31 protein-coding genes are annotated in these 44,585 nt (G+C 48.6%); 13 read left to right on the top strand and 18 right to left on the bottom strand.

The window, feature by feature from the left end:
• From AMS66_RS34070 to AMS66_RS21550, 5 genes are all read right to left on the bottom strand, one after another.
• On the bottom strand, window positions 1-2,080 hold a 2,080-nt coding region (locus tag AMS66_RS34070), incomplete at its 3' end, for a glycoside hydrolase family 32 protein (RefSeq protein WP_236703558.1).
• A 354-nt stretch (window positions 2,081-2,434) separates the two neighbouring features.
• Window positions 2,435-3,916 carry a glycoside hydrolase family 32 protein gene (locus AMS66_RS21565; RefSeq protein WP_053782734.1) on the bottom strand — a complete coding sequence of 494 codons (1,482 nt, stop codon included), beginning with the start codon at window positions 3,914-3,916 and terminating at the stop codon, window positions 2,435-2,437.
• A gap of 99 nt (window positions 3,917-4,015) precedes the next feature.
• Window positions 4,016-5,623, bottom strand: a complete 1,608-nt coding sequence (locus AMS66_RS21560) for an ABC transporter substrate-binding protein (RefSeq protein ID WP_053782733.1) — start codon at window positions 5,621-5,623, stop codon at window positions 4,016-4,018.
• Between the two features lie 56 nt (window positions 5,624-5,679).
• On the bottom strand, window positions 5,680-6,561 hold the full coding sequence (locus AMS66_RS21555) for a carbohydrate ABC transporter permease (RefSeq protein ID WP_053782732.1): 882 nt from the start codon (window positions 6,559-6,561) through the stop codon (window positions 5,680-5,682).
• 16 nt (window positions 6,562-6,577) lie between these two features.
• Complete coding sequence (locus AMS66_RS21550) at window positions 6,578-7,501, bottom strand: ABC transporter permease (protein ID WP_236703576.1); 924 nt, start codon at window positions 7,499-7,501, stop codon at window positions 6,578-6,580.
• A gap of 477 nt (window positions 7,502-7,978) precedes the next feature.
• Between AMS66_RS21550 and AMS66_RS21545 the strand changes: the two genes are divergently transcribed.
• Window positions 7,979-9,043, top strand: coding sequence for a LacI family DNA-binding transcriptional regulator (locus AMS66_RS21545; protein ID WP_053782731.1), 1,065 nt, complete (start codon window positions 7,979-7,981; stop codon window positions 9,041-9,043).
• A gap of 168 nt (window positions 9,044-9,211) precedes the next feature.
• Here the strand turns inward: AMS66_RS21545 and AMS66_RS21540 are convergent, their stop codons facing one another.
• Genes AMS66_RS21540 through efeO form a run of 3 tightly spaced genes read right to left on the bottom strand, consistent with a single transcriptional unit; the run spans window position 9,212 to window position 13,324 of the window.
• A complete protein-coding gene (locus AMS66_RS21540; RefSeq protein WP_053782730.1) occupies window positions 9,212-11,095 on the bottom strand; it encodes an FTR1 family iron permease in 1,884 nt (627 codons plus the stop codon).
• 53 nt (window positions 11,096-11,148) lie between these two features.
• Window positions 11,149-12,423: an iron uptake transporter deferrochelatase/peroxidase subunit gene (efeB, locus tag AMS66_RS21535; RefSeq protein WP_053782729.1), complete on the bottom strand. Its 1,275-nt coding sequence runs from the start codon at window positions 12,421-12,423 to the stop codon at window positions 11,149-11,151.
• A gap of 4 nt (window positions 12,424-12,427) precedes the next feature.
• Window positions 12,428-13,324: an iron uptake system protein EfeO gene (gene efeO / locus AMS66_RS21530; RefSeq protein ID WP_053782728.1), complete on the bottom strand. Its 897-nt coding sequence runs from the start codon at window positions 13,322-13,324 to the stop codon at window positions 12,428-12,430.
• Window positions 13,325-13,644: 320 nt separating this feature from the next.
• Here efeO and AMS66_RS21525 point away from each other — a divergent pair, with 320 nt between their 5' ends.
• The 3 genes from AMS66_RS21525 to AMS66_RS21515 all read left to right on the top strand — a co-directional run bounded on the left by AMS66_RS21525 (window position 13,645) and on the right by AMS66_RS21515 (window position 17,556).
• Window positions 13,645-14,559, top strand: coding sequence for a zinc ribbon domain-containing protein (locus AMS66_RS21525; RefSeq protein ID WP_053782727.1), 915 nt, complete (start codon window positions 13,645-13,647; stop codon window positions 14,557-14,559).
• Window positions 14,560-14,831: 272 nt separating this feature from the next.
• Entirely contained in the window at window positions 14,832-15,563 is a 732-nt protein-coding gene (locus AMS66_RS21520; protein WP_201782210.1) for a DUF3105 domain-containing protein, read from the top strand.
• Window positions 15,564-15,837: 274 nt separating this feature from the next.
• Window positions 15,838-17,556 carry a methyl-accepting chemotaxis protein gene (locus tag AMS66_RS21515; RefSeq protein ID WP_053782725.1) on the top strand — a complete coding sequence of 573 codons (1,719 nt, stop codon included), beginning with the start codon at window positions 15,838-15,840 and terminating at the stop codon, window positions 17,554-17,556.
• Between the two features lie 161 nt (window positions 17,557-17,717).
• Here AMS66_RS21515 and AMS66_RS21510 read toward each other — a convergent pair whose 3' ends face one another.
• Both AMS66_RS21510 and AMS66_RS21505 read right to left on the bottom strand, forming a co-directional pair.
• Window positions 17,718-18,671, bottom strand: coding sequence for a nucleoside hydrolase (locus tag AMS66_RS21510; protein WP_053782907.1), 954 nt, complete (start codon window positions 18,669-18,671; stop codon window positions 17,718-17,720).
• A 274-nt stretch (window positions 18,672-18,945) separates the two neighbouring features.
• Window positions 18,946-21,177: an MMPL family transporter gene (locus AMS66_RS21505; RefSeq protein ID WP_053782724.1), complete on the bottom strand. Its 2,232-nt coding sequence runs from the start codon at window positions 21,175-21,177 to the stop codon at window positions 18,946-18,948.
• 180 nt (window positions 21,178-21,357) lie between these two features.
• Between AMS66_RS21505 and AMS66_RS21500 the strand changes: the two genes are divergently transcribed.
• Together AMS66_RS21500 and AMS66_RS21495 are read left to right on the top strand one after the other, a co-directional pair.
• Window positions 21,358-21,981: a TetR/AcrR family transcriptional regulator gene (locus AMS66_RS21500; protein ID WP_053782723.1), complete on the top strand. Its 624-nt coding sequence runs from the start codon at window positions 21,358-21,360 to the stop codon at window positions 21,979-21,981.
• A gap of 82 nt (window positions 21,982-22,063) precedes the next feature.
• Window positions 22,064-22,663 carry a GNAT family N-acetyltransferase gene (locus AMS66_RS21495; RefSeq protein WP_053782722.1) on the top strand — a complete coding sequence of 200 codons (600 nt, stop codon included), beginning with the start codon at window positions 22,064-22,066 and terminating at the stop codon, window positions 22,661-22,663.
• 185 nt (window positions 22,664-22,848) lie between these two features.
• Here AMS66_RS21495 and AMS66_RS21490 read toward each other — a convergent pair whose 3' ends face one another.
• Window positions 22,849-24,060: a serpin family protein gene (locus AMS66_RS21490; protein WP_053782721.1), complete on the bottom strand. Its 1,212-nt coding sequence runs from the start codon at window positions 24,058-24,060 to the stop codon at window positions 22,849-22,851.
• A 289-nt stretch (window positions 24,061-24,349) separates the two neighbouring features.
• Between AMS66_RS21490 and AMS66_RS21485 the strand changes: the two genes are divergently transcribed.
• The gene (locus AMS66_RS21485) at window positions 24,350-24,940 is read left to right on the top strand and encodes a hypothetical protein (RefSeq protein WP_053782720.1); all 591 of its coding nucleotides are present in this window, start codon (window positions 24,350-24,352) and stop codon (window positions 24,938-24,940) included.
• 688 nt (window positions 24,941-25,628) lie between these two features.
• Here AMS66_RS21485 and AMS66_RS21475 read toward each other — a convergent pair.
• The 3 genes from AMS66_RS21475 to AMS66_RS21465 are packed head-to-tail and all read right to left on the bottom strand — an operon-like array spanning window position 25,629 to window position 29,772.
• Complete coding sequence (locus AMS66_RS21475) at window positions 25,629-27,509, bottom strand: ABC transporter ATP-binding protein (protein WP_053782718.1); 1,881 nt, start codon at window positions 27,507-27,509, stop codon at window positions 25,629-25,631.
• Window positions 27,506-29,233, bottom strand: coding sequence for an ABC transporter ATP-binding protein (locus tag AMS66_RS21470; RefSeq protein WP_053782717.1), 1,728 nt, complete (start codon window positions 29,231-29,233; stop codon window positions 27,506-27,508). Before AMS66_RS21470 ends, AMS66_RS21475 begins: the two co-directional genes overlap by 4 nt.
• A complete protein-coding gene (locus AMS66_RS21465) occupies window positions 29,230-29,772 on the bottom strand; it encodes a MarR family winged helix-turn-helix transcriptional regulator (RefSeq protein WP_053782716.1) in 543 nt (180 codons plus the stop codon). The genes AMS66_RS21470 and AMS66_RS21465 overlap by 4 nt, the downstream gene beginning before the upstream one ends.
• Before the next feature lie 275 nt (window positions 29,773-30,047).
• Between AMS66_RS21465 and AMS66_RS21460 the strand changes: the two genes are divergently transcribed.
• The 3 genes from AMS66_RS21460 (at window position 30,048) to AMS66_RS21450 (ending at window position 35,150) form a co-directional block, all read left to right on the top strand.
• Window positions 30,048-32,042: an S-layer homology domain-containing protein gene (locus tag AMS66_RS21460; protein ID WP_053782715.1), complete on the top strand. Its 1,995-nt coding sequence runs from the start codon at window positions 30,048-30,050 to the stop codon at window positions 32,040-32,042.
• 166 nt (window positions 32,043-32,208) lie between these two features.
• On the top strand, window positions 32,209-34,017 hold the full coding sequence (locus AMS66_RS21455; RefSeq protein WP_160319724.1) for a sensor histidine kinase: 1,809 nt from the start codon (window positions 32,209-32,211) through the stop codon (window positions 34,015-34,017).
• Window positions 34,014-35,150, top strand: coding sequence for a response regulator (locus AMS66_RS21450; protein WP_053782713.1), 1,137 nt, complete (start codon window positions 34,014-34,016; stop codon window positions 35,148-35,150). Before AMS66_RS21455 ends, AMS66_RS21450 begins: the two co-directional genes overlap by 4 nt.
• A 146-nt stretch (window positions 35,151-35,296) precedes the next feature.
• Here AMS66_RS21450 and uxaC read toward each other — a convergent pair whose 3' ends face one another.
• Entirely contained in the window at window positions 35,297-36,739 is a 1,443-nt protein-coding gene (uxaC, locus tag AMS66_RS21445; RefSeq protein WP_053782712.1) for a glucuronate isomerase, read from the bottom strand.
• A gap of 205 nt (window positions 36,740-36,944) precedes the next feature.
• On the opposite strand from uxaC, the gene AMS66_RS21440 reads away from it, so the two are divergent.
• Window positions 36,945-37,691, top strand: a complete 747-nt coding sequence (locus tag AMS66_RS21440; protein ID WP_053782711.1) for an MBL fold metallo-hydrolase — start codon at window positions 36,945-36,947, stop codon at window positions 37,689-37,691.
• Window positions 37,692-37,778: 87 nt separating this feature from the next.
• Here AMS66_RS21440 and AMS66_RS21435 read toward each other — a convergent pair whose 3' ends face one another.
• From AMS66_RS21435 to AMS66_RS21425, 3 genes are all read right to left on the bottom strand, one after another.
• Window positions 37,779-38,393, bottom strand: a complete 615-nt coding sequence (locus AMS66_RS21435; RefSeq protein WP_144424563.1) for a hypothetical protein — start codon at window positions 38,391-38,393, stop codon at window positions 37,779-37,781.
• A 200-nt stretch (window positions 38,394-38,593) separates the two neighbouring features.
• A complete protein-coding gene (locus tag AMS66_RS21430; protein WP_053782709.1) occupies window positions 38,594-40,072 on the bottom strand; it encodes an alpha-amylase in 1,479 nt (492 codons plus the stop codon).
• A gap of 156 nt (window positions 40,073-40,228) precedes the next feature.
• Complete coding sequence (locus tag AMS66_RS21425) at window positions 40,229-42,559, bottom strand: ATP-dependent DNA helicase (protein ID WP_053782708.1); 2,331 nt, start codon at window positions 42,557-42,559, stop codon at window positions 40,229-40,231.
• 367 nt (window positions 42,560-42,926) lie between these two features.
• On the opposite strand from AMS66_RS21425, the gene AMS66_RS21420 reads away from it, so the two are divergent.
• Window positions 42,927-43,424, top strand: coding sequence for an antibiotic biosynthesis monooxygenase family protein (locus AMS66_RS21420; RefSeq protein WP_053782707.1), 498 nt, complete (start codon window positions 42,927-42,929; stop codon window positions 43,422-43,424).
• A 303-nt stretch (window positions 43,425-43,727) separates the two neighbouring features.
• On the top strand, window positions 43,728-44,585 hold an 858-nt coding region (locus AMS66_RS34065), incomplete at its 3' end, for an LTA synthase family protein (RefSeq protein ID WP_407944565.1).

Raw genomic sequence — 44,585 nt, 5'->3', positions numbered from 1 at the left:
CCCCCGCCGTTAGGCCATCCAGCGGATTTTTTGTTTTTGGTCCAACTCTCATTTGTTGTGTACTATACAGGCTATGTCGCAGTGTCTGGAGTTCAGCAATCGGTGTTTGTACCAAACGTACTCCTTCATCCGTGGTTCGAAGAGAGACTTCTCTCGGTATGGTCAGTTGTCCTTTCCAAGAAGAGGTTGGAAATTCAAACGGGTAATCCCAGTTCGTCATCCATGCAAGCATCACTTTCCGTTGATCGGGCATATTTGCGAAGGACATTGATGCGTAGAACTCTTTGCCAAAGTCCGTTCTCAACACCTGCCCAGCCGGATTATCGTTCAGGAATTTCCCTTCAGCTGTCAGCTCGCCTACAAAATATTCCGCATCAGAGCCTTGGGTCTTCGGATTGGCTCCTGTACTAATCATAAGCACCCACTTACGTTGACCCGTTCCATCTATAGGCAGCTGGATGAGATCGGGACATTCCCATACACCACCACGAACGTACTCGCCATATCCAAAGTTATCGGTTAAGGTCCAATCGAGCAGATTCGTTGAAGTAAAGAACCGAATGTGATCCCCGCCGGACACGACCATTATCCAGCGGTTATGATCCTCATCCCGGACGACCTTCGGATCGCGGAAATCCCAACTTCCCGGATCATCACCATTCTTGCCAGGGTTCTCAATGACAATTGGACGATCTTTAGCGTATTGCCAGTTCCGTCCTTGATCGATACTGTAGGCAAGACCGATGCGCTGATTGCCTCCAGGCTTATCCGGATGATAGGACGTGTAGTACGCAATCAGACCTTTTCCGCCCGAATCCGTGAACAGACCAGATGTATTATTCAGATCAGCAATCGCTGATCCCGACCATACATGACCCTGATCATTCCAGGGCAAGGCAATGGGTAAACGCTTCCAATTTATGAGATCAGAACTGACTGCATGAGCCCAGGTGCCTCCATCCTGATGAAACAGATGATATTCTCCTTCATAATAAACCAACCCGTTCGGATCACTTGCCGATCCCCGAATCGGAGAATAATGGTACTGGGGACGATAGTTCTCCTTGTAATACACCGACTCTTCCGTCACATAGATATCCTGAAAATAAGCCATGCCTTGTTGAACGACTAGTCCGGTATTTCCATTAGCGTAGCTTTTATCTGTGACCTCAAGAGCGGCAGGTGTGTACCCATCCACATAGACCTGAATTAGGCTGCCCGAGGCTATAACTTCGATGTGATGCCTCGCCCCCGATTGACTTGGAACCTTACGATTCGAGCTGGCGAGCACGGTTCCGTCCGCTTTTCGAAGCTGTACCCGAGCTTCTTCTCCTTCCCGGATCAGGGCTGCTTCATATCCCTTCGTTCCTTCTGCATTTGCCCTGAATAGCAGCGCTGCTGAGGTACTCGCATTGGCCAGAGATATATTTCCTTCATATACAAAATCAGACGCCGCCTTCTCGTAAATGATTCTTCCTTTTCCCTGATCGTTTCCTTTACCTCTGTAGCCTTTCAAATCCGGCTGCCATTCACCTATGCTGCTAATCGGTTTGCCCATGTTGCCATTCATGATGCTAACCTGCACATTCTGGAACAAAGCAGACCCATCCCAAACGTGCAGCCCCAATTTTCCTGTCGAGTACGCACTGTCCTTCACATCAATCACCGGGTCATACCGATTATCCCAATAGACCTGAAGGCGCTCCCCGTCCGCTTTCACCTTCAGATGATAGATACCTCCAGATTCCAGGCTTGCTTTATGTTCTATATTTAACGTTCCCGGCTGTCCACTTGCATCTCTTAGACGTATCACACCAGCCTGGGGAACCACTTGCAGCATATATGAAGACCAGCCTGTATCATTGGATCGAAAAATAAGGCTCGTATCCGCTTTCATATCCTGAATCATCAAATCCGCTTCATAGATAAAATTATCGGCTTGTGTGGCTGATATGGCCATCACATTCTCCTCGGCATCGGAAGCCAGACGTAGTCCCTCATCCGTATCTTCCATACTGCCTTTGCCCTGCAATGTCCAATCCGACAAATTTGTTGCTGCCTTGGACACTTTGGTTAACATTTGAACCGCCTCCTCGTGTTGTTTCACTGAGCCCTCGGAGGTCTGTTCTATCATTTGCGAGGCATCTGTCTCCATAACCATTACTGTGGGATAAGCTGTAGCAGAAGATGAACCAAGGACACATGATAATAGAACACAACCGATGGATCGGAACATAAATTTCATGAGCATTCCCTCTTTTCATATAGTAGATGAGACAAAAAAATCCCACAAAGAACGGTGCAGTCTCTTAGCAAAATAAGTGAACATGCATCCGTCCCTTCTGGGACGTCTCAATGGGTATCAAAAACTATGAAGCAGACGCGACATTCGTGATGGACTCCGCAATGTAAAAGGATTCGATCTCCCTCGAACTCATTCCGATTGACCTTCAGCTCGGATGGGGGATAGCTCGTATATATGAAGCGAAGCAAATACTAAATCCTTATTTTCGGACTGAACAGAAATTCCCTTGCTACCCTCATCCGGATAGATCAGATCAGTAATAACCGCCTGCCCGTCATTCGCAAATACCTCTACGGATGAGTAATCCACATAAATACGCACATGTTGGTTACCGTCCACTGCTTTTAATCCAGCTGCATGGCGGCCCAGGAAATGTTCATGGAAATCGCTAATACCCGATCGACTGCGATCAACATATACCTCATTCTGGCTAGCGTCCACGCCTATGAGCGTTTCGTTGTCTGAACCACTTCGTAATGCAAATTGAACAGATTGATCAGAAGCCCATTCCGCATAAATCTCATAGTTTACAAGGCGCAAGGTGTTCAACTGCTCACTCACTTGTCTGATGGAAGCATTCTGTAAGGACAGTACTGCTGTGCGGGCTTGCTCCAGCTCGCGTGCAGGACGCTGAACCAGCAGGACTTCTGCGTCCCTTTTCTCCAATGTCAGCTCTCTCGCAATGGTCATCGCGCCGCGGTAACCTTCGGTTGGTGTCTGATTGGCATACATCCAATTGCTCATCCAGCCCATAAACAGGCGTCTGCCGTCCTCTGCCGGAATGTCGGACCAACTGACCCCTGCGTAGTTATCCCGACCATGATCAAACCAGCGAACGGTATGGGAAGCTTCATCAGGAACAAATGTAATGCCATTAAAATCTCCGGTGAAGTATTGCGTTCTGGAGCCTTCCTTGAAGGCCGGATCTGCACCAATACTGACGAGCATCACCCATTTCTCCTGGCTCGCATCTCCATCCACGGCTAGTGGGAACAGATCAGGGCACTCCCAGACGCCATCATGCGAACCGATCCCGGCGCCGAATTCACTGCCCAAAGTCCAATCCTTCAGATCGGGAGAATGGTACAGACATACCGTCTGACCACAAGCGATAATCATAATCCATTCCTTGGTCTGCTCATGCCAGAAAACTTTGGGATCACGGAAATCCACGAATGACTCATGCTCCAGTACCGGATTGCCCTCGTATTTCATCCATGTTCTGCCGCTATTCTTGCTATATGCGAGGCTCTGCCGCTGAATCGGATGATCGTTTGGCACCTCCTGATGATGGGTGAAAATAGCCACCAGTCCTGGCTCATCGTCAAAGAATCCGGACGTATTGTTCCAGTCCACCACGGCACTGCCGGAGAATATCATGCCATGTTCATCCGGCGCCAAAGCCACAGGAAGCTCTTCCCAGGTAACCAGATCCTTGGTCACCGCGTGCCCCCAATGCATCGGTCCCCATGTTGTGCCAAACGGATGATGCTGATAGAACAAGTGATACTCACCTTTGAAAAATACCATGCCATTGGGATCATTCATCCACTTCTCCTTGGGTGAGAAGTGATAGATGCCCCGGTAATCGGTTGTTGAAATGGTAGACATATTGGTTTACTCCTTTGATTCAAACCGTTGAAGAGGAGACTTCGCTTCGCTCACGCACCCTAATGCTATGTACGGCATAGTCTCCTCATCCAGTTTGTTTTATTGGGTGTTGCGGTCATATCCCGCTTGTTTAATCTGCAGCCACTCTTGCAAGCCAAGACGATCCAACTCTTTCAGATAAGCATCCCACTCCTGATCGATCTTTCCATTCTGATACCATTCCGTGCGCATACGCAGCACGTAGGCGAACAGATCAGTCTCAATGGTGGAAAGGCGGTCGAGTTCATCGATCGAGAAGAACACGCTTGGATAGACGTTTTCTGCTTTCATGTGTGGAACCATATATTTATCGAGCAGTTCCATACGCCATGCGGCATCTTCCGGTTTGGTTGTGTATTTGTCATAGTAACTGTCGAGAATAGCCAGCGGTCCTGCAATACTCGTTTTCTGTCTGAGCTCAACAGGTGCAGCGCCTTCCAGCGGGAGATGCTTCAGCATGCCTTTGGCTTCATCCAATTCAAAAATATTCTGTTGTGTCTCATCACCGTAAGTTCCCCAGTTGTTCTGCACGGATTGGAGCGGATCGTACAATTGGTCCACCCACTTCGCTGTGGATTCCAGATTTTTATTGCTGCTCGTAATAACCATACGTCCCCGGTCGAGACCTATACCGTTCGTACGTGCGACATTATTCTCTCCATTGGGACCAGCAACCGGAGGCAGAATATCATAGGTATCATTCATACCTGTAATGTTGGCCTTATCCCAAGTGAAGTACATGCCGTATTTATTGTCTTTACCCTTGGCCAGATAGGTATTCCAATCCTGCTGATAGGCTTCCACATCCACAAGACCCTCCTGAACCAGTTCATGAATGTATTTGACCGCTTCCTTGTAGCCTTCATCCGCTGCCGTAAATACCACTTTGCCATCGTTGGTCACCACGGTGTGGTCCCAGTTCTCCCCGAGTCCAAATGCCGCAAAGAGAAATGTCAGATCTTCTCCGCCCGGCTTGTTAATGAAGGACAACGGAATTTCGTCGGCCTTGCCATTGCCGTTCGGGTCCTGGGTTTTGAACGCAATCAGCACTTCTTTCAGTTCTTCGGTTGTCGTTGGCATCTTCAGTCCGAGCTTGTTCAGCCACTCCACGTTGATCCAGGGTAAGTCATCAACCGCCTGTATCCGTTGCTTGCCACTTCCGAGCTCCTCAATCCAGGGAAAGGAATAAATATGTCCGTCTGGAGCCGTAATCATGCTCTTGTATTCAGGAGCTTCCTCCAGTACCTTTTGAAGATTGGGCATGTATTGCTCAATCATGTCCTCCAGTGGAATGATTGCCCCATCCTTCGCCAGTTTCAGGAGATCATAATCTCCATAACCTGCGTCAAAGATGGCATCTGGTAAATCACCGCTGGCTACCGCCAGGTTTCTTTTCTCCGCAAACACATCACTCGTATAGTTCTTCCAGTTGATATGCACATTGGTCTTCTCTTCGAGTCTCTTGTTAATCAGCTTCTCGTTCGGATCAGCGGGAGCCAGTGGAGAACTCTGTGTTATAAAATTCAATGTCACTTTGCCATCAGGTGATTGGGCTTCACTCGCTGCACCGCCTCCACCCCCACCACACGCCGAGAGCAGGAGCATGGCAGACAGCATGGAGATGGATGCCGTGGTAGCGGCTTTTCTGGACTTATTCACTTTTTTCATGATAATGACCTCCGTGGATTGTGTTGGGTCTAACTTGCTATATTTCAGGCTGTTCACTATTTGAGTGAACCTACCATGACACCTTTTTCGAAATACTTCTGAAAGAACGGATACATGATGATGAGTGGCAAACTCGAAATGACAATGGCTGAATATTTGATCATTTCTGAGAGCCGTTTCAGTTCCGCCATCGCAAGCTGATCACTGATCATGCCCGGCGCAGCCTGATTCTGAATCAGAATGGAGCGCAGTACGAGCTGTAACGGATGGAGGTTGGGATTATCCAGATAGATCATGGCGTCAAAATAGGAATTCCACTGCCCTACAAACGCGTACAATGCGAGTACAAAAATAATGGGTTTGGACAACGGAATGACGATCTGGAAGAAAATCTTCATCTCGGAGGCGCCATCCACATTGGCGGCTTCTTTCAGTTCTCGCGGTACGCCTTTGAAAAAGGTTCTGGAGAGAATAATGTTCCAGACGTTGACTGCGCCTGGAATGATAATGGCCCACACGGTGTCCAGCATGCCGAGATTACGGACAAGCAGATAAGTGGGGATCAATCCGCCACCGAAGAACATCGTAATGATAAATATAATCATGAAAAAACCTCGCCCTGCCAGCCTTTCATCAGACAATGCATAGCCTGCAAATATCGAGACGGTCACAGTCAATAGTGCAAAGGAGACCGAGTACAGCACAGCATTCGCAAAACCTCGAATCATGGCCGGATTGGACAAAATCATCTGATATCCATCCAGACTCCAGTCGGATACATTGAAGGACAGTCCGCGATTCAGCAGCACAGTCGGGTCCATGAATGAGGCCACAACGATGTAAATCAGGGGGACGACCACAACCAGTACAGCACAGGTGAGAAAAATCGCGTTCAGTGCGAGGATCAGACGATCCAGTCCCGTATGTTTGACTACCATGGATAACACTCCTTTCCTAATAGAGGCCTTCGCCTTCATTCAATTTCTTCACGATCAGATTCACCGTAACCAGCAATATCACATTGATGACCGAGTTGAACAATCCCACTGCCGCAGAGTAAGCGTAATCTCCGGACTGCAAGCCAACCTTGTAGACATACGTGGCGATGATCTCGGAGGAAGGCAGGTTCATGGACGTCTGCATCAGGTAGGCCTTCTCAAATCCAATGGACATGATCCCACCAGCGGCAAGAATAAATACGATGGCCATAATCGGACGAATCGTCGGAAGGTCAATGTGGCGAATACGCTGAATGAGATTCGCTCCATCCAGATTGGCCGCATTGTGAAGCTCCGGATCGACATTGGCCAAAGCAGCGACATAGATGATGGAAGCCCAACCCGCCCCAGTCCAGATATCCGACAAAATGTATATCCAGCGGAAATATTCAGGCTCGGACATGAACATGATCGGCTGACCGGTAATCCATGTGGCGAATTGGTTAATCGGCCCAGTCGGGGATAGAAAGATGAACAGCATACCCACAACGACAACAACCGAGATGAAGTTGGGTGCATACAGAAACAATTGAATATTTTTCTTCACTCCGGCTTTACGTACCTGATTGAGCATGAGTGCAAGCAAAATCGGCACCGGAAAGCTGAATATCAACCCAAAAAAGCTGAGTTTAAGCGTATTCATAAAAATGACGTCAAAATTGGGCGAAGCCAAAAACTTCTCAAAATGCTTCAAGCCTACCCATTCACTGCCCATGATGCCTCTGATCGGACTAAAATCTTTAAATGCGATAATGGCTCCGTACATCGGGATGTATTTGAAGATAAGGGTCAGGATCAGAGCTGGTGCGAGTAACAAATACAAAAAATAATTCTTTTTAAGCTGCTGCAGCTTGTGACCGGTCGATGTCCTCTCTTTCAACGCCCTGCCCGTACCCTTTTTGGTATCCACTGTGTTATCCAACACATGACCTCCGTTCACTCCTGAAGTTGACAATTGTTTGTAGTAAGGGCTTTCAATATTTACAATTGATCATTTAATAATTTACAATTTATCAGGTGATATAGGCATTAGTCAATACATTTTGTAAAAAATAATTGTGCATTTGATAACATTTTGTGTGTTTTTTTAGTGCTGAGTGTGCATTGAGTTGCATATATAACGTTTATTCAACATCCTATAATTTGCCTTCATCCTTATAACTAGTAGGATATTTCGAATCGATCATCATTTGTAACGCAGCTTTTGAATACATATAAGACCTGCATCATCTGACTTGAAAATGTAAACTAAATTGTGCATATGTAAAATTGAGATTGCTATTTGCTCTGATCTATTATACATTTGACTTAGATAAGAATACGGACGACCATTTGATCATTAGAGGTGAAGCACTAGATGGCAAAAGAAAAAGTTACGATCCAGGACATCGCGGATGCCTTGGGCATTTCTCGGAATACGGCTTCCAAAGCCTTGAATGATAGCGGAAATATTCCCGATGAGACACGTAATCGTGTAATTAAAAAAGCAATTGAACTCAAATATAAACAGTTCGCTTATATGGAAAGTGAGTATGTTGTAACCAAGGCCCCAGGCAATATTGCCCTGTTAACAGAAAATCTGCCCAATACCTCCCACTTTGGTTCGTTGTTGATCAGCGGTTTAGAGAAAAGAATCAGCGCAGAGGGGTACAATCTTTCTATCCATATCGTGCGTGAGGTTGATCAGGATTCGCTTACACTTCCCAACAATTTTGATATCTCCAACGTGGACGGCATCATTTGCATTGAGTTATTCGACTTGAAATATACTCAGCTTATTACCGATCTGGGAATCCCCACGATCTTTATCGATTGCGCTTCCAACGTATGTTATCCGGAATTCCATGCAGATTTGCTGTTGATGGAGAACGAGCACAGCACATATCAGTTAACCAGAAAATTAATTGATAGCGGCTACAACAATATTGGATTTGCCGGAGATTACAATCATTGCAAAAGCTTCAATGAACGTTGGGTAGGCTTTCACCGGGCCATGCTGGAAGCGGGGTTGCAGGTCGATCTGTCCCAATGCATTGTGGATGATGACCGCCTGTTCTTCTCGAAGCCCGGCTGGATGAAAGAACGAGTGGCAGAGCTGAAGTCGTTGCCTGATGCGTATGTATGCGCCAACGACTTTATCGCAGTTGATCTAATCAGAGCACTGAGAGCGAGGAATGTAACGGTGCCGCAGGATATTGTCATATGCGGATTTGATAACGCGCCTGAATCCAGAATTATTGAGCCTGCATTAACGACTGTCCATATTTACAGTAACGAGATGGGCATCAAGGCTGCGGAGATGCTGTTATCCCGGATTGACACCCCGTCACAGCCTTATCAGATCTCGCATATCGTAACCAAACCGATCATACGGGAGTCCACACCCACGCTCCTTATGAGGGATAATCCACAGACTGTTTAACCAATCTCATTGACTTCCAAAAAATTAAAATAACCGTATCTTTCACGTCGAATCGATCGTGAAAGATACGGTTATTTTATAGGAACTTATAGATGCCCTTTGTATGGTGTACTCATGATATGGCGCAAATAGGACGCAGTCGATCTGATCTGGATCTGCAGCTCCGTACTACACGGATGCCTTGGATACCCCTTTGGCTGAACGTACTTCTGTACGAATCAGATTGAAGATCATAAAGATCAGCACCAACAGTTGTGGGATAAACGTCTCCCATGTCGGATACATGCCAAGCCAGCCAATCGTCGGCAGACTCGGCACTACATGAGCCCCCAGCGTTGCCGAAACTTGAAGGGAGTGAATGCTCTCACCAAGGAATCGAAATACCAGATAATAAATCAGCAGCGTAGCGGTCAGGAAAAACCATCGTACAGGCAGGCGTACACTGAACTGAATAATGGCCACAGCCAATACAATCAAGATGAGTAATGCCGCACCCATACCGATCAACATCTGCGAGGTCTCAATTGCAGGCGCCATGCCGATATAAAAGATCGCGGTCTCCGCACCTTCACGCAATATGGCGAGACCCGCCACTGCGAAGAGTGACCACAAACTGCCCCGGGCCAGTGCACCGCCTACCTGTCGCTGTACATAACTATTCCAGGAGCGGGTATTTGATTTGCTATGCATCCATTGCCCAACCGTCAACATCAGTACAACGGCTGCAAGCCCTGTATACCCCTCAATCATCTCTCGTGTGCTGCCCGATGATGCCACAGCCAGGGTCAGCGACAGTACAACGGCCAGCGCCGCACTAAGCAGCAGACCACTACCGGCACCAGCCCAGATCCAGCGCCGGGCCGCAGTCTCGCCACTCTTCTTGGCATAAGCCAGCAATGCAGACAGTACCAAAATGGCTTCCAATCCTTCGCGAAGCAGAATCAATGCCGCATCCCAAGCCGTGTATGATGTGGTAGCCGTTAACGGCTCCAGCCGATTGATCATTCGGGTTACAACCTCGGTTGCCTTCGCCGTATTTGGCGGATTGGAGACGACATATCCGGATGCTTCCGCCATTTCATTCTCAATGGCCGTATATGAAGCGGGAGATGATATCTGCACCTGACCTTCAACCAAAGGCCAGGCCACGATAAACTGCTCCAATCCCGTTGCGGCAGAAGTCGTATCCCCCGCTTGAATCTGCTGCTCTATTTGCTCCAGTAATTTCAGCAGGTCAGACAATGAAGAAACACCAGAGGAAGCCGACGCATCCTCAACTTCCCCTTCCTTGAGTGTCCCTGCACTGTAGTCTGTGAGCAACGTGACCAGTTCCTGCATACGCTCTGTTGCCTGTTCTTCCTTGCGGGGCTCGGCCTGCATTGAAATGCGAACCAGGCTGATGTCTTTCTCCAACTGGCTGTATACGCCAAAATGATCCTGACGGATCGGAGCTTCGGTGCCTTTCCAAGCCGTAACAATCCGTTTATAGGCAAGCTCTGCCTGGGTCCACTCGCCCTGTTCCATTGCACTCAAACTTTTACGTGCGTCTGGCAGCAGCCTTTCAGCCGCTTTACGGCCTGCATCACTGCTCTCTTCTGCACCCTGAAATGCCTCAATGTACTGATTGGTCGCACGGGCAAGATCCGCCAGTGCTTTCTTGGCAGCATCAGAATCATTGCCCGACAGTGCCTGTTCCGCTTTGGACAAGGCATCACCTACAACGCTGGCGGTCGTCGCAACCTGATCTGCGTTCTGCTCCGGCACCAACGTGCTGGCAGCATCCCACAGTTGCCTGAATTCGGCGACGTCCTCCGTGGCTTCTGCCAGCTTGCCCTGTCCCGCTTCAACCAAGGCGCTGCCCACAGGCGGCAATAGACTATCCAGTTGTTTTTGCACGGACGGCTCATTGTTTTGAAGCCCTTCAGCAGAAGCGTGTGGCATACGAATTACCCCGGACCCCACCATCAGGAACACCAGCAGCATCAGCAAGGAACGCATCAACCTTCCTTTGTACGGACGCTTCTGCGTCTTCCGATCTGCGATCCTGCTCATCTTTGTCATCCTCCTTATTCCTCTGACACCGTTCAGTGCGATCTAACCTTCTATTAGATCAAGGCGTCGCCAATATATCCGCCATTCGTAATCCCGGGGAAACAGGCAAATACAGCACTGCCTGTGTGCACGGTATATTCGTTCAGCTTGTCGCTCTTTGCCAGTCGTTCCTGAATCGGAATAAACTGCTTCTCCAAGTCCCGTTGATAGCTAATGAACAGTAACCCTGCATCCAGCTGTCCGGTCTTGGCATCGAGTCCACTCGAATACGAGTAGGAGCGGCGTAAAATCTGCTGGCTACCATCACCCTTCGCTAGACGAAGATGTGACGTTGCCGGAATAATCGGCTGTCCATCGGCAGACTTGGCCTTCAGATCTACCGGATCGAACTCGCCGCGGCTGCCAAGCGGCGCTCCGCTGTCCCGGTGGCGTCCAAATGTCGCCTCCTGGTCTTTCAGTGTGGAGCGGTCCCACACCTCCACACGCATGCGAACCCGGCGGACGGCCATATAGCTGCCGCCGGCCATCCACCCTGGACCGTCAGTTGGCTGCGCCCAGACGGTCTGGTCCATCAGCACCGCATCCGTGGGATCCGGATTGCCGGTGCCATCCTTGAAGCCGAGCAAGTTGCGCGGTGTTCCACCCGCAGGGTCAGCTCGGCCTGTGCGCTGGAAACCTTCCTGCGTCCAGCGCAATACCGCATGCCCGCGAGCGATGCGCGCGAGATTGCGGATGGCATGGAAGGCGACCTGCATATCGTCTGCGCAGACTTGTACGCACAGGTCGCCACCACACCACTGCGGGTCCAGCGCATCTCCTGTGAATGCCGGCAGATCGCGCAGACCCTTGGGCTTCCGGCCTTGCAGCCCGAAGCGCCCGTCAAACAAAGAGGGTCCCACACCAAACGTCAACGTGGTTCGTGACGGTGTCAGGCCTGCCGCTTCGCCCGTATCGGTGGGCGGCGTATTCAGCGTTGTATTATGTTCACCAATCATCTCTCCTGCGGCCATGGCAGCGGAAGCCGCCGTCCAGTTCTTGAACAGACGGCGGAGATCATCCGCACTCCCCGCCGTCACATCAAAGGCGGCAAAGCAGATGAAATCCTGAGCCGGGGTAATAATGCCCGCCTGGTGCTTACCATAGAAGGGCAGTGCCTTGTCTGGCGTGGTTTCGGCCAACGCCGCCAGACTGCTTTTGCGGCCCAGCGCCATCAGACCGCTGGCACCGCCTCCACCCAAGAGCAGACCCAGTCCGGCCACCCCGGTCAGCTTCAACATTTCACGTCGTGACAACGGCTTTTTCAGCGAATCCTTTTTCTGCTCGGTCATCGTTCTACACTCCCAGGACCTGTCCCATGTTTGACAGTGGTTCGGCCAATGCATCCAGGTTCTGGCTCAGCTTCTTCACGTCCTCATCCTTCAGCTTCTCATAGGAAACATACCCGTCTCCATCCTTGAATGGAGCAAGCTCTTTCTCGAGCGCATCGAATCGGTCCGAAATCTGCTGATTCAGATCCTTGTCTTTGGCAGCCAGATCATCCTTGAGCAGGTTATAGATCTCACGTGCCCCCTCTACATTAGCCGCAAAATCATACAGATCCGTATGGGAATAACGTTCCTCTTCACCTGTTACCTTGCTAGAGGAAACCTCATTCAGCAGCTCTACCGCACCCGTTACCATCAGGCTTGCATCAATGTCCATCGTCTCTACTTTGGCACGCAGCAGCTTCGCATCACTTAACAATGTATCCGCAAAGTCATTCATGCCTTCGGTCGTCTTGTCTTCCCATAGTGCTTTCTCAATCCGGTGGAATCCGCGCCAGTCGGCAGCCTCCACATCTCCGTCACGCGCGTCGATATTCGGGTCCAGATCCCCAAGCGCCTCGGCTACCGGTTCAATTCGTTCATAATACATACGAGCTGGTGCATATAATGATTTGGCAGTCTCCAGATCACCGGCTTTCACCGCATCCGTGAACTTCTCTGTTTGCTTCACGAATTCATCAATCTGCTCGATTGCAAACGCGCGATAGCCATCCACTGCGGTTGTATAATCGCTCCCGGTCGCTTCCTGATCTGCTGCATCCGCAGTTTCTGTGGAAGTTTGATTTTCGCTTTGAGCAACAGGCGTTTCTGCCTGCTTGTCCGAAGCAGTTTCATTGTTGCCGCAAGCGGCGAGTAAAACCGAAGTTGCCAGCACAACGGCCGGCAATGCCAATATTTTTTTCAACTCGATACACTCCCTATTGGTTAAACTGATTTGCCTGTACACCTGCACATATTATGTCGCTGAGTACAAACCTTGGATTAACGTTCATTTAATGATAATGATAATGATAATGATAATGATTATCAATTTCGGTAATGACATCATAATTCCAGCGCATACTTATGTCAATATGAAAATAAGGGAACCAGTTTAACCACACAGCCATGTGGAAAATAACGGATATTAATTCCTTTGAAAACATAGACAAACTTCGTCATCAACCGTTAAAATGAGACAAAATGTCTATATGATCTTAATTTATGAAATTGGAGGCTCATGCCATGAAATGCCCAGTATGTAATCATGAAAATGGAAATGCCAGTTTTTGCGAGAGGTGCGGCTCTAATCTAACCCCCTCTTCCCCTAATGCAGATACCGCTCAGGATCAACAATCCGCTGCTGCCGAACCCGAATATACCCGTTGGTCGAGCACACAGGCGACACCTTCTCACACTCCCATCTCATCCAACACACCTTCTGCTCCCAGACCTGTACAGCACGTATCCGACTCTTCCAGCACAGACGATCATACATCTTCGGGAGACAACAACACCAATCAGTGGAACAACATCGTACAAAATGAGAAAGTTCAGCAAGCCAAAGAAGTAAGTAAACAGTATCTATCCTATTTTCTTAGTGTGCTCACCCGTCCTTATCAAACCATGAAAACCGTTGGTGAACAGCATTCACTTAACGGCTGGATCACGATGGCTCTGATTGCGATTTTATCCTCTACATACGTTTTGATTACATTCGGCCGGATGGATGTGAACGGATTGTTCATTAGCGGGTTTATCAGACCGCTGTTGTTCACCGCCATTACCTTGATTGTTGCAATAGCATTGATCTATGCCATATTAAAGATTGAAAAAATAACGTTCCGTCCTAAAATACTGGTTGCCCAGTTCGGTACATTACTCGTACCCGCTGTAGCGTCGCTTGTTCTGGCAAATCTGTTTATTGTTATCTCGTATTCCATCGCCATCTTCTTCCTCGTTGTTTCGTATTTAATTATCTTTATATCGCTTAATACGGTGCTGTTCCAGTATCCGTTGAACCGGACCAAAGCAGCCATCGACAGCATGTACAGCGTGTTGATTGCCAACGTTGTTTTGTTTTATATGCTTTATCGCTTGCTCGGCAGTACGATCATTGGATTGATTGGCCTGATGTATTCTCCATACGGTCGTCTGTAGTATCTAGTTCTAAAGCTCTTACGACGGCTCTCCCGCTTATGCGAGAGGGCCTTTTTTGTGTTTACACCGTCGCAGATTGCACTTGTTGCGTTTCATACACTATAATGTGTAGTGTAAAAGGTATGTTCTTTTTTACGTAAGAATTGGAAGTGTGGAGCACTCCATCTTACATATGACCTTTTCCATTGTTATTAACACTACGAAACGTAGTGTATTGTTGTGATCATTCATTTTATTAAGGAAAGGCAGAGGAAATCGATATGGACATGAATATGAATCATATGCAAATGGAGCACGAGGCAGGCACATCCTACCTTTGGCTTATCGTTGGTGCAGTCGTTCTATTGCTCTCCATCGCAGCTTATATCTGGTCTTCACGCACCCAGAAGTCTGTACTGGCACATATGAAGAAGAATGAACGAGCTGTGATTAAAAAGAAAACACGATCCATCCGACTGACTGCTCATGCACTACTGGGAGTGTCTATCATTTCGTTTGTCCTATTCTTCATACAGGGCGCACTTACCAAGTATGATGTAGCAGATCTGAATGCTGGTGCTACGATCGAGGTGACCGACGATGAGTACTACGGGGCAGATCATACGGAAGAACCGATCCAATATGAGATGACCATCCCGACGTCTGGACCTCATAATCCGCATGATATCAAGTTTGGATTCTACACGGATTTCCCCGGCTATCCATACCTTGTACATAATCTGGAGCATGGGGATATCATCATTTATTATCGTGAGAACGCAAGTGATGAGCTGAAAGAGCATCTAAAGTATCTTGCCAAGTTCCGTAAAGCTGGATCAGGTATCCTCGCTGTACCAAACAAGGATATCCCCGAGGGCAGTGAGGTCGTCGTGACGGCATGGACCAAAACGATGAAGCTGGACCAATTCGATGATGCCAAAGTAGGCACTTTCATTAATAAATATATTAACCAGGGGCCTGAAAAGATCCCTGCCTCCATCCGCCAGGGTGGCGGGACGATGTAAAGCCCTCTTTGTAGTAACAACAGCAAATGTTTCCTGCAATCATGGGGAGTCCAAGGGATGGGATATCGATTTATACGCTTCAAACGAGATAAGCCTCCGGATCAACTTGCTCTGGGGGCTAATTCTTTATTATGCAGATGCCGATATTTTAAATAGAAATGAAATACATATATGTACGTTAGCAAAGAAGGAAAAGCAGCTCCAATAAGACGATTCATCCAGCTTCAACTTAAGCCTTTAAAGACTGACATATCAAGGGGGAGCATTTTTACTAATGAACAGTTTGTTTATGCGTATCTTTTTATTTTTTTCCTGTCTGATGCTGGCAGCAGGAGCCGTTCTTGGCATTACCATGTATCGCTCATCTGCACAGTTGGTTGAACAATCGATGGGCATGCAGGCACAGGCTGTTGCCGAACGAGCAGCACAATCCATCGACACCTCGCTGTATGCGCCGCTCAGTACAGGACAGGATCAAACCGAGTATTACGATATTTTGCGCGAACAACTCAGCCAGCTTCGCCAGGCCAATGGGTTGAAGTATCTATATACGCTTGGTAAGCGTGAAGAGAACGGAGCCGCATCGTATTATTACGTGGTGGATGGCGCTGCTCCGGATGTGGAAGAGGATGATTTCTCTCCCTACGGGTCCCCTGAAGAGAACCAATATGCGGGAATGCTGCAAGCCTTTGCACAAAATGAACCTTTCCGGGGCGATCTGACCCAGGATGAGTACGGCGCAACGATTACAGCCTATGTACCGATTCATGGGGCCAATGGGGAGCTGCTTGGTCTGGTTGGTGCTGACCTGGACTCCACTGCCGTCTACGAGCTAATGACACGTAATCGGATGACCATGATCTGGACTGCCCTTGCCATCGTATTACTCAGCGTGCTGCTGGTCTATGGATTTGCGCATTATTTGACCCGTCCTCTGGTGAAACTGAAGAAGATCATTGCTGAGGTAGGCAAAGGTGATCTGACCGTCAATGTCGAGCTCGGACGGAAGGATGAGGTCGGACAGCTGGCTTCGGAGTTCAAACATCTGGTCACGGATACACGGGATGTCATGACAGGTATTCGCAAAAGCTCCGATTCCCTGCTGCAAGCCGCCGAAGGGGTGTCCAAACACTCGCAGGCGACAGCCGAAGCCAGCCAGCGCATTGCCGAGCACACAGACCTTACAGCCAAAGGCGCTGCGGAGCAGGTTGCACGCTCAGGAGAAGTCACTGTAGCGATGGAGGAAATCACACGCAGCATGCAGCATATTGCGAATTCATCTTCCATGGTAGCTGATGTATCCGAGGAAACGACCCATAACGCGATACAGGGTCAGACCAACATCAACACGGCAATCGACCGCATGGACAAAATTCATCAGGCCAATGCGCAGATGGCGGTGTCTACTTCACAGCTCGCGCAATACTCCAGCAAAATTGAGTCCGTAGCTCACATGATGAAGGGTATCGCTTCCCAGACCAGTCTGCTGGCATTGAATGCAAGCATTGAAGCTGCTCGTGCCGGGGAACATGGCAGCGGATTCGCCGTTGTTGCTTCCGAGGTTCGGAAGCTTGCGGGGGAATCGGAGCAATCGTCCCAGCATGTGACTGAACTGATCGCCGAGATTACTCGCCAGACTGCCGTTTTATCTTCGCATATGTCGGCCAGTACATTAGAAGTACAGTCCGGTCTTGCTGTTGTTCAGGAAGCAGGACGTTCGTTCACGTCCATTCATTCGGGCATTGAAACGATGAATGAACGTCTGCATGAAGTGTCCGCAGCCTCCGAGCAGCTCTCCGCAAGTGCGGAGGAGGTATCAGCTTCCATTGAGGACATGGAGCACATCTCGCGCAAGTCTTCTTCCAACATTCAGGAGGTTTCCGCTACAACCAGTGGTCAGCTGCAATCGATGGATGAGATGAACACATCTGCGGAATCCCTCCGCGTGTTGTCCAGTGAATTGAACGGGTTGATAAGCCGATTCAAAATATAAATCCGATAGCAGACGGGCAATCCATGGTGCCCACTAGATGAATACAAAAAAAGCCGCAAGGCAGGGAACGGAAACATGGGGGTTACTCCATTCCTGTTCATCCTGCCTGCGGCTTTTTATTGTTGTACCTTTAATGAAGGCTCGCCTCGCGGCTGCCTGAATTAATAGCGCTGCGGAGCAGCTTTTTTGCCCAGATCCGTCATGTATGTGAAGAACGCTTCCGGATCGGTATCATACACGAGCTGTACTGGACGTCCGTCTGCTTGCTCCACCGTACGGCCCTGACTTGGACCATCTGGGATAACAATACAGTTCACGGTTTTCTTCTTCACGATGTCCTCACGTCCAACGGAAGCCGTAGTCAACACATCCCACAGATAGTACGTGGAGTTCGTTTCACTGTACACCAGTGGCGGACATCCTGCGTAACAGTTACCCAGGAAGTCAACACCTTCAAAGCGACGCTCTGCAGCCCAACGGTTACGTACAGCAGGTGTCAGAGGTACTTTGTTCGTGCTTTCCAGGGCTACCAGATCAATCTGGATGCCGCTCTGCCATACACGGTAAGCCGCTTCCGGGTCCCAGAATACGTTCCATTCTGCTGTACCATCATGCTCAGGCTCCTCAACGTTCCCTCTTTCGAACGTACCGCCCATCCATACCAGCTTGTCGATTTTCTCTTCAATATCTGGTGCTTCGTCCAGTGCACGCGCGAGGTCCGTCAGCGGTCCTGTGAACAGGAGCAGCGTTTTTCCTTCGGTGTTGCGCACTTTCTCAATCAGATGCTGGTGAGCCGGAACGGCAGACAGAGGAGCGTCCATTTTGCCGGATTCGTTCAGTACTGGAAGTGCATCTACATAGAAGGAGTGCAATCTCCACGCCGCAGGAAATGGATTTTTCCCTCTGGAGTTGGATTTCGAAACCTCTACGGGATATGTGCCGAAGCGATCGATAATTTTACGGCTGGCATCTGTAGCTGGCTCCAGATATCCGTCTGCCGGAATAACCGATACACCGGTTACATTTACATTGTCCATTTGCAGAAGCATGAACAGCGATACGAGGTCATCCACGCCGCCGTCATGGTTAAAATACACATTAAGTTGGTTCGTCATGCTTGTTTTCATCCTTCCCCCTGGTTGTCCCATTGATGTTCATCCCGTCCGTCTGCCTGTGGCTGACGTTACCTCTATTATGTCCCAAAACCCTTGGCTACGTAAACCGTCCACACATAAAGAAAGCAGGAAACACGCCTTATTCTTCGGATATTTTACAGTTCCACCATTCCATCTCAGACCTTCCCGTTCCAATCTCCAATATTGAAAATGGTAAAAAGACAAGGACAGCAGGCTTGAGGCCCCACTACCCTTGTCTGAATCCATCCATCGATTACATGGATTGATTTTGTTTCTCTTCGGATTTCTCTGCAACAGGCACATACTTGCCTGGCCAGAAAGCCCATTTTCCAAGCAACGTTGTAATGGCTGGCACCATAAACGGTCGTACAAGGAACGTATCAAGCAGGACGCCCGCAGCCGTGATGATACCGAACTGCACCAGCACCTGAATCGGCAGTGTTGCGAGTACGGCAAACGTACCTGCGAGAATCAGACCTGCGGAAGTAATAACAGATCCAGTTTCACCCACACCTTCCTTGATCGCTTGGCGAAGGGGCATCGTTTTGCGTTTCTGCCAGATGCTTGAGATCATGAAGATGTTGTAGTCCTCACCCAGCGCCACGAGAAATACGAAGGAATACAGCGGAATCGCTCCCTGAATGGCGTCTGCCCCGAGCCCATAGTGAATAATGAGCCAACCCAGACCCAGTGCGGAGAAGTAGGACAGGACTACTGTGGCAATCAGATACGCCGTCGCTACAACCGAGCGCAAATATAACAGCAGCAATAATGTGATCATTCCAATTACGACTGGAATAATGATGCTCGCATCTCGCTCTCCGGTTACTTCGATGTCATACTGCTCAGCCGTCTGACCGTCGATCCAGACATGGCTATCCACACCTGTAATGCCGGCGTCTGTTAGCGCCTGTTCGGCCGTTGCCCGCAGATCCGGGATATGCTGCATCGCCTCCATGGAGTATGGATTCAGATTGAATTCCACATCGTAAGCGGTGATGTTCGCATTCTCGGCACCCTGCTGCGCTTCACCTACCTTGCTTACGTAATCCAGCGATTCCAGACGTTGTTTCAGATCTGTCTCGCTGCCTTCTGTATCGATCATTACTTTGGCAGGAGCGAGTTCACCCTCCGAGAACTGTTCGCCAATGACCTTGAAACCTTCGCGGGAAGACACGTTCTCCGGGAAAGAAGATAGCAGGTCATACGTGAATTTGATCTGGCTAGAGAAAGCAGCCAGTCCACCCAGCAGCACCAGCGTAATCGCCAGAACTGTCCACGGTTTGGTTACTACTATACGGCCAATCCAGCTTTCCTTGATTTTGCGGGGTGCAGGAGCCGGTTTGCCTTTTTTCTTGGCACGCTCTACTTCCATGTCGTGCGTACGCGGTACAAACGGGTAGAAGGAACCCCGACCGAAGATTGCCAGCAATGCCGGAACCAGCGTCAGGCTCGCAATAAACATGATGAAGATGGACAGACTGAAAGGTACGGCAAAACGATGATACGCACCGTACTCCGCGAACAGCAGTACAAGTAGTGCTGCAACGACTGTAAATCCACTCATGGCGATCGCACCGGATGATCCGGTAATGGCCTGGAAGAGAGCTTTCTTTTTATCCGGCTCATGATAGAGAATTTGACGGAATCTGGAGATCATGAACAGGCAGTAGTCCGTTCCTGCACCGAACAACAATACCGTCATAATAGAGATGGACTGCGCGTCCACTGTAATCCAGCCCTGATCCGCCATAAATCCGAGAATCGGACTGGTGACCATATAGGCGAACCCAACCGCAATAATCGGGATAATCGCCAGTACAGGCGAACGGTAGATTAGCAGTAACAGCACCAATACGAGCACAACGGTTGCAATCAACAGGGATACATCCGCGGATGAGAACAATCCGCTCGCATCAATGGATATCCCCACCGGGCCTGTGACCCGTGCACTCAGTGCGCTGGCATCATCAATGGCCACGTCAAATGGGTCGGAGCCAAAAATGTCTTTCGTTTTCTGCTCCAGCGCTTCAATACCTTCCTTCAACTGTGACGAATCCGCTTCCTGATTGAAAAAGAGCGGCATCACCAAGGTGCTTCCGTCTTCCGAAAGCTGACCTTTCAGAGCCTGTAGCGGCAACTGATATAGTGGTACCACAGATTGCTGCTGCTCCACCGGATCTTGATCCAGTCGCTCCGTTAACGCCTGAATGTTCTCAATCTGTTCATCCGTCAGCCCGCCGGCTTGACGCCATACAATGAGAGCGGGAACACCTTCGCCGCCGGGAAATTCTTTCTCGGCAACTGCTGCCGCCTGCACCGATGGCTTGGATTCACTCAGATCCTGCGCGTTATTGGTTTCACGGTCACCAACAGCAGGCCACACCACACCAAGAACAACCGCGATGATGATCCATACCAACAGTGTAATCCATTTGCTTCGTTTGCCGGCAACCCAGCGGCCGTAGCCCGAACCTTCTTGCATTGTCTCCTCATCTCCCTATTTTGGTTCTATGAAGCCGTTTTTTATGTGATAAATATAGAAATGAACCACGGGTCATAGTATAATTGGTTTAATTATATATACCGGAAGGTTAATAATGCAATCCCTAATTTTGTGATCACTTTTGTACAGCCAACATGATAAGTAAAGAGGTATGTAACCATGAGCAAAAAAACGAACCCTCCCCGCTCGCCGGGCAGGCCTAAGGCCGGTGCCGATCAGGCATCAGCCCAGTCAAAAATATTAATGACCGCCTCGCGGTTATTTATGGAATACGGGTATGAGCCCGTCTCCCTCCAGCAAATTGCCTCGTTATGCGGTGTGACCAAAGCATCGATTTATTATCATTTTTCCAGCAAACCGGAGTTATTCACCGTTGCAATCACCAGCATGATGGCCATGGGCATGCAACAAACAGCTCTCCGTATGGACGCACCAGGTACATTGCAAGAGCGGCTGGAGAAAGTTGCGGAAGGGCGGATGCAACAATCCCACGTCGATACGGAGACGATGATGCGTGAAGCCAATACCTATCTGAATGCAGATCAGCTCGCCCAGATCCGGGAAGCCGAGGTCCGCATCTATGAAGTCCTCGCCACCCACTTTCAACGGGAGATGGACAGCGGTTATTTACGTTCTGCCAATCCCATGCTGCTTGCCCACGCGTTTACGTCCTTGCTGATGTTGGCAAATCGTGAAGGTGTACGCGACATGCATGAAACGATTGCCGAGTTAGCGGAGGAACTGGTAGCTTTATTTTTGGAGGGAGCCGCTCATAAGGCGTAAAAAATAGTCCAATATTTTCCAATACAATGATGCCCGACTCGATTTGTTAAGCAACGATTTGAACCCATAGGAGGAATAACCTATGTCCCAACCAACACCATCCCCACGCATCCCACGTCTGTTGGAAACGAAGCGCATCTATCTGCGTCCTTTTGAATCGACTGACGTTGATGCCTATTTCCCCGGATTGTTTGACGCCGAGATGCGCAGACTTACCGGGACACAAAACAGCTTCACCCGTCCTCAAGTAGAACGTTACATTGAAAACGCAGCACAAGATGACTCACGCTTAATGCTGCTGATTGCCTTGCAGGATAATGACCAGGTCATCGGCGATATTGCCCTAATGGACATGCATACCAAAAATCGGAGTGCGCACATTCGGATCGCCATCGATAACACAGAGCACCAAGGTAAAGGTTATGGTAGTGAAGCGATTCTTCTCATGCTGGACTATGGTTTTGGTACTTGCAATCTGCATCGGATCGAACTCGAAGTCTACGCCTTCAATCAGCGTGCGATTCGCACATATGAGAAGCTCGGATTTCAGCGCGAAGGCGTGAAGCGGGATGCTTTGTATTACCATCATCAATATCACGATGCCATTCAGATGAGCATACTGGAGAATGAATTCCGAGAGCGGCACGTCAGCAATGTTAGCAATCAGTCAGTGGAAAGTTAACGATTAGTCCATTTAGCTGTTCAAAAAGAAAAAACCGCGGATCAACAACCATACCCGGTTAGAAAAATTAACCCGCCCGCACCGAAGCTAGGCGGGTGTTTTCATATTTAAATCCCATTCATATCGTTTGCCTCCGGCCCATCCATTTCATGAAAGAACGGTTTGGAAGGAACACTCTACATCGCTTAATTTTTCTCAAGCGGGTCCGGGTGGTAAATAGATCCAGCGAACACCCATGCACCTGTATCCTTATCTACTACAGCCATCATAAATGGACGATTCACCTCCATCTTCACCGGATCAGTTGGCGGAGCACTTCCAGCCGCCATTCCCACCATTGTTGAAGCAGCGGCTACGGTACCTTGCTCGTTAACCTCCATCACCGCACGATGCTGTATCTGACCAATGTATGCTTGCCAATTCGGACCTGATGGAATCATTTTGTTAAAATCTGCTGCGTAAGGGTCAAAAGCCTTTTTCATACCCATCTGCTGCAAAGTCTCTTTCAAATTAATGCCATACTCCGCACGGAAACGCGGCAAGGACAGCTCCACCAACCTGTATTCAGAACCGGTATCCAGCCGTTCATGGTCATCCAGCAACTGCTGCTGAATCTCATCAAGCGCACGCCCCTCTCGCGGCAAAACGACAAGCAGATGCATCTGGCCATCTCCGTAAGGCAGCCTAACCGCCTGCCAGTCCTCTTTCTCCGAGTATTGGAACTGCTTTGTCTGATGCATCATCCGCACAGACAGGTCCTTTCCATTTACCAGCTTGAACTCTTCGTCCGTCGTGTACTCCGGGTCAAACTCATCCATCCAGTTTCCATCAAATGCAATGGCATTCACTAGAATCATTAGGGCCTCCTTTTCAGGCGGCTCCTGCATCAAGTTTGGAATCATGCCTTCGGTGTGCTGCTTCACCCATTGATTGATCTCTTCCTTTGCTTGTGCTGGTTGTCCATTTAACGTCCTGATCTCGGCTTCATAAGTTTGCTGTACGGTTGTTTGATACGTTTCCTCTACCGGGATTCCGTCCTTCATCCACATGGAGTTCGCTATACCGATCTGTATGCCTTTTCCCGGATGGGTCAACAACTGCTGCAAAGCCGCTTGAGAAGCATTCACTTGCTCCATTTCTAGCCCCGACCATCCCATTACCTCTGCCATCTCTCGCCTAGTCTCACCTACGCTACCGTTATATGCCATGCCAATCGCCGCCGCAATGCTGTAAGGAGAGATCAGCAGATTATTTCCGTCAGTCTTATCTTTTGTACCCATCTGTTGAAGAATGTTCAGCCCCATGGTGTTCATGGCTTGGATTCTTTCGGGTTCGATCTCTTTCAGGGCAGCATTTCGTTCTGCCTCGGATAGCTCCTGATTCGAATTGAATTGCATCTTGTTCGGGTCCCCCTTTGCTGAACAGCTCGTAATGATCAGCCCAGTTATACAGCATAATAACAGTAATACTCCTAACCGTGCATGCATCGTAATCCCCCCTCATCCGTAATACTCAGATACCCGTCTTAGCAATTCACTGATTTCCTTTTTTTACTAGACGTATGGTTGAGAAAAAAGGTTACTTTACACTCATATGCCAAGGTCACCAATTTCTACTGTAATAAACACCATTCAAAACGATTCAAAACGGTTATATCTATACCATATACGAATGGAGGGATTCCCTATGATTCCGGCAACGTTGGAACAATTGGAGCAAGTTCGCAAGGAATGCCGCACCATGGTCAAAAAGAGAGCTACCGCTTCCGCCGGTACAACACTCGTTCCTCTGCCCGGTACAGACGTACTGGCCGATGTGGGGATGCTCATGCAGCTATTGCCTGCCATTAACAATAAATTCGGATTATCGCAGAAGCAGCTTGATGGTATGGACCCAGAGACCAAATCCATGATTTACGGATTCGTCATGTCTATCGGAAGCAAAGTCATTGGACGTATGATCACCAAGGAACTGGTGGTGCAGGTTCTGAAAAGGGTCGGAGTACGCGTAGCCACCAAATCCGTCGCCAAATTTGTTCCGTTTGCAGGTCAGGGATTGGCTGCCGCGCTCAGCTTCACGGCCATGCGTTATGTCGGCAACAAACATGTTGATGACTGTTATGAGGTCGTGAAACGCATGATCGAGCAGCGTGAACTGATACCGGGCGAGCCGGCACCTTCTGCGCTTGAGGAGACAAACGAAGATGGGAAGCTGGAAGTAAAGACGTCATCTGGCGACAACGCAGATGCACCTGCGAAGGAGTCTGACGATCAGTAAGAAATAAATAAATGATTCGTTATATTCCCCATTTACAGTGCCCATATGATAAATCGAATTGTCTCTTAGACACTTGCAACATCGTATGTGGATAAGACTGATAACAAGATGAAGAAAAAACCTATACAACGAAAAAGGGACGAAGCAGAGGTTTACACCGCTTCGTCCCTTTTCGTTGTTCAACTTTGCTCTCAGCATCGTCTCTTTTACCTGTTGATGCAGCCATAATCTCCTTGAACGTATCGTAATCTGTAGCCAAGAATGTACATAGGACCTTTCTCTGAATGATGTGTCGCATTTCTTTTCACCAAGAAACGGGTGTTATAATGACGATCATCTGTGGATGAACGTTTAAAGAATCGAGCACGCTTTATTTGGATCATCTCCACCATTCCGGCAGTGTAACGAACCTCAGACGCTTTTATTTCTTCATTCTGTGCTCCCTTTGGCCGCTTTTTACTACTCTTCTGTGCATTATCGTGTCTCCAGTTCGTTAGCTTTGGCATTTCACGCTAATTCCCACTATAAGGTGTCCTCGATTCGTTAGCGTTGGGAGACAAGGCACCATACCTTGCATCGTACATTGCTTCGCATGACACACTGCCTCTTTCCCACAAATCACACCATTCACAAATAAATAGCCGGGATCACCCAGAGGGTGCCCGGCTATTTTTAACGCTGCCAACAATCAGATCGCCTGTGGCTGTTGCTCCGTGAACTGACTGTTATACAGATCAGCATAGAAGCCCTGTTTCTCCATCAGTTCCTCATGATTACCCTGCTCAATCACGTTACCATGATCCATGACAAGAATCAGGTCGGCTCCACGAATGGTGGACAATCTGTGGGCAATGACGAAGCTGGTGCGATCCTTCATCAGATCATTCATCGCTTTCTGGATGAACACTTCGGTCCGCGTATCGACACTGCTCGTCGCTTCATCCAGAATCAGAATGGCCGGATTCGCCAGAATCGCTCTCGCAATCGTCAGCAATTGCTTCTGACCCTGGGAAATGTTCGATGCTTCTTCATTCAGCACCGTGTCATATCCATCAGGCAAGGTACGAATGAAGTGATCGGCATGGGCCGCATCGGCTGCCTTGAGGACTTCTTCTTCCGTTGCACCTTCTCGGCCATAGGCAATGTTGTCACGGATCGTTCCGTTGAACAGCCATGTGTCCTGAAGCACCATCCCAAACAGGCTGCGCAGCTTGCCGCGTTCCATATCCACGATATTAACGCCGTCAATCGTAATTTGACCATCCTGAATTTCGTAGAAACGCATCAGGAGATTGATCAGCGTTGTTTTCCCCGCTCCAGTCGGCCCAACAATAGCTACCGTCTGTCCCGGTTTTACATCAATATTCATATTTTGAATGAGTAACTCATCCGCTTTATATCCAAAATTCACACCATGGAATGCAACCGCACCCTGTGGCTGCTGCAATTGTACTGGTTTCGAAGACTCTGGAACCTCTTCCTCTTCATCCAGCAATTCAAATACCCGCTCCGCCGAAGCGATCGTGGACTGAATGATATTCGAGATGTTGGCAATCTGGTTAATCGGCTGAGTGAACTGACGGGAGTACTGAGTGAATGCGAGAATATCCCCGATGGAGATGGTACCACGCGTAACAAAGATCCCGCCGACCACACAGATCAGCACGTAACCAAGGTTACCTACAAACGTCATCAGCGGCATGATAATACCCGAGATAAACTGAGCTTTCCAACCGGACTCATACAGTTCTTCGTTGACTTTTTCGAACTGCTCTACCGAATGTTCTTCGCGTCCAAAGGCTTTGACCACCTTGTGCCCGGTGTACATTTCCTCAACATGCCCATTCAGTTCACCAAGAGATTTCTGCTGGCCTGCAAAGTGTTTTTGCGAACGGGATGCCACCAGCATAACAACAACTACACTTAACGGCAGTGTCAAAATGGTAATGAGGGTCATCCACGGACTAATGGTCAACATCATGATGATAACCCCAACAATGGTGACTATAGATGTAATGAACTGTGCCAAACTTTGCTGGAGCGTATTACTGATGTTGTCCACATCGTTAGTCGCCCGGCTTAATGTTTCCCCGTGGGTACGGGAGTCAAAATATTTCAGTGGTAGACGTCCAACCTTGGCGCTGATCTGCTCACGCATATCATACACAACTCGCTGAGCTACACCAGCCATAAGGTATTGCTGAATGTACATGAAAGCTGCACTAAACAGATAGAGCCCCACAAGCAGATACAAGACTTTCATCAAGGCAGGAAAATCAATGCCGGCCCCCTGCACACCCTGAAGGATGGCAATAGCGCCTTTACTGAGAATATCCGTTCCTTCCGCCATGACCTTCGGACTGATAATGCTGAATACGGTGCTTAGAATGGCAGCGACCAGCACACCCAGCAAACGATAGCTGTGGGGCTGAAGATACCGCATCAAGCGCCGCAGTGTACCTTTGAAATCTTTCGCTTTTTCCACGGGAGGCCGCATGCCCATTCCGCCTCCCGGATGACCCGGTCCGCCAGGGGGACGAGGTGACTTGCGTTCTGTACGTTCACTCATGCGATCTCCTCCTCTGTCAGCTGGGAGGATACAATCTCGCGATACACTTCATTGTGCTCCAGCAGCTCTTTATGTGTTCCTGAACCGACAATCCGTCCCTCATCCATAACCAGAATGCGATCCGCATCCATAACCGTACTTACGCGCTGAGCCACAATAAGCACTGCTGCTTCAGTCGTTTCGGACTTCATGGCAGCACGAAGTTTGGCATCGGTTTTGAAATCGAGAGCCGAGAAGCTGTCGTCAAAAATATATACTTCCGGACGGCGTACCAATGCGCGTGCAATGGACAAACGCTGCTTCTGTCCACCAGATACGTTGTTGCCTCCCTGCGCAATGATGCTGTCGTAACCGTCCTTCATTTCCGTAATAAAGTTCTCTGCTTGGGCCGTTTGAGCGGCTCGAACAATTTCCTCCATCGTGGCGTCATCCTTCCCGTGGCGGATATTCTCCGCAATTGTTCCGGTGAAAAGGACCGCCTTTTGCGGAACAAACCCGATTTTGGCCCGCAGATCTTCCTGCCGAAGCTCACGGACATCTGTTCCATTCAACCGTACACTGCCCTCCGTTACATCATAGAAACGTGGAATGAGACTGAGCAATGTAGATTTCCCTGAGCCCGTACCCCCAATAATGGCTGTGGTCTCACCTGGGCGTGCCGTAAATGAAATACCTGACAACGCAGCATTTTCCGCACCCGGATAACGGAATGTCACGTTATCGAACTCGATCGTACCTTGCAATGCACTCATGCTGCGAGGCTGCTCAGGGTTGCTCAGATCCGGCTGCATATCCAATACTTCGTTGATCCGCTCTGCTGAAGCCGAAGCTCTTGGAATCATGACAAAGATAATGGAGACCATAATGAGAGAGAACATGATCTGCATCGCATACTGAATAAACGCAATCAGTGAACCAATATTCATATTTCCGCTGTCGATACGCTGTCCACCAAAATAAAGGATGGCAATCATCGAAAAGTTCATGACCAGCATCATGACAGGCATTAATGTCGCCATGAGCACATTCACTTTAATGGAAACGTCTCGCAGATCCGTATTGGCTCCGTTAAATCGGGCACGTTCATGCTCCCCACGATTAAAGGCACGAACCACACGAATCCCTGTTAATTGCTCACGCAGGACCAGGTTGAGTCGGTCCAGCTTTTTCTGAATTTGTTTGAACAAAGGCAGACCCTTCGCACCAATCAGTGCAATGGCTCCCGCCAGCACAGGCAAGACAACCAGGAAGATGGTTGATAATTTGGCATCCTGGGATACCGCCATGAAGATACCACCGATACACATCATCGGAGCCATAACCATCATGCGCAGCATCATCGTTAATACGTTCTGAACCTGCGTAATATCATTTGTAGTACGGGTAATCAGCGAGGCTGTACCCAATTTATCAAATTCCTGCAGCGAAAAGTTCTCCACATGGCGGAACACTCTGCTGCGCAGTTTTTTGGCAAATCCACCCGCTGTGCGGGAAGAAAGGTAACTGGCAGTTACGGAACAAGCTGTGCCTGCTATAGCAATTACCAGCATCCAGCCACCAATCTGCCAGATATAAGGAACATTCCCTTTTACTATGCCGTCATTCACGATATCCGCCATCAGGGTCGGCAAATACAGTTCAGCTAACGACTGTAACAGCACCAGACCCAATATGAAGAAAATGGGGATTCGGTATGGCTTAAGCATGCGAAACAGTTTCATCATGGCTTATCATCTCCTTCTGTAGACGTATCTGTCTGTTGAGAAACTCGTGTATCAAAAAAGGTGTACACCTTGGTTAACAACTCTGCTAATTGAAGACTGTCTTCCTCACCCAGATGCTCAACAAGCTTATTGAAAATCTCCATGCGCTCCTGATGAGCCGCCCGAATAATTTCACGGCCTGCTTCAGTAATCGTAATCCGAACTGCGCGGCGATCCTCCGGGTCCATGGTTCGCTTAACCAGTCCCTCGTCCTCAAGCCCACGAATGACAGGCGTAATCGTCGGAGATTTCACGCGCAATAAAGCACTAATTTCCGAGACTTTCAATCCTGGATGATTCGATTGGATTGTGTCATTGAAATCAGGCGGATTGTCCTTCCAGTTCAACCGTTCTCCCGGATGCATGCCATGAAGCAAACTGCCCAGTACCATAATTTCATTATGATTGCGCCCATGAGGTTTATGCTGCCTCCATTTGCCTTTACTAAACTGCATGATGGAGTATAAAACTTTCTGGGCGACCGGATTTATACCAGTCATCGATGTCCCCCCCTTTATTATCATTCCATAGAGACCCAACATCATAGGATATCTATTAAATAGTATTCCAATTAAATAGCCAATCAATTAATTAGGTGTACTAAGTATATTCCTGCGAAAGTTGAATGTCAAACAGCAAATTCACAGGTAAATTAAACACCCCCAAGAGCCTACATTGGCTTGGGGTAATGGGTTTGTCATTTTGCCGTCATTGGCGGCAGATATACTTGTTTTAAAAGCAATTAGTCACAATTTGAAGGAGATGAAGGTTCTAAATGAACAGATTTACAATAGGAAAAACAGGCTTGGTGCTGGCTTTGTTTGCCGCCTTGCTAAGCGGCTGTGTAACCAACAGAAGCTCCATCGTAGTTGAATATCCCACTGGAAAACCGAGTGAAGGTACCCAGCTATTCTTCCGATATTCAACTGGAGAAGTTGTACAGGTTCCAGATATCGGAGATAACAGCAGTATAGAAACTATGATGGATATTGATAAAAAGATCGTTGGGGGATATGCTCAAGCGGATGGAATAGCTTGGGTTCCTCAGACTGGTTACCCTTCCGGTAATGCAGATGGTAACCGAATTCAACTTGTGAACATTCCAAATACCAAACCAGCAACTGCCGCAGATCATGTTAAGCTAACTAAAGCACCCGAGGCGTCTCCCAACTATCCAGGATATCTAAGTTATACGGTGGCTGTATACGATAATCAAAATCAACTCGTTAACAACCAAACCGAAATCTTCATGCATGGAGACGATCCAAACCTGGAGTTTCATAGCCTGAACGTCTATGGTGATCAATCAGTTAAAAATGGATATTCATACTTTACACAGGGTGGAGGACTTGTGACTTTTGCAATCAAATCGGTACCCATTACAAAGCCTATTAGCGTATACTCCGGCTCGACTTTACTTACCGATAATTTGTTATCCATAGTAACCGATGTGAAAGTAACTAGTCCTAACGAAGTCTATTCGCTTCAAACAGGTGAAACCATGACTTTGAATGCTGAAATTATGCCATTAGACGCGATTAACCCTACCGTAACCTGGTCTGTAATTAACGAGACAGGAACAGCAACCATTGACGCTACGACAGGTTTGCTTACCGCCGGAGATCTGGGAACCGTCTTGGTACAGGCTACTGCAACAGATGGTAGCGGAGTCGTTGGCAGTGTTCGAGTCACGATCACGCCAATTCCCATTCTGGTGAATTCCATTGCGGTGAGTGGAAGCAATTCCGTTCAAGCGGGCCAATCTACTCCGCTTACTGCAAGTATTCTGCCAGCCGATGCTACCAATCGTTCGATTGTATGGACAGTACAGAACGGAACAGGCAAAGCGACCATTGATACGAACGGAGTACTGACTGGAACTTCCGCAGGAACCGTTCTGGTTCAAGCCAAAGCAGCAGATCTTTCAGGCGTGTCCGGAACCAAAACCGTTGAGATCACCGCGATCAACAATGGTGGTACCGGAGGCAACTCAGGTGGAGGTACTGGAGGTAGTTCAGGTGGCGGTTCAAGCTCAACGCCGACCACCACCCCAACACCAGCACCAACACCTGTCGTAAAGCCAGAGCCGACTCCCGAGCCAACTACCACACCAACCGTTGTACCAGGGCCGAAATTCAACGAGCAGGTCGTGAATTTGGATAACCTTATGACGAGCCTCAACCAAAAAATTAAAGCAGCACAGTCCAGTCCCGCTGTACAATTATCGGATACAAGCACACACTGGGCTGCAACGACAGTGAATACCTTCTTGAAGCTGGGAGTCGTAACAGGGTATGCCGATGGCTCCTTCCACCCGAACGCCAGCATCACACGTGCCGAGTTTGCAACGCTGATCGCCAAAGTATTTGATCTGTCCAGCAGCCAAGGCAGTGCAATGAGTGATGTGTCCGGTCACTGGGCGGAAGCTTCCATTCGTTCCCTGCAAGGTAAGGGCGTGTTGTCGGGCTACCCCGACGGAACATTTAAGCCAAACCAGGAGATTAAGCGTTCCGAGATGATCGCCATCATTTCCCGCATTATGGATCTGACGAATGTAATCACGACGGAAGCCCCTGTCTTCACGGACCTTGAACAGACCTGGAATAAAGAGCAACTTCAGCAGGCTGCTGCAGCCGGAATCATCACAGGAGACGGAAAAGGAGAGTTCCATCCCTCGAACTCAGCCTCCCGTGCTGAAGCACTGACGATTGTGCTGCGAGTGCTCCAATCCACCCCCGAGCTTGGTACACTATTGGACTCGATCCAATAAGTCTAGAATCACATCAGTCCGCTCGGCCTCTCGAAGGCAGAGCGGGCTTTTTTCAAACAAATAAAATTTAAATGCCCCTTTCAAACACATATGTTTTTGACTCTCTTTCTGATAAAATTGGAAGCATATTATGCAAGAATATGACTTGATTAAAGGCGGCTCATCTATGAACTATAATCTGTACTTATCTGCACTGCTGATGGCTGCAACCTGCTGTTCTTTAATGTTGGCTTACCTCTCCTACAAAAGAAGGAACCTGCCCATTGCCGTTAGTTACGGCCTCGGGATGTTTGTCAGTTCCTTTTATACATTCGGATACGCGTTTGAAATCGTTAGCGGGAATCTGGACCATATCCGATTCTGGCTTCGAATCGAATATATCGGCATCCTGCTCGGCCCCGTCTTTTTCTTTCTCATGGTCCTGCAATATACGGGCCGAGAAGCATGGGTACGTAAGCGTAACGTTATATTGCTGCTAATTGTACCTCTCTTTACGTTTATCGCACATATTACCAATGAGTGGCACCACCTGTACTACAAGAGTATGATGATCGATAACTCCGCAGGTTTCCCTCTGTTCTCTTTTGAGAAAGGGCCCTTATATCAGGTTCATGTCCTGTTCTCCTACACGCTGTTTTTTATTGGTGTTTTCTTCCTTATACAGATGTTCCGCCGTGCTATACCACGCATGAAAAAGCAAATCGCACTGATGATAATTGGCTCCTGGGGGCCATTCGGTTTTTCTCTTGTTTACTTAAGTGGCGTGCTCCATTCACCCATCGATATCTCACCTTTCGGCTTTATCATCTCGGGTGTCTTCTATATGTGGGGAATCTTTCAATTCAACATGCTTCGTTTGGCTCCACTGGCTTGGCAAAAGGTGTTCGAGTCCATGCAGGATGCTGTCATTGTCTTTGATCTGGACCACGTATTAACCAGCTTCAATCGCTCTGCACGTGGAGTTATTGAGGGGCTTCACCCCAAAAATATTGGTCAGCCTGCAAGTCTTGTCCTTGCTGATTACCCACTGCTACTGGAGAAATTGATTGAGCAACCCTCTTTTGCCAGCAAAGTTCAGCTATCCGGCGGGCAAAGTAACAAGTTTTATAATGTGCATTTTTCTCTGGTAACCCACCGCGGCGGGAAACCCATCGGCAGAATGCTGTTGATCAGCGATGTGACTGAAGCCATCCGGGCAGAGGATAAGCTTCGGGATAATGCCAGACAACTAACTGAATTGAACACATTCAAGGACAGAATGTTCAGTGTGGTCGCCCATGATATTCGTGATCCCATTGCCGTTCTTGTCAATCTGATGGATTTGCTCGAAGAAGAAATACAGGACTTCGGCGGGGATTCGGAGGAGATTGTTCAGGAGATGAGGCAACAGATCCAGAATACGTTCGCTTTGGTGGAAGGACTGCTCGAATGGTTTCGCAGTCAGGGCGGAGGCCAGGTCTTTCATCCAGTGGAGCGGAACCTGACCCATTCCGTTGAAGCGAGCATTCGTCTGCTTCGCTTGCGCAGTGAAAATAAGCAGATTCAGATCATTTCAAACATTTCGTCGAGGATCTCCGTTTATGCAGACAAGGATATGCTCGATCTAATCCTTCGAAACCTGTTATCCAACAGTATCAAATTCACCAATTCGGGAGGGCAAATTACATTACACGCTGAACGGGTGGATCAGCATATTGTGATATCGGTCAGCGATACAGGGAAAGGCATCTCGGACGAACAAGCCCGATCTCTTCTACAGGACGAGTATCCGATGTCAGCCACAGGTACAGCTGGAGAACGAGGGATCGGGTTTGGATTGAATCTGTGCAGAGAGTTCGTGCGCTTGAACGGTGGCGAGATCTGGTTTGACAGCAAACTCTCACAGGGCAGCAATTTCTACTTTTCCGTTCCGGTTCCTCCTGAACCCTCAACAGCACAGCCACTATTCTCTATGAAGGCGGGGATTGGCGCATGAAAGTCATTCTGGTGGATGATGAGAAAGCCATGCATCTTATTATGAAAAAAATGCTGGCCAAGATCGGGAAAGTCCAGATTGTGGGCGCATTTCTGGATACCACGGCCGCAACAGCATATATGGCCGATCATGAGGTAGACTTGATTTTTGTAGATATCAACATGCCTAGGGAGAGCGGACTCGAATTTGCAGAGGGGCTGCGAAAGCTGGGAAAACAGACACGAATCGTCTTTATCACCTCTCACAAGGAATATGCCTTATCTGCTTTTGATGTCTTCGCCTTTGACTATATGATTAAACCTGTGGATCAGAATAGACTTCAGCAGACTGTTCACCGGGCCCTTGAGGAATGGCGTAAAAGCCAGGTAGCTGAGACCACGGAGGTGTCACAGGCTCAGTCTGTCGAATTCAATGGACTGGGGAGAATTGAAATTCAGAGTCCCCAAGGAATCAAAACCAAATGGAAATCCAGCAAAAGCGCAGAACTTTTCGCGTATCTGCTCATTCATAAAGGCCGGCTGGTGTCCAGGGCACGACTGATTGAAGATATTTTTGGAAGCATGCCGCAGAAAAATGCGGAGGTCTATCTCAATACGACGGTCTATCAACTACGTAAACTGCTGGATGCGTACGGATTGAAACAAGTACTTCACACGGACAACAACCATTACGCTCTGAATTTGACGGATATCACCGTAGATTTCCTTCGTTTTGAAGAGGGTTGTAAGATGCTTTCTGTCATTCAATCTGAGGAGGACATCGAACAGGCGCGAACACTGGAGCAATTATATGTGGGCGATTTATTCGGGGATAATGTCTATACCTGGGCCTGGAGTGAGATCGAGCGATTGTCGATCATGTATACCGCGTTATCCCGTCGATTATGTCAGGCCCTGCTGAGAGTACGCGACATCAGCTCAGCCACCCTTTTACTCAAGAAGCTCCTCTCTCGCAACGAATTGGACGAGGAAGCATTAATGCTGCTCATGCAGGCGTTAACTACACAGAAGAACAGAGAGGCGCTGATCGAGCAGTACGCGCATTTTGCGAATCAGTTGCTTCAGGAAATCGGTACAGGCCCTTCTGCTGAAGTGTCTGCTCTATATGCCCAGCTGTTGTCCGAACTGGAATAGATATGAGATAAATGGTATGGACCCACATGAAAGAAGCTCCCTTCAAGTCGTCAGGTTGATAATTTAACCCGAATACATTAGGGGAGCATTTTATTACCCGAAAGAGACGGGTTATATGAGTCGAGAAAGACGTTTATTTTACCGGATCAGGACTGCGAAGCAGAGACCGTTTTCAGTGCGGATGCAAAAGGGAAATACTCCTTCGCATTGTTGTAGGCAATGCCTTGAACGATCTGTCCGAGCAGTTCCATATCATGTGGTACCTCACCCTGTTCGGCCCATTCACCGATGAGATTGCAGACCAGACGGCGGAAATACTCATGTCTTGTGTAGGAGAGGAAACTGCGGGAATCGGTCAGCATACCGACAAAACGGCTAATCAGACCGACATTCGCCAGCGCCTTCATTTGAGCGAGCATGCCGTCCTTCGTATCGTTAAACCACCAGGCTGCACCAAGCTGGATTTTGCCTGGAATGCCGCCACCCTGGAAGCTGCCAATAATCGCTGCGAGCACTTCATTGTCCCGGGGATTCAAGGAATACAGGATTGTTTTCGGTAACGCCTGCTCCTGATCAAGTGCATCCAGCAGGCCGATGACTGCCGAGGAAAGCGGTGTATCATTCACCGCATCATATCCGGTATCCGGACCAAGCTGGGCGAACATCCGACTGTTATTGTTGCGGGCAGCATTAATATGGAACTGCATCACCCAGCCACGATCGGCGTACAGTTTGCCGAGGAAAGTCAACGTTACCGTCTTGTACTTGTCCTCTTCCTCACGGCTAACCTTCTGCCCAGCGAGAGCCTTCGCAAATATAGCCCCTGCCTCCTCCCGTGTAGCCACACCGAAAGGTACATAATCCAGTGCATGATCCGATACTCTGCCACCTACAGAATGGAAGAACTCCACCCGGGATTCAAGTGCAGCAAGGAATGAATCATAATCGGAAATGGCCGTTCCAGCTGCCTGTGATAGTTTGCCCACCCATTCCGAGAAGGTATCACGGTTCAATTCCAACCCTTTATCCGGACGGAAAGAAGGCAGTACGGCTGTATCGAATCCTTCAATCTCCTGAATTTTCAAGTGATATTCCAGAGAATCACAAGGATCATCGGTTGTGCATACCACGGTGACCTTGGATTTGGTAATCAGATCACGTGCACCGAATCCGTCACTGTTCAGCTTCGCCTTTACTTTTTCCCAGATGGCCGGGGCGCTCGCCTCATTCAACACTTCATAGACACCGAAATAACGCTGTAATTCCAGATGAGACCACGCGTACAGCGGGTTACCAATCATCATTGGCACGGTTTTGGCATACGCCAGAAAACGATCGTAATCCGTTACGCCTTCTCCACCCGTAATGTACTGCTCCTCAATTCCGTTTGCGCGCATCAGCCGCCATTTATAGTGATCGCCGTATAACCAGGCCTCTGTAATATTACCGAATGTTTTGTTCTCGTAGATTTCCTGTGGACTGAGATGGCAATGATAGTCAATAATCGGCATGTCTTTCGCAAAATCCTCATATAACTTGATCGCCGTTTCATTATGCAGCAAAAATTGTTCATCCAGAAAAGATTTCATTCGCCTCGCACGCTCCCTTTAGGTGAGTTTACGTTCATATGGGTTCACTTCCCAATCTTTACGCTACACTGTTTGCCCACAAAGTTCAATATAAAATGATAGCGTTATCACAAAAGGTTGATTTAGGCATATTTCCTGGAACAAGGTATACTGTTTTTAATTGCAATTATGCTGATTTGAAGATCATGAGAAGGAGATGAAATCAATGAAAATTACATTTCTCGGTACGGGAGACATGTTCAGCGTGGAGCAGCACCACAACAGTATGCTGGCTGAGTTCGGAGATACACATCTGGTGATTGATTTTCCAGAGTCGAATGCGAAAGCATTGAAAGAATACGGCTTTCCAATGACAGATATCCACAATGTGTTTATTACCCATCTGCATGAAGACCATATTAACGGTGTACAGATGCTCGGATATTATGCACAGATTGTGGGCGACCGCAAGCCACAACTGTTTATCCACGAAGAGCTGGTTGATCCGTTATGGAATATTTTATCCCCAGGCATGCGTTATACAACCGATGGGGAGCGCACGATGAGCGACTACTATGATATCGTACCTTTACCGGATGGAGGCACATTTGAGCTGGGGGGCGTGACGTTTGAGACTTTTCGAACACAACACGTGCCGGGTATGGTCAGCAATGGCCTGCTTGCGAAGCCTTATTTCTACTATAGCGCGGATAGCACGCTAGATCAGGAGCGGGTGCAGCAGGCCGCCGCAGACGTACAGCTCATTTTCCATGAATGTCATATGCATGATCTGGTGATTAAATCACACACCTCACTGCAGGATCTGCAACAGCTACCTGCCGAAGTAAGACAGAAAACCGTGCTGATGCATTATCATGATGAATACGCCGATGCGGACAAACGGGCACAGTTCAACCGCGAACATGATCTAAGAATGGTAGGCACGCTGGAATCGTTTGAACTGGCAGTGTAACACGCGACTTGAGCCATATGTAGCTCCAAAATGAAGAGGCAGCATCCATTCAGGTTCCTTTGAAGGAGCTTATCGGGCGCTGCCTTTCTACTGATCTTCTTTCCATGATTTCATATATTCAATAGTTTCAGGAGATGGTTCAGCTCTAACATGAATGTAATCTTCCGTTCGCTGATCATTTGGTCCGTAGGAAATTTTAATGTACATATCCTCATATATTTTAATGATATTGCTGTGGATCTCCGCTTTTGGCTTCAGAATATAATCTCTGCTTAAACTCAATCCCAACGGTTCTTTTCCAGGCCCCAGGGTAATCTCGTGCGTATTTCCAGTATTGGAGTTAAGAAGCTCTGTGGCATTGATGCTATTCATCAAGGATGGATCAAGTGTAAAAGACTGTATCACATTGACCATCGGTACCCGGGCCTCTTTAACAGAAATCTCATATATAATGCGGTCTAGATCAGATTCATGACTAACTCTAACAGTAGCAGTCAAGCTATAATCATCTGGCAAATGCTTCTGAAAGGAATCCGGGTTTCTCAGCAAACGCTGGGTCAAATCCCTTCGCTCAGTATTCAGCGTATAATCATCCGTTCGCTTCGGTTCCCCCCTCGGCCCCTTGTTTGTTCCCAAACTGCAAGCCCCCAGACAAATCGCCATCACAAGCAGCCACAACCCCAAGTGTAGTAATCTACTCACCCGATTCCCCCCCTCGGTATTATCTATCTAAGACGATCACTAATTGATGTTAGAGCAATCGATACATTGGTTTATTATTCCACATAAGGATAACACGAATAAGATTAGTCCATCTAACATAAAAAACCACCTGCCTGGCAGATGGTCGCCAGTTCAGGTGGTTTACTATTCTATATGAAGATTTAATGATCCTCAACGTTTTATTGAGCGGCAGATTCCTCACCCTGATCCGGGAGAGCCCACACGGAGACGCCCCCGCCACATACATGGAAGGTAGCCCAGCCGTCTTTCTCAATGGTAGTGCTGTCTTCACAGCTGTGCGTGAGATCAGTCCAGACTTCGCCAGCACGGTGCTCGCCAACAAACATCCTTTTCTCACCATCATCACCATTCGAGATAACTACTGCACAACCGGAGCCTTCGATTTCTTCGACCCCACGACGTACCCATCCAATCGTGTTCGCGTGGTCGAAGTAATCCTCCTGCTCTCCATAAGCTTTGTCGTAACGAGCTGACATCAGAATGTCCAGAATGTCCTTCTTGCCCTCGACAGGTTCGGGGCCACCTATGCCGTAATAATCACCGTAAAAGACAACCGGGTAACCGTCACGACGCAGCAGCGTCAGCGCGTATGCGCTCGGCTTAAACCAGTCGCCTACCCAGGATTCCAGCGCTTCATGCGGCTGGGAATCATGGTTATCGACAAACGTTACCGCATGCGTTGGATGCGTCTGCACCAGGGTATCATTGAAAATCTTGGAAAGATCGAAGTCCCGGCCAGCCAGAGAGGCTTCATGAAGTTTGTAATGCAGGGACACATCGAACAGATCAATCTGATAGTCCACCGTATCCAGAAATTCACGGCATGCATCGAGATTGGAGTTCCAGAACTCACCCACAATGTAGAAATCCTGACCCCGTTTGCGAATCATCTCAGCCGCAAATTCCTTGATGAATTCATGGTTGATATGCTTGATCGCATCCAGCCGGAAACCACCGCATTGAAGCGTGTCGATGAGCCATTTTCCCCATTGGAGCATTTCCTGCCGGACATCCGGGTGATTGTAATCAATATTGGCGAACATCAGGTAGTCATAGTTGCCGAACTCATCGTCGACATTCTGATTCCAGTTCTTGTTCTCACCTGCGATGCGGAACACACCGCTCCGTTCCTCCTTGGCATCAAAGTCGGTGCCGTTGAAATGTTCAGCGTTCCACTTGAAAGAGGAGTATTGGTCCCCACGTCCAGGAAACGTAAATTTGGTCCAGCCCTCAATTTCGAACGGTTTGGAGATTTCCTTCAATCGATCATTGGGATCGACCTCAATCACCTTAAAGACTTCCGTCTCATCCGCTCCAGCCTTATGATTCATCACCAGATCCACATAGACGGCTATACCGTTCTTCTGGCACTCGGCGATCGCCTCAACCAACTCCTGCTTAGTCCCGTATTTGGTGCGGACGCTGCCCTTTTGGTCAAATTCGCCCAGATCGTACAGGTCATATACCCCATAACCGGTATCCTCAGCCGAAACAGCTTTGGTCACGGGAGGCACCCATACCGTATCAATTCCCTTGGATTTCAGCTCCGGCGCCATTTCGGCCAGTCGCTTCCAGTGGTTTCCGTCTGCGGCCAGGTGCCATTCAAAAAACTGCATCATCGTATGATTTCTCTTCATTCCCAACCGACCTCCTTGATTGCTTTCGAAGCGGACCGCGAAGTGGTATATAATCGCAGTTGTTCATTCGGTTGCTAACCAAGTTATAACCCTTTGGACCCCTATTTCAATCATGCGAAGGAAAGAAATCTGAAAAAGATGGTTATCTTTTTTTGACTATTTATCATTATTGGGTAAAATCCGCTTGTAGTCTTGCCATTCTTCAGGCAGTAATGAACGATACGGCTCCTCGGTGAAACGATCATCCACGAGTACCAGCACACCCTTGTCTTCTTCCGTACGAATCAGCCTTCCTCCCGCCTGAAGCACCTTGTTCATTCCGGGAAAAATGTAAGCATAATTAAAGCCATTGCGCCCTGTCCGACTATAATAATCACGAAGCACGTTGTTCTCCAGTCCAATCTGGGGAAGTCCGGCACCGACGACCACTACTCCATTCAAGCGATCACCGGGGAGATCCACGCCTTCGGAAAATACACCGCCCATAACGGCAAATACCAATCGTGTTCGTTCAGGATGGGGCTGGAACGCGTTCAGAAACGCCTCCCGTTCCTCTTCACTCATACCCTGCTCCTGCATTACGACTTCTGCCTCCCCCGGCTGTTCCATATACGTCCCATGTACTTCTCGCATATACGGATAGGATGGGAAGAAGACAAGCAGGTTGCTATGGGGCCACTCGGCAACAAGCTGGCGCAGCATATTGGCAATAGGCTGTCTGGAACGTTCACGGTCCCGATAGCGAATCGATAATGGCAGCAATCTCACATCCAGCTGCTCCCGCTGGAAAGGCGAAGGAATACGCAAAGTATAATCTTCTTCCTCCGCACCTAGCATATCCCGGTAATAACCAAGGGGTGACAATGTCGCAGAGAAATGAATCGTGGAACGGAACCCTTTGGCAGTCTGTCGCAGCAGCACGGATGGATCAAGGCAGAACAGCTTCACTCGTACTTCACTTCGCACACATTCGGCATAGGTAATGAAACGTTCATCGTACAGCTTGGCAATGCGCAGGAAATTCTGTGCTGTGAAATAGGCTTCCAGCAGCAATTCATCCGTCTCCGCATTTCCCGAACCGCCTTCAACAAGGCATTGCTCCGCAACCATGACAAAAGGCTCCAGCAATTCAATCAGCTCCTCTGGCGCCTCCTGCTGCAGCAATTTGCCCTCTCCCCCGCCATTCTTGCGAAGCGTGATCAAATATTTATCGATGGCACCCGTACGATCTGCGATGGCTTTAGCAGCGGTCACACTGCTGCCCAGCGCCTGGAATTCCCTTTTGACATCCAGAAAGACCGCCTTCTCCAGCTCTGCTGAAAACATCATTCGGCCCCGATCGACCAGATTATGCGCCTCATCGACCAGTAGAACCGTCTTACGCTTCTGCTCCTCCAACATGCGTTTGAGAGAGATGCGCGGATCAAAAATATAGTTATAATCGCAGATCACCGCATCCGCTGCATACGCAGCATCCAATGAAAATTCAAACGGACAAACCCGATGCTTGCGCGCGTACTGTTCAATAACCGGGCGTGTCATTAACGTCTCATGTTCCAGCATATCCAGCACGGCCCCATTAATACGGTCATAATATCCTTCGCACATGCCACATTGTCCCGTATCACAGGCTTCCTCTTCCTTGAAACAGATCTTGTCCTTCGCGGTCAGACTGATCACATGCATCTTCAATCCTTCCGCCTGCATCCGGGCAAAAGCCTCTTCTGCCGCAACTCGGGTCGTTGTTCTTGCGGTCAGATAGAACAATCGTTTGGCTTCCCCTTCACCAATCGCCTTGACCGTGGGAAAGAGTACCGACATCGTTTTGCCAATACCCGTTGGCGCCTTCGCCATCAGTCCCTGCCCCTCGCGAATCGTCTTGTATACTGCTCCGGCCAGCTTACGCTGTCCCTCCCTGTATTTACGAAAAGGAAAAGGCAGCTCTCGCACGCTTATATCGCGCTTCTCTTCATAAGCCACAATCATCTCTGCATATGGCGCATAGCCAGCGACCAGCTCTGCTGCAAACTGTTCAAGCTCCTGCCGTTCCAGCATCCGCCGAAACCGTCTTTCTTCATTGCTCACGGTGTGCACGTACGTAAGCTGTACCTGCATACGGGGTTCATCATACTGAACAGCGTACATATAGGCATACATCATGGCCTGCGCCCAGTGTACGGGGGCCCCGGCGCCCAGATCGTCCAAGTTTCCCGCAGTCGATTTGATCTCATCCACCGTCAGCTGACCCTCCAGACGAATCAGCCCGTCGCATCGGCCTTCCACCACGTAGGTCAAGTCTCCATGTTGCAGTTCCACTTCGAGAACCACTTCTTTCAGATCCTCTTCTGTGTAATCCTTCTGCACTCGCTGATGTATCCGAGTTCCCTCCTGCATCGATGCATTGGTGCGAAACCCCGGACGTATGCTGCCACTGCGGTACACATATTCCACCAAAGGCCTGACTGATATTCGAATTGCGGTTGTCATGCGATCACCCGTTCTGATTGTAGTCTCTATACTTTATCACGAAAAGCCGTGCTCAAACCAGCTAGTCAGCGGATTGGACTCGCCCCTTCCCATATGCTATGTTGGGGTGTATAAGTTGAACTAGTTAATGTTACACTTCCACTCCGATGACAGAACACTCTTCCGATCGCTGTTATCCCCAGATTTTTTTGATTCATTTTTACAAAGGTTAAAATTTGGGGATAAAGGCGAAGCTTATGCTTACGATGCAGCTTTCTTGCAGAAAGCTTTTAGCTTTGCTTCTCCAACTTATTTCTGTCCTCTACGTTCTCGTGTAAAAGTGTAGTTAAACTTATATAGAATGTACGTAAATAAGGAGGCAGCTTCTATGTATATCTATTTGGTCCCTTCACCGATTCCGGATGCACTTGCTGCATATCCGCATCTGACTTTGCGCAGCGAGGAACAGGTTCGTTTGGCCATTGAATCGACAGAACGTCTGATGAACATTGAGTCCGACGACAACGTGGCGGCGTATGAAGCGTTTGATGCCGCAGGCTCCTGGACAGGCGGCGGTTATGCTGTTCTGAACAATATACCCGTAACAGAAGATGGACGGAACGACTTCGAGGAACGCTTCAAAAACCGTGCACGCAAAGTAGAAGACGAACCCGGTTTTGTCGGTATTCGTGTGCTTCGTCCGCTGAAGGATGATACGTATGTCGTGCTTACCCTTTGGCAGTCCGAAGATCATTTCAAAAACTGGCAGCAGTCCCAAGCCTATAACCATGCTCACCGCAACCGCAGCAGTAGTGAAGGGCTGACAGCACAGAAGCCCACCATGTTTCCAAGACCATCATTCGTCACGACATTCACCATAGAGTAAATGAACGGGAGCAAACCTGATACGATGCTCCTCGATGTACAAGTTTCAAATGTATTGTGATCATGCTTTGGGCAAGGTTCATTTGCACTTCAAAATGACAGCCCTTCCCGCCTCTCCTTAATAGGAAGAGGCTTTTTTGGAGATGCTAGGTCCTGAATGACCCAAGCCCACCTCTCTTTATTCCAATAATTGCAAACTACAAGCAATTAAGCAATTAAGAACTTAGTTACTTTTGACACGACATGCCATGAGATAGCATAATACTTGTTAAATGAAACTTCGGAAAGGAAGGAAGGCGGTATCTTGTCACGCAATTCACTCACCCGGTTTCTAAGCGGACCGTTTATAGTGTTCACCGTTATTATGATGATCAAAAGCTCTCTGGCCTGGATTGTGATCTTCGATGACATCCCCGTCTGGAAACCGCTGCTGACAGAGTTGCCGCTGATCTGGATCTGCTTCTGTCTGATTGAGTGGTTCGCAGCCAAACGCCGGATGTGGCTATATCTCGGACTAAATCTGGTGCTATCGGGCATCTTCTTCGCAGCCATCATGTACTACAAATATTATGGTGTCATCGTCAATTATCACGCGCTCGCACAGGTTAATCAGGTAACTTCGGTCAAGAGCAGCATGTTCTCTTTGCTTGATCCGTATTATTTGTTTATTTTTGCAGATATTCTGGTTATCGCAGGGGTTTTGATTCGTCGCCGGATCAAGCTCGGCGGGACTGAACGTCCAGGCAGAGTGCCGCTTGAACGAAGCGCCAGAAGACGAATTGCCTCGGTCATTCTGATCCTGTCGATGGTGCTGTGCATGCTCAACATATATCCCAACCGGGCGAGCATGAGCGAAATTACACAGGCGGAGCAAATGGGGATTCTCGGATATGAAGCGTACACCATCCTGGCGGATCGGCCAGATAAACCCGTGCCCCTTGATCAAATTAATCAGAATCATATCGATGAGATTAAACAAACGACCGCATTACCTTCTGTTGTGAAGCAGGGCGCAGCCAAGGGGCGCAACGTCATTGTCCTCCAGCTCGAATCATTCCAGAACTTTCTGATCGGATTGCAGGTGGACGGACAGGAAGTTACACCCCATCTGAATGAGCTGGCTGGACAAAGCCTGTATTTCCCCAACTTTTATCAGCAAGTG

This window comes from Paenibacillus xylanivorans (genome assembly GCF_001280595.1).
Classification (GTDB): Bacteria; Bacillota; Bacilli; order Paenibacillales; family Paenibacillaceae; genus Paenibacillus; species Paenibacillus xylanivorans.
Note: the sequence above shows the minus strand (reverse complement) of the source record. Positions and strands in the feature narration are given on the sequence as shown.

Excerpts from the sequence above, each read along its gene's own strand:
- AMS66_RS21425 (WP_053782708.1), bottom strand. The coding sequence starts at position 42,559 with ATGACAACCGCAATTCGAATATCAGTCAGGCCTTTGGTGGAATATGTG.
- AMS66_RS21540 (WP_053782730.1), bottom strand. The coding sequence starts at position 11,095 with ATGAGCAGGATCGCAGATCGGAAGACGCAGAAGCGTCCGTACAAAGGA.
- AMS66_RS21470 (WP_053782717.1), bottom strand. The coding sequence starts at position 29,233 with ATGATGAAACTGTTTCGCATGCTTAAGCCATACCGAATCCCCATTTTC.
- uxaC (WP_053782712.1), bottom strand. The coding sequence starts at position 36,739 with ATGAAATCTTTTCTGGATGAACAATTTTTGCTGCATAATGAAACGGCG.
- AMS66_RS21475 (WP_053782718.1), bottom strand. The coding sequence starts at position 27,509 with ATGAGTGAACGTACAGAACGCAAGTCACCTCGTCCCCCTGGCGGACCG.
- AMS66_RS21510 (WP_053782907.1), bottom strand. The coding sequence starts at position 18,671 with ATGACGAACCAACTTAATGTGTATTTTAACCATGACGGCGGCGTGGAT.
- AMS66_RS21450 (WP_053782713.1), top strand. The coding sequence starts at position 34,014 with ATGAAAGTCATTCTGGTGGATGATGAGAAAGCCATGCATCTTATTATG.
- AMS66_RS21495 (WP_053782722.1), top strand. The coding sequence starts at position 22,064 with ATGTCCCAACCAACACCATCCCCACGCATCCCACGTCTGTTGGAAACG.
- AMS66_RS21485 (WP_053782720.1), top strand. The coding sequence starts at position 24,350 with ATGATTCCGGCAACGTTGGAACAATTGGAGCAAGTTCGCAAGGAATGC.
- AMS66_RS21455 (WP_160319724.1), top strand. The coding sequence starts at position 32,209 with ATGAACTATAATCTGTACTTATCTGCACTGCTGATGGCTGCAACCTGC.
- AMS66_RS21515 (WP_053782725.1), top strand. The coding sequence starts at position 15,838 with ATGAACAGTTTGTTTATGCGTATCTTTTTATTTTTTTCCTGTCTGATG.
- AMS66_RS21565 (WP_053782734.1), bottom strand. The coding sequence starts at position 3,916 with ATGTCTACCATTTCAACAACCGATTACCGGGGCATCTATCACTTCTCA.
- AMS66_RS21560 (WP_053782733.1), bottom strand. The coding sequence starts at position 5,623 with ATGAAAAAAGTGAATAAGTCCAGAAAAGCCGCTACCACGGCATCCATC.
- AMS66_RS21420 (WP_053782707.1), top strand. The coding sequence starts at position 42,927 with ATGTATATCTATTTGGTCCCTTCACCGATTCCGGATGCACTTGCTGCA.
- AMS66_RS21555 (WP_053782732.1), bottom strand. The coding sequence starts at position 6,561 with ATGGTAGTCAAACATACGGGACTGGATCGTCTGATCCTCGCACTGAAC.
- efeB (WP_053782729.1), bottom strand. The coding sequence starts at position 12,423 with ATGACCGAGCAGAAAAAGGATTCGCTGAAAAAGCCGTTGTCACGACGT.
- AMS66_RS21465 (WP_053782716.1), bottom strand. The coding sequence starts at position 29,772 with ATGACTGGTATAAATCCGGTCGCCCAGAAAGTTTTATACTCCATCATG.
- AMS66_RS21460 (WP_053782715.1), top strand. The coding sequence starts at position 30,048 with ATGAACAGATTTACAATAGGAAAAACAGGCTTGGTGCTGGCTTTGTTT.
- AMS66_RS21490 (WP_053782721.1), bottom strand. The coding sequence starts at position 24,060 with ATGCAATTCAATTCGAATCAGGAGCTATCCGAGGCAGAACGAAATGCT.
- AMS66_RS21430 (WP_053782709.1), bottom strand. The coding sequence starts at position 40,072 with ATGAAGAGAAATCATACGATGATGCAGTTTTTTGAATGGCACCTGGCC.
- AMS66_RS21525 (WP_053782727.1), top strand. The coding sequence starts at position 13,645 with ATGAAATGCCCAGTATGTAATCATGAAAATGGAAATGCCAGTTTTTGC.
- AMS66_RS21520 (WP_201782210.1), top strand. The coding sequence starts at position 14,832 with ATGAATCATATGCAAATGGAGCACGAGGCAGGCACATCCTACCTTTGG.
- AMS66_RS21545 (WP_053782731.1), top strand. The coding sequence starts at position 7,979 with ATGGCAAAAGAAAAAGTTACGATCCAGGACATCGCGGATGCCTTGGGC.
- AMS66_RS21500 (WP_053782723.1), top strand. The coding sequence starts at position 21,358 with ATGAGCAAAAAAACGAACCCTCCCCGCTCGCCGGGCAGGCCTAAGGCC.
- AMS66_RS21440 (WP_053782711.1), top strand. The coding sequence starts at position 36,945 with ATGAAAATTACATTTCTCGGTACGGGAGACATGTTCAGCGTGGAGCAG.
- AMS66_RS21505 (WP_053782724.1), bottom strand. The coding sequence starts at position 21,177 with ATGCAAGAAGGTTCGGGCTACGGCCGCTGGGTTGCCGGCAAACGAAGC.